We start from the raw sequence: 47,250 nt of genomic DNA on the forward strand, positions 1-47,250 counted from the left end.
ATGCTGACCGCGCATCAATTGATGAAAAAGCAAGAAGCTGAAGTGGCGAACCGTTTTCTCACAGAAAGCTAATTGGTTCGCCATCGTTTGAAACGCAGAATTAAGCGTGATTGGCTAAGGTCATTTTACGCACTAAACGGAAGAATTCGTCGGACTCTTCTTCCGTCAAACAAGAGAAGAAATCTTGCTTAAGGTTGGTCATGATGCGGTGCACTTTGCGTACCGCTTCTACACCCTCTTTGGTGAGTGTCAGAATCTTTAATCTCTGATTGGTTTCGCTCTTGGAAACTTTAACAAAACCTCGTTTCTCTAAGTTATCCACCATGCGTTTTGCGACGCTTCGCTCCGTTAGTACCGCATCCGCCAACTCTTGCTGACTCATCGGTTGAAACTCTTCTAACGCCGCCAAGGCACTCGCCATTTCCAACGTCATTAAGTCCTGACGCGATAGCTCTGCTTGGGCACGATTGCGGAAGGTTCGGTTCATCACGCTGCACACAAACATCGGGCTTTGATCCAACACGGATATCGGAGAAATCTTCTGATCTTTCATACTTGCCTATTCTACTTTCGGCTTTGTTTTCATTTGGATAGCCTGGTGTTTGCTTCAAACCCAAACTATCCAATTGAATCCAAAAATAAAGGACGCCGAAGCGCCCTTTTCTTGTACTTATTAGCAATAGTATAACTTAGTCTTTAGCGCTAAGTCCTACTCTTGGCTTGCCGTTGGCTGTGAAGTAGATTCCACTTGCTCTTTTTGTGCTTCTTTTCTTGCGCGGCGGTCGAACAAGCGCTCAACCACAACGAAGAACACAGGCACGAAGAAAATACCAAGCAAGGTCGCACTTACCATACCACCAAGTACGCCCGTACCTACCGCGTTCTGACCTGCAGAGCCTACGCCCGCACTGATCGCTAGTGGCACTACACCAAGACCAAACGCCAGCGAAGTCATGATGATAGGACGAAGACGAACACGTACCGCGTGCAACGTTGCTTCAATCAAGCCCGCGCCTTTCTCATAGTATTCCTTGGCGAATTCCACGATAAGGATCGCGTTCTTCGTTGCCAGACCAACAGTGGTCAACAAGCTAACTTGGAAGAATACGTCGTTATCCATACCGCGAGTCATGACCGCGAGTACCGCACCTAGTACACCTAGAGGTACAACAAGCACAACCGCGAATGGTACTGACCAGCTCTCATAAAGTGCTGCTAGTACAAGGAAGACAACCAGAATCGACAGCGCGTAAAGCATTGGTGCTTGGTTACCAGACAGACGTTCCTCGTAAGAGATGCCGTTCCAGTTCACCGTAAAGCCAGGAGGCAGTTTTTCTACCATGGCTTCGATTTCTGCCATCGCTTCACCAGTACTTACGCCCGGAGCCGCACCACCTTGGATGTTCATCGCAGGTAGACCGTTAAAGCGTTGCAATAGCGGAGAACCGTAAGTCCACTCACCCGTTGCAAATGCCGAGAATGGCACCATCTCGCCTTGTGAGTTACGCACGTACCATGAGTCGAAGTCTTTCGGTTGCATACGGTGTTCTGCGTCACTCTGCACCATTACCTTCTTCACGCGTCCGCGATCGATGTAATCGTTGATGTATGCACCACCCCATGCCGAAGCTAGGATTTGGTTTACATCATTAATGCTCACATCCAGCGCACGCAATTTCACGTGGTCGATATGAACTTGGTACATCGGCGCATCTGCTTGACCATTTGGACGCACACCCACCAGTTTCGGGTTTTGTGCTGCCATACCTAGGATTTGGTATTGAGCCGCTACTAACGCTTCATGACCGTTACCGGTTGAGTCTTGTAGGTAGAAGTCGAAACCAGTCGCATTACCCAACTCTTGAATCGCCGGTGGTGCAAACGCAAACACCATTGCTTCTTTAATGGTTGAGAAGTAACCCATCGCACGACCTGTTAGCGAAGCCGCATCCGAACCTGGTGCTTCACGTTCTGACCAATCTTTCAGACCGATAAACGCCATACCCATGTTCTGACCTTGACCCGCGAAGCTGAAGCCCGCTACCGAGAAGACAGATTTAACGTTGTCTTTCTCTTCTTCTAGGAAGTAGTTACGGACTTTCTCTAGTGTCTTTTCAGTCTGCTCTTGAGTCGAGTTCGGTGGCAAGATTGCCATAGAGAACACGGTACCTTGGTCTTCATCCGGTAGGAAAGACGTTGGTAGGTTCATGAACAACCAACCTGCGCCCGCACTCATTGCCGCGAACACCAACAGCATGCGACCGGTGCGTTTTAGCATTTTCGCTACGCCCGCTTCGTAACCCGCCGTTGCCGCATCAAACTTACGGTTGAACCAGCCAAAGAAGCCTTTCTTATCCGAAAATTCCGCATCGCCTTTTTTCAGCAAGCTCGCACAAAGTGCCGGAGTAAGAATGATCGCCACCAATACCGAGAGCGTCATCGCCGCCACGATGGTGATAGAGAACTGACGGTAGATAACGCCGGTTGAGCCAGACATGAACGCCATCGGTACGAATACCGCAGACAGCGTCAGGCCAACACCAACTAGCGCGCCAGTGATCTGCCCCATTGACTTCTTCGTAGCTTCTTTTGGATCGAGACCGTCTTCGTGCATTACACGTTCCACGTTCTCAACCACAACGATCGCATCGTCCACCAGCAAGCCGATTGCCAGAACCATCGCAAACATGGTTAAGGTGTTGACACTAAAGCCCGTCGCGTACAAGACGGCAAACGTACCCAGCAATACCACCGGAACCGCAATCGTTGGGATGATCGTTGCACGGAAGTTCTGCAAGAACAGGTACATGATCAAAAATACCAACACGATTGCTTCAAGCAGTGTCTTGATTACTTCCTTGATCGACGCATCTACGAATGGCGTTGTCTCAAACGGGTAAGCGATCTTTAAGCCATCTGGGAAAGTCGCACTCAGCTGACCAAGACGTTCTTTTACTGCTTCTGCCGTTTCTAGCGCGTTAGCACCAGTACCGAGAGAGATACCAAGACCTGCTGCTGGGAAGCCATTGTACTGACCTTTGATGTCATAGCTTTCTGCACCGCGCTCAACACGCGCCACGTCTTTCAGGTAAACATTCGAACCGTTCGCTTCTGATTTCAGAATGATGTTTTTAAATTCAGCCACGCTGGTTAGACGACTTGCTGAAGAAATCGTCGCGTTAAGCAACTGACCAGACTGAGCAGGAGCTGCACCTAACTGACCCGAAGAAACCTGTGCATTCTGCTCACGAATCGCGTTCGCAACGTCAATTGCTGTTAGGTTGAACTGAGTCAGTTTGAATGGGTCTAGCCAAACGCGCATTGCGTATTGAGAACCAAACGCTTGCACTTGACCTACACCCGTAACACGGCTGATCGGATCTTGAATATTGGTAACCACAAAGTCGCCAATGTCGTTTTCTGTGAATTCAGGGTCTTCAGAGTAAACCGCCACAACCATCAAGAATGAGGTGTTGGATTTGTTTACGATGATACCTTGGCTTTGTACTTCCATCGGAAGTGACGTCATCGCCAATTGCAGTTTGTTCTGCACCTGAACTTGCGCGATATCTGGATCCGCTTCGCTATCAAACGTCAGCGTAATGGTCGCGTTACCAAACGCATCACTGCTTGAGTTTAGGTAGCGTAGGTAGTCCAGACCCGTCATGTTTTGCTCGATAACCTGAGTCACTGAGTCTTCTACGGTTTTCGCAGAAGCACCAGGGTAACGGGCATTGATTGAGATCGTGGTCGGTGAAATCGTCGGGTATTGAGAAACCGGCAAGTTGAACAGGGACATTACGCCCGCCAACATAGTCAGAATCGCAAGAACCCAAGCAAATACCGGACGATCGATAAAGAATCGTGCCATGATTATGCCTGCTCACCTGATTGAATGGTCACTGGGTTACCCGGTTGGATCATCTGTAGACCTGTTGTGATGACTTTATCACCCACTTTCAGACCGTCAGTGATGCGCCATTGATTACCAATAGACTCAGCCGTTGTTACCGGAGTGATTGTTACTTTGTTGTCTTCACCTACCGTCATTACTGAGGCTTTACCCGTTGCGTCACGCGTTACTGTGTTTTGTGGGATAAGAATCGCAACAGGGTCCACACCAACCGTTACCGTCGCACGCACGAACATACCCGGTAGCAACAAGCCATCTGGGTTCGCGAATTCTGCACGTAGCGTTACGCTGCCCGTGCTTTCATCTACGTTCACTTCAGTAAACTTCATTGCACCTTTGTGCGCGTATGTCGAACCATCTTCGAGTGTCAGCGTGACTTGAGCAGTCTCATCTTTTTGCAAGTGACCTTGTGACATCGCTGCTTTCAAACGAAGTAGTTGAGCAGAAGATTGCACGATATCAACATTGATTGGGTCTAGCTGTTGGATAGTCGTCAGCGTCGCTGCTTGGTTCGCAGTAACAAGTGCACCCGCCGTCACGTTTGACTTGCTGATCACACCACTGATTGGCGCTTTCACTTGTGCGTAAGACAAATTGATCTTCGCTGTGTTGATCTTCGCTTTCGCGACTAACACTTGCGCTTTCGCTTCTTTATAAGCCGCTTCTGCTTCGTCCAATGCTTGTTGGCTGATCGACTTTTTAGTGATCAATGCACGGTAACGACGCACTGTTGAGTACGTTGATTCTTCCGATGCTTGCGCACGGATCAGTTCCGCCTCTGCACTCAATAAATCAGCTTGGAAAGTAGAATCATCAATCTGGTATAGCGATTGGCCTTTCTCTACCACACCACCTTCAACAAAATTACGCTCAGAAATAATACCCGTTACTTGTGGGCGAACTTCTGCTTCTTTAAATGCGCGGCTACGACCAGGCAATTCCACCGTTAGCGCTTGGCGAACCGGTTCAACTGTCATGACAGTCACTTCCGGTGTTGGCGCGGGACCACCTTGTGCTTGTCCATCTTGACTCTGTTCACATCCAGCCAAAATTAAGCTCGACGCAATCAGAAGTGATAGCGTGGTTCTACGTCTCATGAAACTTCTCTCTTCCTAAATAAAAACAGTGACCCAATAAAAAGTCAGCAAATATTATTCGGGATGATAATTACTCAATGTTGTACATACAACAAAATTTACCGCTCTTTACGATAGACAAAAATATTTGCTCTAAAGCTGTTATTGATCTCTCAATTTGAACGCATTTATATTGGAAAAATAAATTTTCTGTGAGCAATCGAAAACAGATTTTTCACAATAGAAACAAGAAAAAAGAGTGGACAAAGCGAGAGAAATCGTGACAAAGCAAAGTATTTTGGAGGATGCGTTGCTACTATGAAGAAAAAGAAAGTTTATTAAATATCGTGAAAATAAGTGAAAACACAAGAATTTACACTCGCATAACATTTAATCACCAGTTGAACATTTAGAGCGCGCTTTGATTAAATAAATTGCAAATATAGGCGTTGATTTCCGTATTCATTACCCTATAATTCGCTCCCTTAAAACAGCCTGATATACGAAATAAGTTGGTTATGAAAAACAACAATAGAATAGTATTAGGGAAATTCACATGGGACAGGACGACTCACTATTTACAGCCATCCCCTTTGAATGGCACAACAGAAGAACAAGAAACGGTTAAGCTGACGAATAAACAAAAAGCGTTATTGAACTGCCTTGTTGATGCGTATCCAAACACGATCAGCAATAAAGAGATTATTCAGCAGGTTTGGGGCTATGAGCATATCTCACAAGAGAGCTTGCCGCAGCTGATTAATCGCACTCGACGAACGTTAGAAGATTACGAAAAAACCATCCTGGTTAATACCCCTGGGGTTGGCTATTCCCTCAGTTTTGAATTTGCTCCAGCAGAGCCAGTTTCACAGCCAATTACCAAACCAGAAGAGTGCGAGCTCAAACCAGTCAGCAAGCAAAACGCAAAACTATGGAATGCGCTTTTTATAGTCATGCTGTTAGTGACGCTGTTTAATCTTTATGAAACGTCGAAAGCACTGTATTACAAGCACGACTTTGAACAAGTGCTAAAAGCCAAAGCTTACCCAGAAATGAAACGTTCCGATGACGGAAAAACAATAGTGACAATTAACAACCATGAATGCATTTATCACAAAGATCAGCTATTACTTCAATGCCCGTAAATTCAAAGTATTGATAGCATTGGTTGTGTTCAACGGCATTCTCTTGTTCACTGCACATCAGTCAAAAGTACAACTGTTTGGCAAAGTAGAAGCGATGCAATACAGGTGGGCAACCTATACTCAGCTCTATAAGGACGACCTTGAGAGCCGTCTTCATTACTCTGCTATTGATGCCGAAGAAACAAAGTTTCAGGCAATGGACTATAAGTACGAATATTCAAAGTCTAAGGGAAACGAGTACATAGTATTGGGCTATGAAGAGCCGGTGACCATACGCCACAATCGTGTTTTCTATCTGGATGATCAATGCAGTCTGGTTTTCTTTGGTAAAGCAGAACGAACCTTAAAAAATATGACATTCCGTTGCTTATACTGATGCTTACCGCTTCTAAAGAAACTTACAAAAAGGCACCTTTGATTATCAAAGGTGCCTTTTTCATTTCTGATAGAGAGTTATTAGTGTAACGCAGCTTTATACGCGGAACTGGCTGACTTGCTTGTCTAACTGTTGTGTCTGTTCAGACAACATAGACAGTGACTGTTGCGCTTGGCTCACTACATCCACAATCGACGTACTGCTGTCTGCGATACCTTGAACGTTGCTGTTTACTTCATCACTCACTGAGCTTTGTTGGCCTGCCGCGGTAGCAATGTGCGTATTCATCTCGTTCATACGTGCGATCGCGTTTAGGATTTCAGCCAAGGATTCTGTCGCCAAACCTGCCGATTGAATGGTGTCTTCACTGCTGGTTTTGCTGCCCTGCATCACTTCCACTGCTTGAGATGCACCCGCTTGAAGCTTCTCAATCATGGCTTGGATCTCGCCCGTGCTCTTTTGCGTTCGGCTTGCTAGGGAACGAACTTCATCGGCAACCACAGCGAAACCACGACCTTGTTCACCGGCACGCGCGGCTTCAATCGCCGCGTTTAATGCCAGCAAGTTAGTCTGCTCTGCAATACCACGGATAACGTCCAATACCGAAGCAATGTTGCTCACATCGCTATCCAAGGTGTTGATAACTTGGCTTGCGCTTTCAATCTCACCCGCAAGGTCGCGAATAGCACCCACGGTTTGCTCCAAAATGATATTAGTATTCGACAGCTCTTCGTTCGCCGTTTGACTCGCCAATGCTGCTTCTGTCGCACTGTCGCTAACATTACGACTGGTTACTTGCATCTCGTGTACTGCTGCAGCAACGGCTTCACTATCACGCTGTTGGCCAACGGTTGAATCTGCGATGGTCAAAGTCAATGAGTTTAGGTTGTTCATCTCTTGGCGCAGTGTATTAGCGCTTTCCACTACTTGTGACACCGTCGCTTGGATCTTAGTCACGAACTGGTTGAAGCCACCAGCAAGCTGACCAATTTCATCTTGAGAATTGATGCTAATGCGTTGACTTAAATCGCCTTCGCCAGAAGCAATTTGCACCATCGCCTCCTTAATATCATTGATTGGTTTAACTACCGTTTTAAGTAGCAATATGACCATACCAAGTGCAGCGATAATCACGATCGCGATACCCGATTCTAGAATGATCTCAGCTCGAAGCGCTGCCGCTGAAATGTCGGATTTCAACTCGCTTTGTTTTGCTTCGATGCCATCTTTTACGACATTAAGCTGCTCGCGTACCGCACCAAACTGATCTTCAAATAAAACTTTGTTAGATTCGTAAAAGTTCAACCACTGTGCTTGTGGTTTGTTAATCATATCGTCATAACTTTGTAGCCATTGCTCACCCGCCATGACCAACTTTTGTACTTCGCTACCATGGCTGCGAGGCATTACACCTTCATTAGAAAGAGACATGACTTTTTTCATTCGAGGTAATGCTTTGTATGCGTTGTCTTTGTACTCAAACAAGTGGTGATCGATCTCCGCTTGAGTCTTCGCTAGTGCTAAACCCTGAATTGCAGAAGTCGCTTGATACAGGTCGCGATACGCATCTTCAATAGTAAACAAGCTCGGGGTTACTTGTTCATTCAGTGTTTTGGTCAGTTCAGTTTGCTTCCACATTGTTACGACATTTAGTACTGAGCTAATAACCAGTAATGCAATCATCAAAGACAATGGAAGAACGATCTTCTGCTTGATAGACAGGTTGTTGAACATGAATAGATACCTTTGTTTTATTGTTCAAATCACCACCGAGTTTATCAAACAAAAGGCGTATAAAATTGTTTATACGGTTCAACGTCCTCTAATAATTTTTGTCTTTACGACTAATATTTTAGATTCAACAAATAACTGATTTATTGGACGATTTTTCTAGGAAGCAAGGTCACATAACTTCAATCGGTACAGTTCGATATACCTTGGTTAGATTGGAACATTTCCATCATGGGTTCGATTTGAACGTTACCCCATACAACAAAGCCAAAGCACAATAAGGGGAACAACAGATGAATAAGGGATTTAAGCGTGCCAAGTTTGCCGCGTTGAATCGCTGTGGGTCTGAATACCTTGACGCCTTTTGGTGGGAACTGACCTTCGATCAAACCACGTACGCCAAGTGGCAACATCAATACCGCAGCAAGTAAAAACACGGACAGTGGCACCCAAAAGAACAGTATGTGAACCAAAAGTTCTAAGCCTGATATACCGAACATTTGAGAACATTCCGGCGCTTCGACGACTGCTTGCAGCAGAGGCTCTCCCTTAAGCTTAAATAGCACGCCAACTAGAAGGCCAAATACACCAGCGATAGCGACTCTGATGATCTTTTCTTTTTTGCTGTACTGCGGCGCGTATTCCTTCATGCCCTTTCCTATCAAGATAAAAACCGAGAAAGTCAGCTTAAGAATGGCACGCCAGAGCGCAAATGCGAGCTTGGCTTTTGGGACGCACAATGGCGAATAATGAAACAGAAAGAAAACAGCCTCAATATCGCTATTGAGGCTGCTGGAAAGTTCACGAGTCCGGTTTAATCGTCGAACAACAAGTTGATTGCAATTGCCATCAAAACTAAGCCTGAGATCGGCAGTAAGACACCCAATGGTGAGCGCTCTATGTAAGGCAAGTTTTCCGCAATCAATAAACCCCACTCAGGTTCTGGCGGCTTAACGCCAAGTCCGATAAAACTCAGAGACGTCAGGCTGAGCGTAATGTATGGCAAACGTAGAAACGCGTGACGAATCAATGGCGGCAGTACGTAAGGCAACAAGTAGTAACGGAGTACTCGCCACTGACTGGTTCCCCAAATAGGCGCAAGATGCGTGTAAGGCTGCGCTTTGGCTTCCATCAACAAGCTCGCACAGTGCGCTGCTAATGGTGCCCATGACACCATAACAATCGCAATCAAGGCACTATTTGGATTCATCCCCGTTAGACCAGCAATCAGCAGACCCGCCACAATGTATGGCACACCTTTGGTGATCTCAATTAAGCCTTGGCTATAACGAGTCACAAAGCCGAGCAGCAAACCAATCACCAAACTAAGGAAGGTTGCGATGATGCCCATTTTGATTGTCGACATCATACCGCCGCCAACACGAGCAAGCAGATCTCGCCCGACCGCATCGGCACCAAACGGTGCTGCTAAGCTTGGCGATTCAAGGCGGGTAAATTGGATGGTGTAAGGATCGCGCATTAACGCCCATCCCGCACAACCAATCAACAAGGCAAAGATTGTCGCACTGACAATACGTTTGGTGGTGCTTTGGGTAAAACGGAACGTGTTGTGACTGCTGATCAACTTGCCACTCGTGGCACTGTGCCCGAGTAACCAGCGCTGCAATAAGATGCTCGCACTGCTGATCAACATCGAGAACACCAGCAACACCAACAAACCACCTTGCAGCATAGGCAGATCTTGTGACTTCGCCGCGCCTAAGATTAGTCGTCCGATACCCGGAATGGAAAACACTTGTTCCACAGCAACCGCACCGCCGGTCAAACCAATCACCGTCATTGCGATTTGAGGAATCAAGTTACTAACGGCACGCCACAAGGCAAAGCGTAAGATTTGAAACTTACTGACGTTCGCCGATAGCCAAGTGATCACCCAAGGCTCATCTAGTACACGCTTGAGGCTGTCATTGAGCAAGCGCCCGAACAAGCCAGCAGCAGGCAATGCCATTGCCAAACTTGGTAGCCAAAGGTTTTGCACGCCTTGCCAGCCATAAGGCGGGAACCAGCCCAACCAAATGGAAAACACCATGATCAGCAGTGAAGCAATCACGTATTCAGGCAATGAAACCAACACCGAACTGAGCGTGTCATGATGTTTGTCTAAACGATTCTGTTGCCAACGACGCACAGTGTAAAGCACGCTCGCCATACACATTACAAATGCCATGCCTAGCGCTGTAAGCATCAGTAATAGTGACGTTTTTGCAGTTTGTTGAACGCTCTCCATCACGGATGCGCCGCTCACCCAAGAGACACCTAAGTCACCTTGCATGGCAAGCGTCAACCAATCCCACAGTCGCTCAGCAGCGCTGCGGTCAAGTTGAAGATCTTCTCGAATTGCTTGCAGAGCTTCTGCCGTCAGCAATTGTTGAGCACCCGCACGAGCACGGAGGATGGATTGGCTTGGATCGATACCTGCAATATCCGGCATCAACCCCACCAGCACAACCACTACCCCGAGTGACAGGAAGCGCGACAAAAACCGCGTAAACCATTCAGGCATACAAGCGCTCAAACGAGAGCGCATGTTGGCAACAGACGACATCGAGTTAGTTTACCTCAGTAAACTGGTCGATCAGGCGACGCTCGCGTGGGTCACGTTGTGCATTCTTCACGCGGTCACTCTCACCTTGGATTACTCGCTCGTGCAGCAGTGGAATCACAGCGTATTGCTCAAGGATTTTGCTTTCTGCTTCGATGATCGCTTGTTGGCGTTTCTCACCCAAAGGTTGACGATCAGCGTGTTTCAATGCTGCGTCTACTTCTTCAGAGCAGAACTGACCTAGGTTGTAAGAACCTTTACAGCTAAAGTCACTTTGCATGTATGCCACTGGATCACCAGAATCCAGCACTGTTGCACGTGACAACAAGAACGCATCGAACTTACCTGCTAGTGCATCGTTTTCGATTTGTGCGTATTCACGAACGTCTAGCTCAACCACAAAGCCAGCCGCTTCAAGTTGTTGCTTTAGTAGCACCGCCACTTCTGGCAGCTCAGCACGGTCGGTAAATGTACCAATGGTGATCTTCTCACCATTCGCGTGGCGCATTTCCATGGTTTCCATACGAGGGTTCGCATCACGAATTGGTTGAGCCCATGCCAATGCAGGACCTAACAGGCCTTTCGCTGAATCGGCGTGGTTCTCGTAAACCGTTTTGATGATTTGCTCACGGTTAACCGCTTGAGCCGCTGCTTTACGCAAACCAAACTGGCTAAACACATCTGATTTATTGTTTAGGTAAAGCGTGTTGGTACGTGGCATGGCGACTTCGTGCAGCTGTGAAGATTCCATCATCGCGATTTGCGAAACAGGAACGGCTTCCACTACATCCGCCTCACCGGTACGTAGTGCAGCAGCACGAGCAAAACCGTTTGGTACGTATTCAGCAAAGATCCTGTCTACTTTTGCTTTTTCGCCCCAGTAACCGTCAAAACGCTTCAGTTTCGCGCTGGTTGTACCGTTGATTTCTGTCAGAACGAATGGACCGGTACCCGCATTGATTGGCACAACGCGACCGTTGTCTTGATATGCAGCACCAGAAAGGATCGCTAGCTGTGGGCTAGATAGACGGCTTGGCAACAATGGATCGTTAAAGGTCGTTTTGATTTCAACAGTGAAGTCGTCCAATGCGCGAACTTGCCATTCGATACCGTCCAAGATGCGTGGTTTAGGTGCGGCATCTAATGCTTTTTGCAGAGAGTTCACGACCGCGTTGGCATCAAGGTCAGAACCATCGTGGAATTTCACGCCCTTACGTACCGTAAATTGCCACGTCATCGGGTCAACTTGTTCCCACTCTGTTGCCAGCATAGGCTCTGCTACCGACTGATCGTTTAGGTTCACCAATGTTTCCGCCGTGCTCCAACGTGACAGTTTGAACGCGTCATCTGAAAGTGGCGACAAACCTGTGCGTGGTGGTTGCATCATGGCAACGCGAATTTCCGTCGCTTGCGATGCGGCTGCTTTTTCCGCTTCTGGCTTGCTTTCGCCAGAGTCAAAACAACCCGTCAGCAGTGCGCTTAAAGCCAGCGACAAAGCTAACTTGGGAGTACTAAGGTGCATAAGAAACCTCTCCAATGGTTTTTGTGAATTCATTACTTTTGTGTTGAGCGCTCATCAAGGCTCTCGTGATCAAGTGTGATGGGTTATTTGTCACGTTCTGTGCTGTGCCGTGCTCGACAACGCGTCCTTTGTCTAACACTAGGATTTCATCGCATAGGGTTTGTGCCGCATCGAGGTCATGTGTCACCAAAATCAGGCGCATCTGACGACTCTTTTGAATGCCTGCCAACAAGTCGAGAATCTGTTTACGACTGACGGGATCTAGGCTGCTGGTTGGCTCATCCGCAACCAACACGCAAGGCTCGACAATCAAAGCTCTGGCGATAGCCACACGTTGCGCTTGCCCAACTGATAACTGCAACGGGTTACGATCCAACAATGTGAGATCCAAACCGACATCCGCCAATACCTTTTCCACCTTCTCGTTGAGCTCTTGCGTCAAACCAATGTTGCTCAAAGGCTCCAGTAAAATCTGGCGAACGGTGTAATACGGATTCAAGCTCGATTGCGGCTCCTGCGGAATCAGTTGAATGTGCTGACACAACTCTTGTCGCTGCTTAGCCGAGCTGCGCGATAGCGGATAACCACACACATACACTTCACCAGATGTGGGGTTACGAAGACCAAACAGAAGTTCAATCAAGGTCGATTTACCCGCACCAGAAGGACCAACAATTGCAATGTTCTTTGTGTCGATGGCAAGATCCAATTGTTCGAGCGCTTTAAACGGTTTGCCCCCTAACCAACTTGGTTTGGAGTAATAGTGAACACTGGCTTGCTCAAAGCGAACTTCCGCCGATTTAGGCTGCGTGTGCCCGCTCAAGTTGTGCTTAGTCAAAATAGGCTCCAGAGATGAGGTTAAGGCAGCAGTTGCGCAAGTTGTTGGCAGAAAGGATGCGAACTTTGCTGAATGGCTTGCCATGGTGCGCCATAAGCCACCATGGTGTTGTCCGCAATCACCAAGACTTTGTCACACGCCAAAGCCGCAGATAGATCGTGCGTGATCAACAAACCACTGATGTTGCGTTGCTGAACACTGCTGCGAAACAACTCAAGGATCTCCGCTTCGGTGATTGGATCGAGCGCACTGGTGGGCTCATCCGCGATGATCAAGTTGGCACTACCAAGCAACGCAATCGCAATACAAATACGCTGGCGCTGACCACCAGATAGCTGGCTTGGATGCTGCGCCAATGCTGCTTTTGGATCCGTAAATCCGAGTTGAGACAACAAGGTCGTCACTGTTTCTCGGTTTGCTGAAGACAAGCGTGTTTTGTTGCCCGTCAATGCCAAACACAGTTGTTGCTCGACAGAGGCAATGGATTCAGCGCTTTGAGTGCATCTTGGAAAATGACCGCAGGACGCTGCGATTGACTCCGTTGCAGCATGGCAGTTTGTGCAACTTCACTGCTGTTAAGCTGGATACTTCCGTCTACCCAAATATCAGACGGCAAAAAACCTGCGACGGCTTTCGACAACATGGATTTACCAATGCCGGAAGGTCCCATAATGGCAAGAACTTCACCTTGAAACAGCTCAAAAGAAATGTCTTTGAAGAGAGTGCGTTCTGAGTCTGTAAGGCTGAGATTATTAACGGAGAGTATTGGTTGAGAAATCACGACATCAAACTAAATGTAACAATATAACATAACGATAGTATCACGCAGGTCTGAGCAAGAAAACAACTCAGAGGGGTTATTTCATCACCTTTTTCACGCTTTTATCAGCAAGGGCAGATAGCTCCGCCCTTGTGATAACGCATCTAAATAACCTAGTTTGTAAAATCGTGAGTTACTGACACTTTTGTTTGACTTGATCGAGGTACGGGAACAAGAAGACAAAGCGCCCAACGTAGAACAAAGTGAATGCCAGCCATAAACCGTGATTGCCCCAATATTGCACCGCAATAAATTGAGTCACTAAGAACAACACCATGGTTAGAAAGGTAGAGTTACGAACTGGTCGCGTCGTCCCTGTGCCGGTAAAGATGCCGTAAAACGTAAGACCAAAACCAGCAACCAACGGGAATGCCAATAACCAAGGGCTCATGTCTAGATATAGCGCAACAAGGTTTGGCAAAGTGGTAAATAACGACACCACTTGGTGTTTGAACAGCACCAACAGCAAGGTCAATACAACAACGAACGCCGCGGTCCATTGCGTGTTTAACTTAATCACGTTATCAAGCAATGTCGGATTCTTCTGCCCTACCGCTTTACCTGCAAAGACGCTCGACGCATTCGCCACACCATCGAACATGTAGCTGACGATGAAGGTTACTTGCATCAAGATTGCGTTCGCCGCGAGCACATCAGAGCCAAGCTGAGAGCCCACACGCGCCATCATGTTGAAGAACACCAATAGACACACAGTACGAAGCAGCAGATCCATATTGGAAGATGCGATAACTTTGAGATCTTTACGCGTCATGCTCGCTGTTTGAATGTAATCAAACAGCGGGAAGCGACAGGTTTTCAACACCAGCACCGCACCAATAACAAACGTCGAGATTTGCGCGATAAGTGTCGCTACCGCAACGCCAGCAATACCCATATCGAAGTACAACACAAAGACGATATCTAGCACGATGTTCAGCACGTTACCAAACACTTGCGTGAACAAGGTTTCTTTGGCTTTCGCCTGCCCCATTAACCAACCAATCACGGTGTAGTTCAGCAGTACAAACGGCGCACCAAAGATCATGATATCGAAGTAAATCTTAGCGTTTTCTGCCACGACGGCATCAGGGGAGATAATCAGCTCTGCTCCCATCCAAATCACGGACTGCAACGCAATGAAAATCAAGCCAAGGCAGAGCGAAAGCACGAAAGGACGGAATAAGCTGCTCGCTTGATCTTCTGGGCTATTTTTACCTAATGCGATTGCACTTTGCCCGGTAGTGCTGACGCGGAAAAAGCCAAACAGCCAATACAAGGTATTCATGATGACGGTGCCGATCGCCACACCACCAATCATCTCAGCCACACCGAGTTTACCGATCACCGCGGTGTCCACCGCCCCCAATAATGGTTGGGTAACCGTAGAAACGATGAAAGGAAATGCGATTTTAAAATAGTCTTTATGAGTCAGATTCATGATTTGAAAAAGTTGGTTAGAAAAGTGTAGAACGCATGAAGAAGCGGTTTAAGTCATCTTGCCACCGAACTGCATTCTATTTGTTTAATGGGCTCAAGTTAACCACAAAATGGGAAAAAGAATGAGAACGAAAATCAATAAAATAGTTAACTCATCGGCTTTATTGCCACCCTATGCATCTCAAAAGGTAAACGGATAAACTGTCGATAAATAACCACACTAATAGTAATGAACAATGTTCAAATGTCATTATTGTTATGTTATAACAATCGGTAATTTGCATCATTTTAATCATAGGTAATCGGATGTCCATTTTTGGATCGTTTTCTCTTTCTAGATTACGCCTAACTCTTACTGCTTTCTCACTGCTGTTTTCTTGTTTTGTCCACGCCCACCCTCATTCTTGGGTGACAATGGAAACCAAAATCAATATCAAAGAAGATAAGATTCAATCGCTCTCAATGAACTGGGAGTTTGACGCCATGACCACGGCTTACATGCTGGCGGGAGAGAAGCTCACCGACGAAAATCGAGATGAAGTACTTTCGACACTCTCTAGTCAGGTTATTTACAACTTGTTATCAAGCCATTACTTCACCTACTTTTATGCCGACGATGAACCGATTCGCTACAAGATGGTGGAAGAAGGGTCTATCGAGATGAATGGTGCAAAAGCAACATTGAAGTTCAATCTTGAACTCGCTAAACCCACCAGTATCTACACGCCTGATCTGCGCCTGCTTATCTTTGATCCAAGCTACTTCGTAGATATGAGCTGGGAACATAAGCACGCCATCACCATCAATAAGCCTTACTCTGATCGTTGTCATATCGACGTGGTTGAACCAAACCCAACACCTGAGCAAGTGACTTACGCGATGTCACTCTCTGTTGATGCAGACCCAGATAACGAACTTGGCCAGTTATTTACCCAAAAAGCCCTCTTCACCTGTGATCCGGAGGAGAAGTAATGGGAAACTCGTTAGTCTTCAAACGCAGTCTGTTCGGTGTGTTTAGCGTAATGCTATTAGCCATTACTCTGCATATTTGGGATCACTTCCCTGCTTACTGGATGCAGTTGATTCGGCTTCAACGTGATACGGTAAACTCGCTCAGTGAATACCTGATGCTCATAAGCCAAGGGGAACTGTTGTACGGTTGGTACTTGTTAGGGTTTAGCTTTCTGTATGGTTTGCTGCATTCGGTTGCTCCTGGACACGGTAAAACGGCAGTGACGTCAATGAGCCTGATTCATGGCTACCGTCGTCGACAAGCGCTTGTATTGGTCGCGATTATTGCCGCCCTACAAGCAGCGAGTGCGTGCATTCTTTTCGTGATTACCGCCAAGATTGCAGAGCAGTTTGCTTTCAGCCTTTCCGATAATGTTCGTCTGCTGACGCAAGGGTGTGCGGTGTTTATTATCTTATTAGCGCTGAAAGAGTTTGCGTCGGTGGTTAAACGCCGCATCAAGCAAACACCCTCTCAAGAAGATGATGATTCCGCAGATTCTAATGGCAATATTTCATGGAAAGCACTGCTGCTTATCGGCTTTCGCCCTTGTACTGGCGCGGTGTTGGTTCTGTTTCTTTCTAACATGCTAGGCAGCTTAATGTGGGGCATGGTCGCGACATTCGTGATGGCTTTAGGAACGGCAATGACCAACTCGATATTGGTGTTCAACGCTTTAACGATTCAACGCCAAATGAAAAACCACAGCGCCAAACCTAATGCCAACTTGAGCGATACGCTTAACCTCGTTTTGGCAGTCACCATGGTGGCATCGAGTTTTATTCTCTATAACTTTGCCAACGTGGCAGGATTGCAGAACTTCGTCAGATAAGTACCGACAGCAATAAACGCAAAAGCCCCAACACTTGGTTGGGGCCCTCTCATTTTTAAAGGCGTTGAGTAATTACGCCTTTTTCACAAACTGCGCCGTCACCATCATCTCGCCAGCACCATCAACTTTGCAGTCGAGCTGGTGATCTTTGCCGTCTTTAATGCGACGAATCACCGCTTTGGTGCCGATCTTAAGTACCAACGAACTGCCTTTTACTTTTAAGTCTTTCGCTAACGTGACCTTATCACCTTCTTGCAGCAACGTGCCGTTGGCATCCTTCACGTTTACGGCATCTTCGTCTGCCGCCTGAGTCGGGTTCCACTCGTAGGCACATTCTGGGCAAACAAGCTGGTCTTGGTCTGGGTAAACGTATTCTGAGTTACAGTTTGGGCAAGGAGGTAGAGACATAAGTAATTACGAGCTAATGAATTTGCCGTTATGGTAAAGGGTAATGCTCACCTTATCGAGTAGATTTGTCAAAAAACGCCCTCACAGCTTAGCCTTCCCTCTTTGGAAAGGCATTTAAGATAAGGGCGTGCTTCTGTTTGATTAAAGCTCTGTACCGTTAGACGCGATCACTCGCTTATACCAATGGAAAGACTTCTTCGGTGTTCGGTTTAGTGTGCCGTTGCCTAGGTTGTCTCTGTCCACATAGATAAAGCCATAGCGCTTACTCATCTCACCTGTCGACGCCGCGACCAAGTCAATACAACCCCACGGTGTAAAGCCCATCAGCGGAACACCATCGGTAATCGCATCGGCCATGGCTTCTACGTGTTGGCGCAGATAATCAATACGGTAATCGTCTTGTACTTCGCCATTTTCGTCCGGTACATCTTTCGCACCCAGACCATTTTCTACTAAGAACAATGGCTTTTGGTAGCGATCATAAAGTGTGTTCATGGTGATTCGCAGGCCCAGCGGGTCAATCACCCACCCCCAATCGCTGGCAGGCAAATGTGGGTTCCTAATCGACTTCACGACGTTGGCTTCACTAGTATTATTAGCATTCATTTCTGCCGATGCACAACGTGAGGCGTAGTAACTGAATGAGATGAAATCGACCGTGTTTTTCAGCGTCTCGTAATCTTCTTCAAGAATCTCCAGCTTCACGCCTTTTTCATCAAACACTTTCTGTGCGTAAGATGGGTAGTAGCCACGAGATTGAACATCAATAAAGAACAGGTTCTCACGATCTTTTTGCATCGCGGTGAACACATCTTCCGGCTTGCAGCTGTATGGGTAGAAGTTACCCCCCGCGAGCATACAGCCAACTTGGTTCTCTGGATTGATCTCATGAGCAATCTTAGTCACCAGCGCGCTTGCAACAAGCTCATGGTGCGCAGCTTGGTATTTCACTTGATCGCGGTTTTCACCCTCTTGGAACAACAAACCCGCACCTGAGAATGGGCTATGCAGAAGGATGTTGATTTCATTGAACGTCAGCCAGTATTTCACTAGCCCATCAAAGGCTTCAAAACAGGTTCTTGCGTAGCGTTCAAAAAAGCCAATCATCTTTCGGTTTCGCCAAGAGCCATACTCGTTCACTAGATGCATTGGCACATCGAAATGGCACAGCGTGACAAGCGGCTCAATGCCATACTTGTGGCACTCTTCAAATACGCTGCGGTAGAAATCAATGCCTGCTTGGTTTGGCTCTAGTTCATCACCTTTAGGGAAGATTCGGCTCCATGCGATCGACATGCGAAAGGTCTTAAATCCCATCTCGGCTAGAAGTGCGATGTCTTCTTTGTAACGGTGATAAAAGTCGATGGCTTGATGGCTTGGGTAGAACTCTTCTTCACTCAATTCCACCGAATCGACAAGGCCGAGTTTGATTGGCATTCGGTTCTCACCATAAGGGATCATATCCACGGTTGTGAGCCCTTTGCCACCTTCTCGATAACCACCCTCAGATTGGTTTGCTGCGATTGCCCCACCCCATAGGAAGTTTTCTGGAAACACAGATTTAGACATCTTATTTACCTCTTAACATAGAGCCACCAGCAAAGGCGGCTCTATCAATTATTCAAATCTTGGTTATGCGGAAGCTGGTTTTGCAGGCTCTAACACCGTTTCTGGCTCTTCGGCTTTTTCTTTATTTGTGACGTCTTTATTTGCGATAGCTTCGCCCTCTTCGTCTTCATCGTTCGGGATATCTTCAAAACCAAGGATTAAAGTCAGAGCGAAAGAAAGCACAATCGACAGAGCAATCAGACCAAATACCCAAGCGATACTCATCGGGTCGTTCACATCAAAGAACTGCACACTAGTGAACAAGCTCGGCGCAGCCATTGAGTGGCTCGCCAGCCCTGCCATGCCAGCAAGTGCACCCACGATGAAACCAGTAATCATGGTCGCGATAAGTGGTCGTTTCAGACGAACAAGCACGCCGTAAAGCGCAGGCTCAGAGATACCCGCAAAAATTGCAGACGCACCCGCCGCACTCGCGGTTTGTTTCAGTTCGCGGTTTTTAGTTTTCCATGCAACCGCAAGACAAGCGCCACCCATACCGATGTTGGCACCGATTTCCGATGGCATAACCATGCCTTCACGGCCAGTTTCAGCAATAGTTTGGATAATAGTCGGTGTAAATACGCGGTGCATACCAGTCAGAACCAACAATGGCCAAAGTGCCCCCATGATCGCAACCGACAACCAACCTAGTGTGCTGTGAATGGTGTAAACCAATGCTGAAAGCGCAGTACCAATCCAAATACCTAGTGGACCAACCAAAACAATCGCCAGCGGTGCTGCAATCAATACGATCAGCATCGGTTTTAGGAAGTTCTTCGTCACTGCAGGTGTAATGCTATCAACCCAACGTTCGATGTAAGACAGCGCCCAAGTCATCACCAACACAGGAATAACGGTATAAGTGTATTTCACCGAAGTAATTGGAATGCTGAAGAAGTCAACGTGCTTACCATCAGCCGCTTGCGCCATCAACTCCATGAAGTTCGGGTGAATCAACACGCCCGCAATCGCAATGGACAGTGACATGTTGGTTTTGAATTTGATTGAAGCAGACGCGGCAACCATAACGGGTAGGAAAAAGAACGCACCGTCGCCAATCGCATTAAGGATGATCAGTGTTGAAGAATCATCATCAAGCAAGCCTGTCATCTTAAGAACCATAGCCAGCAGCTTCACCATTGAGCCGCCGATGATCGCTGGAATCAGTGGCGACATGGTGCCGACTAATGCATCAAGGATCTTAGCGCCAATCACTTTTGGAGTAAGCTTGACCTTTTTCTCTTGTTCACTCGATTCTGATGAAGAAAGGTTACACAACGCCATCACTTCTTTGTACGCATAAGAGACGTTATTGCCAATGATGACCTGACATTTATCACCATTGTGAACCACGCCCATCACACCTTTGATGCCCTTCAGTGCTTCTGCATCTATCTTACTTTCATCGCTTAATACAAAACGCAATCGCGTCATACAGTGTGTTAGTGCCACTACGTTTTCTGCACCGCCCAGTTTCTCTAGTACTGAACGAGCAATGATGCCGTAATCTTTCGCCATCTTTCTCACTCCAATTATTATTCATCAACCTGTAGGGAGGTTGTTTTCTTGCTGCGAACCTTCAAATGAGAGTCAACGAAATCGAACACAACAACCAAGTTACCGGTAACATGTTACTGGTAACTATCGGTAAATAAACCGCGTATTCGGAGAACAAGTTCAAAGTGGGATAATGGCTGGAATCCACTGCAAGGTGAATGAAACAGCGAAATCTAAACATGATTCACATTCTCAAAGACGTAAATCTGATCCGCTATTTCATTGACGAAGCTAATGATGTTGCATGTGAGCAAGTAACATTTATAAAACGTTAATTTCGAAACAAAAAAAGCCAGAGTCATTCTCTGGCTTTACTTTAGTTGAGGTGAAGTAATTGCTAGCTTTTCGCTTCTTCCAACTTACGTAAGTTAGTCATTTGCTCCATGACTTTGTCGACTGAGAAACTTGGGATCTCTTGTCGTGGAGGGAACTCTTTAAATGACTTCAACATCTCTGCCACTTTCTGTTGGGCAGGAACCAATAAGAACACATGCTCAAACTGCCATTTCTTATAGCCAAAGCCTTGATCGCCTTTCTCAAGTGGATCGACTTGAAGGTCGAAGATCATTGGTAAACGCAAGTTAGTCAGCTCTTTGGTCCAAACGTCCCAGCCTTCATGTTCTTGGATCTTGAAGTGCATCTTGAATCGTTTATCACGCATAGCAAGCAGCTCACCATCGTCAGACCAATAGAAAAACTCATCACGCGCTGATTTGTCTGTTTTACCCGTAATGAAATCAACTTGGTTGTAGCCATCAAGGTGGTTTTTGTAAGCCTGGTCTGCCGAAGAAGACTTATATCCTTTCAGCAAATCTTGCTTGATGGTGTCATTACCTGCAATGGATAGTAGCGTTGGGAACCAGTCTTCACTCGCGAACATGTCGTTCAACTTGGTGTTTGGCTGAATATGACCAGGCCAACGAATCATTGCTGGTACTCTGAAGCCCCCTTCCCAACCGGTGTTCTTCTCGCCACGGAATGGGCTAAATGCCGCATCTGGCCACGTCGCATTCATTGGGCCATTATCCGTGGTGTAAATCACAATGGTGTTATCCGCAATCTTCAAGTCATCGAGCTTATCAAGCAAATCCCCAACCATGTTGTCGTGCTCAACCATGCCGTCTGCGTATTCGCCAAGTCCTGTTGTGCGGTGCTCTGCTTTCACGTGAGTGCTGATGTGCATGCGCGTTGCGTTATACCATAAGAAGAACGGTTTATCGGCTTTGACCTGACGCTCCATGAAGTTCATCGCGGCATCAAGGGTCTCTTCATCGACCGTTTCCATACGTTTTCGCGTCAGCGGCCCTGTATCTTCGATCTTGCCATCCGCATAAGAGTGAATCACACCACGCGGGCCAAAGTTCTTACGAAACTCAGGATCTTTCGGGTAGTCTGGGTTTTCTGGTTCTTCCTCTGCATTTAGGTGGTACAGGTTCCCCATGAACTCATCAAAACCATGATTGGTTGGCAACATGTCGTCTTTGTCGCCTAAGTGGTTTTTACCGAATTGCCCCGTGGCGTAGCCCATGTCTTTTAGCGCTGTTGCCATGGTGATGTCTTGCATTTGCATGCCTTGCGCGGCACCAGGTAGACCAACTTTAGTCAAACCAGTACGAGCTGGCATCTGACCTGTGATAAATGTACTGCGTCCTGCGGTACAAGATTGTTGTGCATAGTAAGTGGTAAATAAAGCGCCCTCTTGAGCAATACGGTCAATATTTGGCGTCTCGTAACCCAACATACCTTGGTTATATGCAGAAATATTGCCGTAACCGACATCATCCCCAAAAATAACCAGCATGTTTGGTTTAGAAGCCGCATGGGCTGCAACCGATGATGTCGCGGCCACCATCGCAAGCGTTAGTGTAGATTTATTTATCTTCATAATATTATTTCTATAATGGTTCTTGGTTGAGTGAATTAATGAGTATTTTAAAATGAGGAAAAGCAATCCACTCTCACGATTCACGAACAACATTATTTATATTTGGAATTAGACGATGGATATATTCAATACATCCACCGCTTTAAGAATAGATATTTAACGTTTAGCTACGGCCTCGCAACACGATAGGCTGAGATTCATCCACTTGGCTCTTAGTTACTAAGCCACCAGCACGATCTTCATTTCGTCCTTTTAATTTGATACTAGCGTCAACCACTCGTTCATACTTCACTTGATTGCCTTGCGGCATAGTCATATCGATCGTACCCGTGTATGTGCCTTCTCCAGCAACTGCTGCGTTACCAAAGGAAACTGCGAGACCTAGGATTATCAGCCTTTTCATAACTAACCTCTCTTACTCTATTATTGAAATAGTGTCTTGCTAATAACTTGAGCGACAATGATTACTCAAGCTTTATCGATATAATGATATAGAGAAGTTAAAACAAACAAGGAAATATCACCTTTCCAAATTGGACAGGAAATTAACAATGATAATGTTAAAACCAAAAGTTATATTAACTATAACTTAATGTATAAGACTAAAAGCGTATAATTAATAAAGTAAAGTAAGAGTTTACTAATCTAATATATCGTATTATTACATTGATAAAATATTTAGCGAACTAAATACCAATACATAAAGAAATGACGGTGATGAATTTCCCTTTACCCATTATTTAAGTACGCGCCTTCAGATTTTCTACCGATTTACCTACCTCTCGATAGTACTTTAGATATAAGTCCTTACCTGACTTACTCAAAAAGAAAATGTAAAACTGACTTATCATAAGCCACAAGAGCAAACCTTTTTGTTCCAAAAATAAAAACTCAAAAGTAGGCGGGAAGAAAATGGCTATTCCAAGATACATGAGGCTATAAATAGTGGCTGTATATCGAGCCCACCCAGTGCTATACAGATGAGAGGCAATGTCTCGATTCCAATAAACCCAAACTGGAAAGTATATAAGAGCTAACCAACCAAGGATGCCTTTTTCTCCTTGGGCAACCCACACAAAGAGCATTGGAGCCGATAAAAGTCCTTGAATACGTCCCCTGTAATGCGTCAATACTCGCTGGCGATAATATTTTTTGGGATCTTTAACTCTTTCAATTTCCTCAGCACTAGCAGTTGCGACACACCCACACTCACTGCAATGAGCCGCCTCTGCCGCATTTCCGAAGCCACATGCATTACATGTCCATCGATACTTTACCATCTACCTATTAAACCAAATTTGACCTTTACTGATTTCAGTTAAACACGGAACCAATAATATCCCGAAAACAGATAAGTATTATTCGAGCTACGTAACTAGAATCCTTGTTAACCGGTAGACGGATTTACAAATCATTAGACGTAAAGTTAGCTTTAAAGGTAAATGCATATGGCGTATCGCCGTTTTCACGAAGGTACTGTAGACGGGCTAAAGCCTCCTCTGCTGTTGGGGTATGATTATCCTCAATCCACCAAAGCACATAAGTATCTTCTACTAAACGATGGAACCATTCACTCTTACGGCACATGAAATCACGATGATGGGTCCGGAACATAAAATTCTTCAGCGCATCCACGTTATCCCACACCGACATATTGACGATCATATTTGGGTCATCGAATAGCTTAATATTGGTGGCATCGCCGGATTCATCTTTTAGGCGCCAAACGAACCCATCACTTTGTTCTGCAATGCCATTCACCAAATCGAGATTATCAACAAAGTCCTTTATCTCAGGTGCATCGAGTGGGTACTTCGCTAAAGCAATATTCAATTGAGCAAGTTTCATTTCGTCCTCCTGAGCGTCTTTATGAAAACAACCTTTGGCTTTCTTTTCGCTCCCTTCTTCCAATTAGAGTTATTTCTATCTTTCTTGTAATTCCGAATTTATAGGATTGTGTGGTCGTTAGTCTCACTTCGGTGTACCACCTCTTCCAATTCAACTAGCTTTTCAATACCTTTTAACACATTGAGATAAGCAATACGTTTCTGAGCAAATTGAATCATTCAAAAGCGTGACATACGGCAAAGATGGAACTGTTTTCGAGCGAATTCGAGAACAAGTTGATATCTGGTTAAGGACTTAATATTTATGGATGAACTGATTGCTCAATATACTGGAGCAGATGAAGACTCTCGACTTACCCGTCAGAACATTACGAAGATAGAGTTTGATACCACAATGCACCTACTCGCCCCCTATTTAAAGTCAGGTGCCAATGTATGTGAGCTTGGAGCTGCAACAGGTCGCTATTCTCTTAGCTTCGCAAAGATGGGTTGTAACGTGACCTCGGTAGAACTGGTTCCAGACCAAGTAGAGATCTTGAAAAAGAATGCGGAAAGAAAGGACTTACCCATTGATATCCATCTAGGCAGTGCTTGTCACGTCCCTTTCATTGAATCCGGTTCACAAGACCTTTGCGTAATACTTGGTCCTCTGTACCACTTGAAAACCAAGAATGAACGCGATCAAGCAATCAGTGAAGCAAAGCGCATCCTAAAACCAAATGGAATCTTAGCGGTAGCGTATATTTCTAGATTCTTCGTCGCAGGACTATTCGCACAAAAGTTTCCTCAACTCGTAACTCCATCGACTTTATCTGAGCTTTATACAAATGGCACAGTCACAACCTCTGAGGCAGATCGTTTTTTCAAAGTTGGCTACTTTGCCTCTCCTGAAGAAATTGAGCATTTGTTGCGCTCACATACTTTCAACATTCTCGACCATGCCGCTACCGATGGGTTTGGTCGCTATATCTCGGAAGGCATTAATAGCTTTACGCCTTCGCAATATCAAACATGGTTGGAATACCACTTAAATACATGCCGACAAAATAGCTTATTAGGCTCAAGCAATCATGGACTCGTCATTGCTAAGAAAACAATATAAACCACTTAGAAAGATTCAAAACGTATGGCACGAAAGATGTCGTATTTTGATTTGTCGTCAAAGAGAGCTGGGAGTACTAGGCTCACTTCTCTTTAGAAAATAAAAAGGAAAAACAAAATGCAATGCCCAAAATGCAATTCTGACTTTGAACAACTGCAAACTCCGCTAGGCGATGTTGAACGCTGCACTGAATGTAAAGGCTTATGGATTGACGCCTACGAAGTGGAAGCGATGAAGCCGTTAGCTGATGTGATTGATTCAGGTGACGAAGAAATCGGAAAAGCCTTCAATGCGATTGATCGTATCGATTGCCCTGTATGCCCAAACAATCAACTGCTTCGATTGGTCGATCCAAAACAGCCTCATATCTGGTTTGAAAGCTGTCCTACGTGTAAAGGTCGCTTCTATGACGCCGGTGAATTTAAAGATCTAGCGACACTCGACCTATCTGATTTTTTCAAGAAATTTGGCTTGGTTGAGCGCGTGTAATTTATTTCTTCTTTCCATAAAAAAGGCGCTGTATTCCCAGCGCCTTGATGATTGATAGCAAACCTATACCGTAGGGATAGAGGCACGCCATGCTTGGTTTTGACTATCAGCGATAGAGCGGAAAAGCTCACGCAGCTCTTTTAGCAAACCTTCTTGGAAGCCAATGTTTTCATCGGCTCTCTGTTTGTCTGCTTGAGCACGAGTTGCTAATACCTCATCCTCTTTGCTTCGAGCTTGAGCTTTCGTTTGCTCTACATTTGCAGCTGAATTCGCCATTTGGCCAAGTCCCTGCAATACCGCGTTCTTCGATTGGTTTGCGCCCATCATCTTGTCGAACTTGCGGCCACCACTAGACAAAGTATTTGTCGTATCAGTAATGCTATCTTTTGCGAACGCATGAGCACGTCTCACTTGATCTTGTTGAGTTTTCGACAAGTTAGTATTACCCATTAACTCTTCAACCTGATCAAAGCCTGCTTTCTGCGTCTTCAATACATTGTTGCCCGCGACTTCTGCCTTGATTTCTTTGCCCGCTTTGAAAGAACCCACGGCACCGATAATAGCAGTCACACCAGCCAATACGCCTGATACTACCGCCATCGCGATCATCGCTTTAGCAGAGTTGTTTAACTCTTCCGCTTGGCTCTTGATGCTTGCAACGTTTGCTTCAACGGCAATTTCACGTTGCAGAACCTGTTGCTCACGGCTTAGCTTAGACACTTGGTAAAGCAGAGTAATCAGAGACAGTGATTGCGAAATGGCATCCGATGGTGACTTAACCACTTGCTCACCATTCAGTGCTTTTTCGGTGGTTTGCATTAATAGATTTACGGTTGGAGCCAACGCGCTCATCAGCTTTTCTACCACACGAGCTTGATCGCCAATCGCAGGGGCTTTTGGCCCATCCAATTGGTAGTTCTTCGCACCCGTTACTGCACGATCATTGTTACCACGGACAGCAGCAGCTTCGGTTTTCGTCTCAGACGTTTTCTCTGCCTGAGTTGTTTTGCCTAGTTCACCCAAACCGTAAAGGTCAGCGCGTCCAGTATTACTAATTTTATCTAACATGGTTGCTCCTTAAACCGTCGCTGGGCGACTCATTACCGCTTGCATCGTTTCGCCTTTCGCATGAATCATCTGCATGATGACACTCATTAGCTCTTGGAAATCTTCCATTAGCTTGGCGATTTCTTCTTTAAGTTTGTCGATCACCGCTTGGCTAAGCGTCATCTTCGCCCTTAAATCTGTAATGTCAGCTTGGATTTCAGTTACATGCGCATTGTTTGCAGCATGAACGCTGTCCGTGGTCCCCTTGCCTACGTTAACAGTAAGGTCGACGGTCTCAGCACCGTAACGGATTGCCTTCGCGGTGGTTGTCGCCGCTTTAGAACCCATATCGGCAATTTTCGCCATGTTTGTCGCCGCTTTGGTTGCGATATCAGTGACTTTTTGCGCAATTGAACTTGCACTTTTCGCCGCTAACTTCGCAATACCACTCGCAGCTGCACCACCAAATGTAACTACAGCGCCAATGACGGCAGTCGCAATCTCTAACGCCATGACGACTTTATTAAGTATATCGACGTTAATTCCAGCCTCTTTCATCGCCTCTTGAACAGCAGGCTCTTGCAGAGTCATATTGATTGCGCCCATCACTCCGCCCGCGATCATTAATGCGCCAGCTGCCGCACCAACACCCGTCGCCACCATGATTGCACCAACGACAATAGAAACCACAGCGCTAACCCAACCGAAGATCTTGGAAGCTAAGCCCGATTTTTGTGCTTCTTTCGCTGCCGCTTCAGACTCTTTGATCTTCTCTAGGTTTTCTGCCATCTCTTGTTCGTGCTTCGCTTTCGCTACCTTCACTTCCTGAATTTTGAGCTCGTTTTGAGCGCTTTTCAGTTTGTCTGTGATAGCAGCCAGTTCAACTTCAAAATCATCTGCATAACCTGAGATGATTTTCACTGCTAGCGAGCCCGTACTGTCGGCAACCGCGTGTAAAACCTTGGCAATTGAGTCTACGATTTTTTGTAGCTGCTCCATGGCTTTAAGCGTAAGGTCACTCACCTTATCGCTGACTGCGGCATTTGGTGCATCAAGCTGAACTTTTACCTTACCGGTGTTCAATGCTTCAGCATCTTTACCTTTTACGTTTTCAACGGTTACTGACGGCGATGCATAAGCAGCGGTCTTGTTAACCTTGTTTAACGTAGTTTGGTCAGAATCAGGCGTGTATACCTGACTCTGAATGCGGTCAAGTGCAATAGAATTCATATTCTAGTTACTCCTTTTGTTTCTCACCGCTTCTAACATGATGCCTGCTCGTTGATGCAAGTCTGCATACTCTGATTTCCCAGCAGACATCTCCTTCGCGCTGTAAAACCCACTCTCTGCTTCCGTCAGTTGCTCAAGCTTGAGGTGACATTCTGCAGAGTGGAAAGGTGGGCGTGGATCATTTACGTCCACAAGCGCAGCGTAGCTGTAGGCGTCAAGCGCCTGCAGGTACTCACCCAGTTCCTGACGAGCCGCACCCAAACCAATGAAAAATCGCGCTTGATAGTGATCAAGCATGCTAAGCAGCTGAAATACCTTAGCGGCCTGCTCTATTTTGCCTGACTGGAAAAAGTTGTATCCAACCGCATAAATGTGCTCGATGGTGTCTGCTGATACATCGTGCAGCATTTTTAGCGTGCCCCCCTCTTCCAAAAATGAAAGGAGTTCCTCTGCTTGCATTTGAGATGGGTCAGTTGGCGCGTTTTGTGTAGTCATGGTTATTTATCCTTAAAGGGCTCGTAGGATTTCTTGTAAAATACTGTGGTACTTCTGAACAAATTTGTTCATCGCTTCAACGGTTGCGTTGTACTGAGAACTGGTGTCGTTTAACTCGGTCGTTTTAATCTGCACTTCATCGTTGAGCACTTTAGATTCTGCGGTGACAGAACTGGAGGAATTAGACAGCTTGTCCCCTTTGAAAGAGTCGCTTCCAACTTCCATTCCCTGTTTTACTAAAAAGTCTTTATGGTTGGTGATGTTGTTGTCTTTTAAGTATTTGTATTCAGGAGAAGCCTTAAACGCCGCGTCATTGTCGTAACCAAAATCGCTGGCTTTAAAGTTGTTCGCTGAATCACCCGGCTTGTAAGTGCCATCAACACTTTGGGTCGAGTGTATTTTTGACTGAACGACACTAAACACTTTCAATTGGATCGTTAGATCTTCGAGTTGTTCTTTTTGCTCGTTACGCTTTTCAAGGCGGTCGACTCGGCGCTCGTTTAGAGCAAACAAGACGCGTTCATCAAAGCGGTCACCGATACTAGATTCAATCACCGACAGTAGGTCACGAGCGGTCAATGCGTGCTCGGCATTCACTTCTTTACTGCTCACTTCCTCTGGTGTGATTTTGCCCAAACGATCATTGAGCTTTTCTAGGTTCTCCATCATTTTTTGATGACGTGCAATGAAATCCGTCCCGATGTCTTGGCCTGCGACTATTTTGTCGAAAAGGAGTCGGATATCTTGTGCGGTGTTTTGTTTAATCCGCTCAAGTTGCTCCGGTGTTGTTTGAGTGACCTGGACATCGAGCAAGCCGTTATAGAACGCATCGATCTGAGTGTTGATAAGCGCAATGGCTATATTGGAGAACAAACTCGATAAGGTGATCGCACTAGGATCCGATTTTATTCTCGCGATTTCGGCATCAAGGATAGTTTGCAGTTGAGCAACACCACCTGCGCCGTAAGCATTTTCAAACTGTCCTTTTACTTGTGTCGCTAAGCCATTTAGCGCATCGGTAAGTTCCTGCTTAGACATGCCTGGAATCCAAGCAATCTTGTTCGCCAAGGCCTGTGCATCATCGGTGCTGATGGTGATCCCAATGCTATTGAAAGAGGCAACAAGTTGAGCGGTAACAGCAGCTCTAAAGCTTTCTTCTGTTAAGAAGTAGTCTGAATTCTTAAGCTCATTAAGGTTGACCGAACCAAGATTACCAAAGGCATTTCGCAAGAACGGAATAGCACTCTCGCGAACCTCACTGGCACTCATCTGCACTGCCAGTGCATTTACAAACGAGCTAATCTCTGCCGTTGCTGCTTTAAGGGCGCTCGTATCTAAAGCTTCAATTTGCAGTGCTTGGTTACTCTGGCTTCCCAAACGGAAATTAGCGACAAAATCGGTCGGAAGCGAGCTGTCGACCTTGTCTTTTAGCTGTGTGCTAAACCAAGATTGGAATTGATGTGCGAGCGTAGTATTAACGCCCATCTCCACTTCTTTAGGTGCGTTCTGACCATTCAACGCTTGGTGTTGCAGTGACTGCATCCAATGCGCAGCGGTCTCAGCGGCAGTAGTCCCGGTAAAGGCATCTTGCTTCTTTAACAAGGTTTCCAATGAGTCTGCATAAAGATCCAAGCTTTCTTGTTCGGTGCGCCCAACGACCATAGGTAATTGGCGAATCAATGACTCCAATTGATTCGGGTCGATACGGGCATCGCTTAGAATGGGAGAAAGGGTCTTAACCAAACTCTGCTGGAATGCGATCTGAGAATCACGATTGGCTGTTGTATTGAGAACTCCGGTGATGGAGTTCATGGCTGTCATATCCGTCATGTAAAAACCTCTAGATCACCATGCCACGCATCATGGTCGGTCGCTTGCGCCTAGTGCCTTTGGTGCTCGCGGCTTGCGGTTGATGCTGTTGTTGTCTGCGGCGTTGTACTTCTTCAAGCAGCTCATGCTCTGCTTGCTTCATCAATTGAGGCGAAGCGTTTAACCCATCGAGCAGAATGTTGCCTGCTACCGGACCAACGCCTAATCCTTCGAGTAGTTCATTGAATACGTCAGTCCTGTCTTCTGCATTGCGAATAGCAAGTTCTGAGTTTTCAATGGTTTCAGTAAAGGGTTGCTTCATCTTGGGTCCTATCTTAAAGCGAAGCATCTCTGGGATGCTGTCAGTAACAGTCGAGAGTTTTTACTTTTTTCTCTTTTTAAGTGGGCGGTAATCACTGAGGCGCAAGAAGTACCAATCTTCTTGTTCATCATGGCTCGCCCCACAGGCGCGTAAGTAGAATTGTGCTAACCGATGGCTGCTCATGTTGCTACCTCGCAATACATCAACGTTGCCACGGATAGCCCAGTCGAGCGGGTACAAACGGATGGCATGTTCTGCGAGCATAAATAGCGCGGAGAAAGGGTTGCTTAGACCTTGGTTTGGGCTGATTCTTCGCAGCAATACGATGATGATTTCGCCCTCTTCGACACGAAAGACCAGCTCCATCCCATCACATTCATAACGATGACCAAGTAAGATGGTACTTTTCTGCCAAAAGTAGGGCGTCACTTCGATGCCTGACGCCACTAGAGACTGAGTGAGAAGGCATTTCATCACATACCTACCCTGCCAAGCGGTTGAATATTGATTTGTTGCGTCAGCTCTTGGAACGACAACACCGGCAACTCGTAGTATTCAGATTCAATCAGTTTGCGTACGTAACGACGCACGTCCATCGACACCACCAGCACAGGCTTATTTGGCATGCGGCTTAAATCACCAATGGTTTGCTTAACGTCGCTGACAAATTGCTGAGTGACAGAAGGGTCAAGCGCCAAATAACTGCCCGCAGAAGTCTGACGAATGCCGTTACGGATCGTATCCTCCAAACTCTGATCCAACAGATAAGCTGGCAGCATGTTTTGACCGCTGGCGTACTTGTAACAGATATAGCGTTTCAAGCTTGAACGGATATATTCTGTCAGCTGTACCACGTCTTTCTCCTTCTGGCCCCACTCCACCATGGCTTCTAAAATCACTCGTAAATTACGAATAGAAATGTCTTCAGAAACCAAACGCTGCAGGATTTCCGTCATCTTTTGCAGAGGCACAATACGTTGCGCTTCTTTCACCAGTTCGGAATAGCTGCCTTCCATTTGCTCAAGCAGATAGCGGGTCTCTTGAATACCGATGAAGTCTTGCGCGTACTCTTTCAAAACGTGAGACAAGTGATAAGTCAGAATGCGATCGGGGGTCAGAAAGCCCACATGACTGTTTTGCAGTTTTTCGTGATGACTTTGATCGACCCAAATGCTCGTAATGCCAGGCAGAAAGTCGTCGTCTTTTTCGTAAGGTACGCCCAGCAAATCAATCTGTTCATTACCTTCGGTCACCAGCAGTTTTTCGCTTTCAATTCGCCCGCGAGCTACTGGTACTTCTTGCAATTGAATCAAGTACTCGCCGTTACTCATTCCTTCGTTGAAGCGTAAGTGAATACCGGGGAACGGCACACCGAGATCGAGGTAAAGCGCGCGCCTGACTCGTGCAAGCTCATCGTTCAGAGCCACGGCTTCTAAACTCTCTTGTAAACGAGAATCCAAGTCGATGAGCAGCGGTACTGTCATCGCAAACTCTTCTTGCTCACCCAGCTTGCCTTTGCTATTACGAGATGGCGTCGGTTTATTAGGCTTAGCCGCTGGCGAACCAGCACCTTGGGCGACGAAGCTAGGTAAATCAGAACTGTCGGATTCGCTTTGTTTTTTCTGTTGGTAGAACAAGAAGAAGCCACCACCGCCAACAATCGCGGCAAGAATCAGGAAGGTAACCTTCGGAAAGCCCGGAATAAGAGCAAACAAGATAAGCAGAACGCCACCAACCAACAAAGCTCTTGGCTGAGCAGTCACCTGACCACCAATATCTGAGCCTAAGTCAGAAGAGTCCTCGTTTGAAACACGAGTAACGATGATGCCGGCCGTGATAGCGATAAATAGTGCTGGGATCTGCGAAACCAGACCATCACCGACGGTTAGGATTGCGAACAGCTCAAGTGCCTCAGAGGCAGACATGCCCTTTTGAGTCACACCGATGGTAACACCACCGAGAATGTTCACCACGATGATAATCAGGCCCGCAATTGAGTCCCCTTTCACGAACTTCATCGCACCATCCATCGAGCCATACATTTGGCTTTCTTTTTCGATCAATGAACGGCGGTGACGCGCCTCATGAACATCAATAACCCCGGCACGCATATCGCCGTCGATACTCATCTGCTTACCCGGCATCGCATCAAGGGAGAATCGAGCGCTAACTTCCGCAACCCTTTCAGAACCTTTGGTGATCACCATAAATTGAACAATGGTGATGATCAGGAAAACAACAATACCCACCACCAAGTTACCGCCGACCACGAAGTTACCAAAGGTATATACGATCTGACCTGCATCGCCTTGCAGCAAGATAAGTCGCGTTGTCGTAATAGAAAGCGACAAGCGAAACAAGGTGGTGATCAAAAGCACGGCTGGGAATGCAGAGAATTCCAGCGGTGTCGTGATGTAGATAGCCAACATCAATAAGACGACCGCAATACTCATGTTGGTACCGATCAAAACGTCCACGAGTGCCGTAGGTAAAGGCAAGATCATCATAAAGACGATCGCAAGTAACATCACGGCAAGCATGATGTCTTTACGCTGTCCGACTTTGTTTAGAATATCGATCAACTTATTCATTTGATTCACTATTTAGAGATTGTAGATAACGTCGATGCGCGCGGCGGGCACCTTCAACATCCTGTTGTTTCCAGCGAGCTTGGCTTAGGCAAAACCACAAGCCCGCTTTATTTGAATGTTCGGTTTTCAATAAGCTTTCGCACAACTCGATTGAACGTGTGTATCGACCCGAATTCAGGCATGCCACTGCTAATGTTTGGCGAGCTTCTTGATGCTGAGGTTCGATTTCCAGCAGTGCATCAAGCAAGGTAATCGCTTGTTCCGGCTTTTGATATTGAACTTGGAGTGCAGCGTGGATAAGCAACAGCTCCACGTCTTTCGTTTGCAACATGGGGCTTAAACCTGAATCAGTAGATTCAACGCCATGGTGAGATAACGTTGGTCTAATTGGGTACTTTGCAGTGTTTCCAGTGCCTGATTGAGCGCGTGCGAACCATTTTTCTGCGCCAATTCCTGAAGCCGCAGCTGAGTGGTATCAAACTGTTGACGGTATTTGTCTGGGCGAAGTAGCTCCGAATGCGTCAACTTTGGCTTGGCAAGCGACATCAAGTACTGCTCAGAGGGGCGAAGCTCGTACAGTTTCTCTAGGTGAGTCGCGATGGCTTGACCATCAGGCAACAGTTGAAAGCGCTGTGGGAAGTCGTTTTCAACTTGTTCAAGTGAAACGTGAGTAAAGCCTTCAATACCAACGTTTAATGTACTGATGCGACTCATGAATCCGCCACATCTTTATGTAAACGAGCCAGTAGAGCGAACGCTTGTTCGATGGTTGGCAAGGTCACTTCATCCCCTTCAATTTGTGCAGAGAAGACCAGTGTCTGTTCATCCAGCAACCCAGTCTTAATGAGGAATGGCCAACCTTGACCTGCATGGCAAAAACTCAACGCCTTTTTAATCGGCTCATTCGACTGGTGCCAAGGCAACGGTTTCGCCAGCATGAGAAACAGGCAGTCTTGATGCTTCTCGATATGCAGAGTGCCGCTTTGCTCGAAGCTCAGTTGAACACGTCCTGCTGACGAGAAGTCCACCGCTTCAAGTCCCATTCCTCGGCAAAAATCATCCACTGACGCATCAATCCAATTCATCGTCCCACATTTCCTCTTCTTCTAAATCAATCGCTTCATCAAGCGCCTTTTGCACAGCTTGTATTAGGTTTTGTCGCTGTTCTTCGTCGTTAAATACATCAATTGGAATATGGCGAATCAGTTTGTGCAGTTCCCTAAAAAAGCTAATTTTTCGCTCCGTGGATGCCAACTCCATGGCGTTCACTAGGTTCCATATCTCGGCACTTCCAACCCAACGCTGTTCAACCAAAGCGATGACATCTGACATCAAATCAGTAACTTGATAAGCCATAGTTTGCCTGCTGAGGTGTGAACATCTGGTAGAGGTTACTGACTTGGTCTTGAAGCGTATTCAACGTCTTAAGTTTTTGCATATCGGACATCAAAAGCTGAAGCTTAACGGAGTCAATATTGCTACCTTGCACGCTCAAGTCTGCGCTCATGCCCTGCAACATAAAATCGACCGCCGTGGAGACCTCTTTTGCACCAAAACGCTCAACCACATCCTTGTATGCTGAGCCTAAACCTTGGTAGCTATGTACCGTGTCGCGATAGAAACCACGCAATTGGTGCAAACTGCTAAAGCCTTGCTCTTGGCTGTATTCATCCGCAAAGCTTGAAACACGAATTTCAGTATCAATCTGAGCCCAAGAGTCCGGGTTCTGCTCAAAGGTCAGAATGGCTTGGTCTATCAGCGCTAATAGGTTCTTACTTTCCGGATTGGCTCCGAGGAACTTTTTCACTGCTTGCAGCGCGAGGTACTGATGGCTCTTCTCTTCAGAGAATCCGTTGAGGTACGCCTGTAACTGAGCAATCGTTGATAAGTTGCCGCTTGCCATTTTGGTAGCAAGGTCTTTGATCTTTTGGTTCTTCTCAAGATCAGGCACTTTTCTTAGGTAATCAGAGACCAGCTCATGCGCTTCATTCACGCGAATGCTGCCGTCTTTCACTTTGCGTTTCGTGAGATCTTTTTCTGCTTTTTCTGAACCTAACGCCGTCAGCTCTTCCATCGCATCAAACAACGACTGAGTTGCATTGTGTACGCGGACAGTTTCACCTCGATAATTACCATTAACTGAGGCTCCCGTGCGGGAAGACTCAAGGTTACTTCGGATTGACGCGTCAAATTTGTTGCTCGTTAAAATTTGGCTATTGATAGTGCTCATTGATTTGCACTCCTTCCTACAATAAGAGCGAATTATAGGAATTGCATTTTTAATCGGCTGTCAAAATCAGACGTGTTTTTTTAGGGCGTTTTAAGTTTTCTAAAAACTCCCGACCAATAGTCACTATAAATACGGCGCCATCCTTTCTATTCTCCCAGCATCAGTTATTGCGCATGTTTTCTTAAATTGAACGACTTCTCATACATCACCGAAACTCAACAATCGGCCATCAAGCAAACGCGTTTGATCCAAATCCGTGGTCGCGTGACTCAGGTTACTGGCACCATCATCAAAGCCGTTGTGCCTGGTGTTCGTGTCGGCGAGCTTTGTGAGCTACGTAACCCCGATCAAACCTTGTCGCTGCTTGCGGAAGTGGTGGGTTTTCAGCAACACCACGCGTTGCTTACCCCACTTGGCAACATGTTTGGTATTTCCTCCAATACCGAAGTGAGCCCGCTTGGAAAAATGCACGAAGTCGGCGTTGGCGATCATCTGTTAGGGAAGATTCTCGATGGTCTGGGCCGCCCATTCGATGGCTCTCAAAGCACTGAACCGAGCGCTTGGTATCCGGTTTATCGTGATGCGCCGCCACCAATGCAGAGAAAACTGATTGAAAAGCCGATTTCGATGGGCGTGCGTTCCATCGACGGATTGCTCACCTGTGGTGAAGGACAAAGGATGGGCATTTTTGCTGCGGCTGGCGGTGGTAAAAGTACCCTGCTCGCCAAGCTTATTCGCTCTGCCGATGTCGATGTAACCGTGCTTGCCCTCATCGGTGAAAGGGGCCGTGAAGTAAGAGAATTTATCGAGCACGACCTTGGCGAAGAAGGCATGGCAAGGTCAGTATTGGTTGTCGCAACTTCAGACAGACCAGCAATGGAACGAGCCAAAGCGGCGTTCGTTGCAACCTCTATCGCGGAGTACTTCCGCGACCAAGGTAAGCGTGTCCTGCTGCTGATGGATTCGGTGACGCGTTTTGCCCGAGCTCAACGTGAAATCGGCTTGGCAGCTGGCGAGCCACCAACACGACGAGGCTATCCGCCTTCTGTTTTTGCTGCACTACCAAAACTGATGGAACGTGCAGGTCAATCAGACAAAGGCTCCATCACCGCGCTGTATACCGTACTTGTGGAAGGCGACGATATGACTGAGCCAGTGGCCGATGAGACGCGTTCGATACTCGATGGTCACATCATTCTCTCTCGCAAACTGGCGGCGATGAACCACTATCCAGCCATTGATGTGCTTCGTTCAGCTAGCCGTGTGATGAACCAAATCGTCGATAAAACTCATCAAGCGTCCGCGGCTCACATGCGTGAAATGCTGGCCAAATATGAAGAAGTCGAACTGCTGATCAAAATTGGTGAGTACCAACACGGCGCTGACAGTCGCGCGGATATGGCCATTGCACAGGGAGATGATATCCGAGCGTTCTTACGCCAGGGCACGCACGAGCCAAGTGAACTCGAAGAGACCGTCACACAGCTGCGTGGACTTGCAGGCTTATGATCGAGCAATTGCTAGAGATAAAAAAAATTCGTGCCGACCGTGCCGATCGCGCGGTTCAGCAACAAGAGTATCGAGTCAATAACGCACGAGCCTCACTCCGAAAGGCGGAACAGTCTGTCGTTGATTATCGTCAATGGCGCGAAGAGGAAGAAGAACGGCGCTTTGCGAAAGCCAAACAGAAAACCGTCGTTCTAAAAGAACTTGAAATATTGCGGCAAGAAATCGCGCTGTTAAGGGAAAGAGAAGCCGATTTAAAACAACGAGCTGCAGAAGAAAAAAAGGCATTGGAACAAGAGAACCAGCAACTCAAGGAAAGCAAGCAAGAAGCTCTGGCCGCCCATAAAACCAAAGAAAAATTCATTCAATTAAACGAACAAGAAATCGCTGAGCAAGCACGCCAAGTGCAGTATCAAGAAGAGCTCGAACAAGAAGAGTTCCGCAGCGTTGTTGTTTCATAGAAGGTAAAGATGCGAGTCAAAAACGATCATCCAAACACAACTGAACGTCCGCAACAGGTTCAACAGAGGCCAGTCAACCAAATCTCAGAAGAGCTCGAATCTCGCTTTAATAATGCACTTAAGCCAACGCAAGCAGAGAGCGAACATGAGTCAGAGACCTCTCGCTTATTCGCTGCTGTATTGAACGCAGATAAGCTCGATGGCATGAAGCACAAAGGCAAGGTCAGCAGTGCTATACCTGAGGCGGAGAAAGAGCAGATCGAGGGTGGCCAAGAGCACCCTGAAAACTTGAAAGATCAGCCTGCTAATGAGAAGTCAGACGCTGGTTTGCACCCAGAAAAGCCAAGTCACGATCTCTCAGAAAGAGAAACCGTGCAGGTAATGGACAACAAAGATAAAAACGAAGAGAGCCATAGCGAGGCTTCAGAGCGCCCTGCGAAAGAGCCACATTCAGATACTGGCAAACCCGTAAAACCACACTCTCTAATCGAGCAGTCGGTAGGAAGTAAGGAAGCGGATAAATCACAGCTGTTGACTTCTAACTCTGCGGCAGAAAAAGACTCGAACAATAAGCAAGTCAGCTCGGTAAGCACGGCACCATTAGATAATGGTTCGTCTCGTGATCCTAAAATACCGATGACCAGCTTGCCTAACGCTTTAAAGGGTCAGGTATTACCGATTCAGACTGACCAAGCCAATCTACGGAACAAAACTGAGCCATCAACCGTGCAGAGTGTGCTGCAAGGTCAACTGCATAAATTGGATGCAGCGGCTCACAAACTCGACCCTGCGGCAAAAGACGCTACTGCTATTGTGGACTCGAAAATTGTGGACTCGAAAGCCGCATTGGCCGCGCTTGAAGAGAAGGTTAAGCCGGTAAAGCACATCGAACGGCGTCATCCAAGTTCAGAGTCGGACGCTAAGTTTCACCCGACGGTCAACCTAAGCCAATCGACAGCGCAAGGCGACATCATCCTTAAAAACGTAGAGACACACGCGCCCCAGAGCAGAACTCAAAACGTAAATGAATTGATTAATAAGTTAGTCGACAAGATCTACGTGTCTCTTCCTTCAGCAAACGAAAAAGAAGTTCGTCTGCTTCTTAATGAAGGTCAATTAAAAGGCGGCGAGATCTCCATCAAGCAGGACAGTTCTGGCTACAGCGTGCTGATTAAGCAAGAGCACGCTCTTTCGCTGATCAACCAAACGGCTAAGCAAGAGTTGACCGAGCGTCTGCAACGTTTAGGCATCGACCAACCGATTCGGATCGCCGTCAGCGAACAGATGAACCAACAACAAGACCAACAACGCTCACGACAACAACGCAGCATTTACGATGAATGGAAGCCTGAGGACGAATGATGATATTAGATTTCCCAAAGGTCGAACCTTCAAGCATCGCGCTGAGCAATCAACTGTGCGCAAAACAGTGCCACTTTCAAGATAGTCAGAGCAATAGCTTATCGGCCACGCTTGGCCAAAAACCGGAGTTTTCTGGCTATCGTTTAACGCTACTCATTGGTGGGCAAACCATTCAAATCGATTTCAGCGGTGCGCAATTACAGCAATGGCTACATGGCATTCTTGACTCGACGGCATTTGAATCACTGCCAAACTCATTGCAATTGGCGCTGCTCAGTAGCCAAATTGAGCCCTACACCGACGTGATTAAGCGCTTATTTGGACAACTTCCGGTATTGAGCAAGTTGCAAGTTCATGAGCAGCCTACACCAGAAGAAAACGTGTTGATGCTCACCATCAATCGCGATGATGTCTCTCTTAGCCTGTGGGTCCATGAAGGTCGAGATGTGTTGATTGACACTCTGCCACAAGCGACCTCTTACCTGAGCCAAAACATCGCACTGCCCTTCTGGTTGAGCTTTGGAAAAACGCGTTTGGCGCTCAGTCAATTTGAGCAACTGACACTGGGCGATGTGGTGTTTTTCGATGATTGCTACATCGCGCAACACCAAGTGCTGCTTCAGGTCTCGAATCAGAACCTTTGGCGATGCCAACTCGACAATACGACACTCCATATCCAAAAAAAAGAAACCAATATGAACGATATCAACAGCTCTGAAGCACTTACCGACCACCAGCAATTGCCAATTGAACTGACTTTCGATGTTGGTCAGCAAACCATTACTTTAGAACAACTTAACGCACTGCAACCAGGGTTTACCTTTGAGCTTAACCAACCAATTTCTAACCCAGTCACCATGCGAGCAAACGGAAAAATCATTGGGGAATGCGAGCTTGTGAACATCAATGAACGCTTGGGTGTGCGCGTGCTCGAACTGTTTGGCGGCAGTCAGGAGCCAGCATGATCCAGTTACCTGATGAACTGAACCTCATCGTCACACTTGCCCTTCTTGCTCTGGTTCCTTTCATTGCAATGATGGCGACCTCCTTCGTTAAACTGGCCGTGGTTTTCTCTCTGCTAAGAAATGCACTAGGTGTACAACAGATTCCACCCAATATGGCCTTGTACGGATTGGCGATCATTCTGTCGATCTTCATCATGGCGCCAGTAGGGTTTGAAACCTATGACTACGTGACCCAGCACGAAATCTCACTTGAAGATTCAGAGAGCATCGAAGGTTTAATCGAAAGTGGATTGCAGCCGTATCGTGAGTTTTTAAAAAAGCACATCCGTGAAACTGAATCGGTCTTTTTTACCGATGCGGCAAGAACCTTGTGGCCACAAAAGTATGTCGACCGTTTAGAGTCAGACAGCTTATTATTGTTGCTCCCAGCTTTTACCGTGAGTGAGCTCACTAGAGCGTTTGAGATTGGCTTCTTGTTGTACCTGCCATTCATCGCTATCGATCTGATCGTATCCAACATCTTGCTGGCAATGGGCATGATGATGGTCTCGCCAATGACCATCTCACTGCCATTCAAGTTGTTGCTCTTTGTGTTGCTAGACGGTTGGACCAAGTTGACCCATGGCCTAGTGCTCAGTTACGGATAATGAGGAGAGAAGTATGAATCCGGCTGAAATCATCCACTTCACCACTCAGGCTCTAACGCTTGTTCTGTTCTTGTCACTGCCGCCGATTTTGGTTGCGGCACTTGTCGGTACCTTGGTCTCTCTTGTCCAAGCGCTAACACAAGTACAAGAACAGACGTTAGGCTTTGTCGTCAAACTGATCGCCGTCATCATTACCCTATTTGTTACCACACAATGGCTGGGCGCCGAGCTGCATTCATTTGCCACGTTGACCTTGGATAAAATCCCGCAAATACGATGAGTTACGATGATTTGCACCAAGCCCTGTTCCTATACAGCTTGACGCTCCCTAGGTTAATGGCTTGCTTTATATTTTTGCCGATCTTAAACAAGCAAATACTGGGTGGCACCTTGGTAAGAAATGGTGTTTTGTGCTCGCTTGCACTGTTTATCTTCCCAATGATCAACCAACAAGACCTGCCCGCAGAAACGGATGGGATTTGGTTGATGGTCATCTTAGGTAAAGAGGTGTTATTGGGTATGCTGATTGGCTTTGTTGCAGCAATCCCTTTTTGGGCTATTGAGGCAGCAGGCTTTTTGGTGGATAACCAACGTGGTGCTGCGATGGCAAGTATGTTTAACCCCACTCTCGGCTCTCAGTCAACGCCAACGGCTGTGCTATTGACCCAAACTCTGATCACCTTGTTCTTCTCCGGTGGTGGCTTTGTCGCTTTTATTTATGCGCTGTTTAACAGCTATGCGTCGTGGCCTGTGATTAGCTTTTTCCCAACCGTCACTGAGGAATGGGTGCACTTTTTCTACGCTCAGTTCGAGCAACTTATGTGGCTTGGCGTTTTGATGTCTGCGCCTTTGGTTTTAGCCATGTTCCTTGCCGAGTTTGGGCTCGCGCTGATTAGCCGATTCGCCCCACAGCTGAACGTTTTCTCTTTAGCCATGCCGATCAAAAGTGCCATTGCCAGCGTGCTATTGATTGTTTATTTGGCATTGATGATGGACCACTTTCAAGCCCTTTTCTCTGAAATCGTACTGTTCAGAGAACAGCTCAATACCATTTGGTAATAACAGACAGGAAGAGCAATGAGCGGAGAAAAAACGGAACTCCCCACCCCAAAAAAACTTCGGGATGCCCGGCAAAAAGGGCAAGTCGCCAAAAGTCAGGAAGTCGTCTCATCGGCGTTAATCCTAGCCCTAATTGCCGTCTTATTTGCCTTTGCTGACTACTATATGTCGCACATCTCTGCCCTACTTTTGTTACCGAGTGAGTTGGCTTATCAAGGGTTTCAGGATGCGTTGCTTGACGTAGCCATCGCTATTGCCAAAGAAATGGTCTACCTACTAGCACCGATCCTGATCGTGGCGGCATTGATTGCCATCATGTCGAACATGGGGCAATTCGGCTTGCTATTTAGTGGTGAATCCGTCAAACCAGATATCAAAAAGATCAACCCCGTCGAAGGGGCGAAACGAATTTTCTCGCTAAAGAGCATCATTGAGTTTATTAAGTCAATTCTTAAAGTCTCGCTCCTTTCCTGCATCATTTGGGTAACACTGAAAGGCAACTTAAACACGCTACTGCAAATCCCGACATGCGGATTAGAGTGTGTACCGACCATCACCGGCGTATTGGTGAAACAACTCATGATCATCTCTTCCGTCGGCTTTATTGTGATTGCAGCTGCCGATTACGCTTACCAAAAGTTCGACCACACCAAGCAACTAAAGATGACTAAAGACGAAGTTAAACGCGAATATAAAGAGATGGAGGGCAGCCCGGAAATCAAGAGTAAGCGTCGTCAGTTACACCAAGAGCTGCAAGCTTCGAACCAAAGAGATAACGTTAAACGTTCGAATGTGTTGGTCACGAACCCAACCCACATCGCTATTGGTTTGTACTACAAAAAGGGCGAAACACCGCTGCCTGTGATAACCCTTAAAGAAACCGATGCGATGGCGAAACGTATGATCGCGATAGCCCACGAAGAAGGCATCCCTGTGATGCAAAAAGTGCCGCTCGCACGTGCCCTTTATGCCGATGGTCAATTAAACCAATACATTCCTGGCGATCTTATTGAAGCCACCGCCGAGATCCTGCGTTGGGTTGCGTCTCTTGAGCAGTCAGAGGAATAACGGGAAACGGATTTATTTTATCTTTATAGGAACAGGCATTGGCACTGTTTTTTAAGGAATTTAACTGAACACAAAGGGAGCTTACGCTCCCTTTTGCTTTTCTTCTTAACTACGATTTAGCCGCGAGCTTTTAAACTCAACGGATTAAACCCAGCCTTCTGCTAAGTACATCAATCTTAACTGGCTTGGTGAGCCTAGCTTCTCTAACGCTGATAATTGCCCTTCACTCAGGTTCGGGCTTTTATCCAAGTACACTCGTCCGTTTTCTGCATCGAGAGGCAGTTTGTAGGTCAAGGTCTTATTGATGTCCTGTGCCTTACCTTGATCAATGGCTCGGACGGCTGGCATCAACCAGTCCCAATCTTCACTAAGCAGTTTCTTAAACGCACCATTCGCCACGGATTCAGTTTGACTTGGAGCATCTTCCACACTCAGTTTAAGCATAGGATCGACATCTGGCACCAAGTGTTCACTGGCTTCAGAGCCCAGCATCTTCTTGAGCGTTAAGCGCGCTGTTTCCATTTCCTGTGCTTCTTTCGGCGCTTGAGGAGACGTCATCGACTTGTCCTCTTTTGGGCCTAAATACGCCATCAAAGCACGTACTGACGCGGCATCTTGCATACTAAAGGTAAAGTCTCCTTTGCTGTTAGACACTTCGATACGTGGTAGCACACCAGACATGGGATCTTGACGAAACACCTCTTGAGCTTCGTTATTCAAACCATACGAGCCCGCTTGACCTGCCACAAAACCAGAACCACTGATTAAGCCTGATGCCGCAGCACTGCCCAATGCTTCTTTTGCAACAGGAAGCACACCCGCCGTCCCAACAGAGTTGACTCCAAAAGCACCAAGGCTGCCTGTAGCCATCCCTAATGTTGCTGTAACAGCACCTTCAGTCGACAAGGTGGCGTGTCCGTGTGCTAAGGCTTGTTGCATCGGCAAAGCAAGTCTCTGATCACGACCGGGCAGTTGCGCAATTTGATCCAATTGATGATGGTAAGCCTCTGCATCGCCATTTACCGCTGCTTTGTGCAACTCACGACCTGTCGCCACCAGCAATCCAACGCCCGGCAAGGCAAGGTTAATCGCCGCATTCACACCAGTGCCTTTGAGCTTATCTTTTGCCATCTCAAGCAACTCTGCCCCAAAGCCGTCCATTTTTCCTGGATATTGATTTTCGATGCTCACCTGTAAGCGAGGATCGTGACTGATCGAATCAAACGTACCTTTGAGGTTTTCATAAGCGCTACCGTCAATCTTAACCTCTTCCAACAAGTTCACTACTTCAAGGATCTTTCGTTCCGTTAGTGGTTCACCACGGTACCCTGATGGGCTGACAAGAGAGAAGGCTAACAATGCCGTCTCTGGCTTTTCTTGTTTTAATAACGCCTGCTTTAAATCAAGATGAGTCTTAATATTTTCTTGAAAGTACTTTGGGTATTTTGAGCGCAGCAAATGTTCACTCACTGCTGCAAATTTTTGCCCTTTATGGAAAGTCGACGGCTCTTTTACCTTGCCACGCTTGCTGATCACTCGGTCATCTTTTTGCGCCGCAACAGAACGAAATTGGTCTAAGTTAGGAACCGGGCTTTGGCTGATTTTATTCGTTGGATTTACCATGGATGAACTCCTTAGACTCGAAGGGTCTGTACGTGAGATAGCTGTGTGTTGGGTAATGGAGTGATATCTTGGTCTAGCATCGCAAATCGGGCTTGCCAGAGCTGAGCTTGCTCATTGAGCGCATGGAACCAAGTTGACAAACTCGCGGCATCTAAGTGCTCTATTGGCTTCCTGCCCGCGAGAACAAGCTGCCTGCCATTTGGTGTCAGTGACAGGGTTAGGCCCCCTTCTGCAATGGCGAAGTAATTGGCATGAGCTATGAGCTCAAGACCTTTCACCCTTAGTTCACCATTTTTTTTGAGTCCACCAAAAGCCACGGAAAGAATAAGATCATGATTATCTGTTGCGCTAAAGTAAATAACGTAACGGTCATCAACTAATAACTGACAGCGCCCCCCTTCAGAAAAGTTAAGTGGCGGTAGCTCATTTATCTCACAAAACTCATTTAATAGAACTTGTATTGTATTCATTGCAACTCCTCTATTTACTCTCTCTAGTAAAACGTAAATAGAAAGTTTGCGATGTCGAAATTAGCTTTTATTTTGTTGTTTTCCATTACCTCTCGTGAACTACTGCACAAAATAATAGAAATAAACACTTAAATAAAACCTAGCGGAATGAATATAAAAATTCGTTTTAAACAAGCTATTTAAAGATAAGAATCCGCCAATAAGTTTAATTGATTAATCCAAGGATAAAACATCAAAACTATTAATGAAAAAACTTATTACTTCGGTTTCACACTTCAACGTTAATATATAACTCACAACGAAAAAGAGCGACTTTCGTCGCTCTAAATATGGTCTGGATATTTACTTAATCCCGTGGAGGCTAAGCTCTGCGCTTAAAGCGAGAGGCGTAAATGCATCATTTCTCAGCTCAGCAATCGCATACAGAATACGTCCCATACGACCGTTACCATCCGTGAAGCCATGGTAGCCAATCACACCAGCAAACAACTGTTTTCCAAGGTCTTTATCTGCCACTGAGTTTTCTTTCAAAAAGCCCTCTATGTGCTGTTTTAGCATGCCTTCACCACCAATGCTTGATGGAAGTGCGCCACCAGCCGTCGCTGGGCCTCGGTAATCTCTTTCAATATTTGGCACCGCTCGCGCATGAAGCTCTTTTAAGTTATCCATGTTCAGCAAGTCTTTATCATTGGCCGCGTATTCTTTAAGAAGCGCGGTAATATTATCAGCATCGTTTCCTTTCGAAGTCGATGCGTTGATGATCCAAGCCGCCGCGCGTTCAAGGTTGTTCGTCGTGCCCGTTTTATTGAATTTCTCTTCCGCTAGCGAATCGGCATAAACACCCGAACTCAAATCTGTGTTTGCCAAACCTTCAATATGTGCTTGTGCCGCTTTTAAGTTCTTAACCTCGGTTTCAAATACAACTTCCAAGCCCATCGCGGTATTTGGGTTGTTCTTCACGCCCATCGCACCGCCACCAAAAGCTTTAACAACTTTGCCAGCTAATGCTTTTGTTGAACCCTCACCAATTTGTGACTTCAAATCCTGTCCTGATTTCGTATCCAATAGCGCTTCTGACATCGCGCGCTCAGCCAATTGGTTAAGTTCACCACTGTCTGACTTAATCGCCTGAGCATCAAGTCGGCTAAAGGCATTTAACACATCGGCCGGAGTTTTAAGGCTGGCATCTTTAAACAGCATTTGACCGTGCTCAACAGAAGAACTGGTTTGCAAGCGCTGAGCTTGTCCAAGTTCATTATCGAATACCGATTTCGTAATCGCTTTCGCTACTGAGTCTGTGTTGCCTTCTCTAAATAGCTTACCCGTTGCTTCAAAGAATCGAGCGACTGCACTATTACTTGGGTTTGAACGAACAAACTGCTGAGTATCTGCATCGACCTTATATTCCTTGCCACCAACATTGAGTTTGCCTTCATTGAGAATATCATTTCGCGTTTGCGGCATTGCGGCTTGTAGCGCACTTACGTTTCCAAAACTAATCATCATTTATACCCTTAGTGTGGCAAATTGAGCCGCATCTATTGTCTGTGTTTGTTCTTGCATCGCTTGCTCCTGCGGGCTTGCTGACAGCTTTAACCAATCAACAAATTGAGCAATCGACGTTTCAAAATATGTCTCGGTTAACATCGTTTGATGAATGTGAATAAAGCCGATGTAACCAGCATCTTCATCCCAACATACGTAGGGCTCATCTTTGGTTAATGCCGCCTTCATGTGTTGAAAATAAACATCGGGATGTGGTTTCTCACCGGAAATTAAGCCAATAAGCGTCAGCTTCTCTTCATTTGTTCGAAGTGTAATCGCCACTTCGTTATCAATAATTAAGCGACAACAGCCTTCTTCATCAAATTCCAGCGTTTCTATTTGGCAACGCTTTGCAAAGTCGTTTAGAAGGGTCGATATAAATCCGTTGACCATCTGGTTTACATTCCTATTTTTGTATTTACATCTCTGCGGTTTAGATAAGAACAGAGTATTGGCTGATGGAGTGATTATGCTGAATTCGGATGGGGGAATATGCTAGAAATGGTCGGCTTTTTTTCATTTTAAGCCGTTTAGAACAAGGCATATGATGACGTAAAAAAAGCCCAGCATAGCTGCAATGTAGTTCACTTAAGCGGAGCTGCTTTGCGATTAACTGGGTAGCGAGTCTTTGACATTTTTACCGCCCTAGGCCGATTAGGCTT

General features: G+C 46.4%; 47 protein-coding genes and 1 pseudogene (1 of these 48 cut by a window edge). 15 read left to right on the plus strand and 33 right to left on the minus strand.

Annotated elements, in window-relative coordinates; all coding sequences use genetic code 11:
• Positions 1–72, plus strand: partial view of a FadR/GntR family transcriptional regulator gene (locus VJL_RS03315; RefSeq protein WP_038875691.1) — the final stretch only. The gene continues 675 nt to the left of window position 1, outside the view; 72 of the gene's 747 nt are visible here — the last part of the coding sequence; its start codon lies beyond the left edge, outside the window; the stop codon is at positions 70–72.
• 28 nt (positions 73–100) lie between these two features.
• Here VJL_RS03315 and VJL_RS03320 read toward each other — a convergent pair whose 3' ends face one another.
• The 3 genes from VJL_RS03320 to VJL_RS03330 all read right to left on the minus strand — a co-directional run bounded on the left by VJL_RS03320 (position 101) and on the right by VJL_RS03330 (position 5,010).
• A complete protein-coding gene (locus VJL_RS03320; protein WP_005437051.1) occupies positions 101–553 on the minus strand; it encodes a MarR family winged helix-turn-helix transcriptional regulator in 453 nt (150 codons plus the stop codon).
• A gap of 156 nt (positions 554–709) precedes the next feature.
• On the minus strand, positions 710–3,871 hold the full coding sequence (locus tag VJL_RS03325) for an efflux RND transporter permease subunit (protein WP_038875694.1): 3,162 nt from the start codon (positions 3,869–3,871) through the stop codon (positions 710–712).
• A gap of 2 nt (positions 3,872–3,873) precedes the next feature.
• A complete protein-coding gene (locus VJL_RS03330; protein ID WP_038866953.1) occupies positions 3,874–5,010 on the minus strand; it encodes an efflux RND transporter periplasmic adaptor subunit in 1,137 nt (378 codons plus the stop codon).
• A 497-nt stretch (positions 5,011–5,507) separates the two neighbouring features.
• On the opposite strand from VJL_RS03330, the gene VJL_RS03335 reads away from it, so the two are divergent.
• Positions 5,508–6,134, plus strand: a complete 627-nt coding sequence (locus tag VJL_RS03335; protein ID WP_038875698.1) for a winged helix-turn-helix domain-containing protein — start codon at positions 5,508–5,510, stop codon at positions 6,132–6,134.
• The gene (locus tag VJL_RS03340; RefSeq protein WP_038875701.1) at positions 6,088–6,510 is read left to right on the plus strand and encodes a hypothetical protein; all 423 of its coding nucleotides are present in this window, start codon (positions 6,088–6,090) and stop codon (positions 6,508–6,510) included. Before VJL_RS03335 ends, VJL_RS03340 begins: the two co-directional genes overlap by 47 nt.
• 96 nt (positions 6,511–6,606) lie before the next feature.
• Here the strand turns inward: VJL_RS03340 and VJL_RS03345 are convergent, their stop codons facing one another.
• The 7 genes and pseudogenes from VJL_RS03345 to VJL_RS03375 form a co-directional block, all read right to left on the minus strand.
• Positions 6,607–8,244: a methyl-accepting chemotaxis protein gene (locus VJL_RS03345; protein WP_038875704.1), complete on the minus strand. Its 1,638-nt coding sequence runs from the start codon at positions 8,242–8,244 to the stop codon at positions 6,607–6,609.
• Positions 8,245–8,423: 179 nt separating this feature from the next.
• A complete protein-coding gene (locus VJL_RS03350; protein WP_038875707.1) occupies positions 8,424–8,891 on the minus strand; it encodes a hypothetical protein in 468 nt (155 codons plus the stop codon).
• A 164-nt stretch (positions 8,892–9,055) separates the two neighbouring features.
• Entirely contained in the window at positions 9,056–10,807 is a 1,752-nt protein-coding gene (locus VJL_RS03355; RefSeq protein ID WP_038875710.1) for an ABC transporter permease subunit, read from the minus strand.
• Between the two features lie 4 nt (positions 10,808–10,811).
• A complete protein-coding gene (locus VJL_RS03360; RefSeq protein WP_038875713.1) occupies positions 10,812–12,326 on the minus strand; it encodes an ABC transporter substrate-binding protein in 1,515 nt (504 codons plus the stop codon).
• A complete protein-coding gene (locus tag VJL_RS03365) occupies positions 12,316–13,164 on the minus strand; it encodes an ABC transporter ATP-binding protein (RefSeq protein WP_038875715.1) in 849 nt (282 codons plus the stop codon). The genes VJL_RS03360 and VJL_RS03365 overlap by 11 nt, the downstream gene beginning before the upstream one ends.
• Before the next feature lie 20 nt (positions 13,165–13,184).
• A pseudogene (locus VJL_RS03370) lies at positions 13,185–13,945 on the minus strand (ATP-binding cassette domain-containing protein).
• 172 nt (positions 13,946–14,117) lie between these two features.
• Entirely contained in the window at positions 14,118–15,422 is a 1,305-nt protein-coding gene (locus VJL_RS03375; protein ID WP_038875718.1) for an MATE family efflux transporter, read from the minus strand.
• Between the two features lie 305 nt (positions 15,423–15,727).
• Between VJL_RS03375 and VJL_RS03380 the strand changes: the two genes are divergently transcribed.
• Complete coding sequence (locus VJL_RS03380) at positions 15,728–16,393, plus strand: DUF1007 family protein (protein ID WP_080628694.1); 666 nt, start codon at positions 15,728–15,730, stop codon at positions 16,391–16,393.
• A complete protein-coding gene (locus VJL_RS03385) occupies positions 16,393–17,262 on the plus strand; it encodes a nickel/cobalt transporter (RefSeq protein WP_038875723.1) in 870 nt (289 codons plus the stop codon). The genes VJL_RS03380 and VJL_RS03385 overlap by 1 nt, the downstream gene beginning before the upstream one ends.
• 72 nt (positions 17,263–17,334) lie before the next feature.
• On the opposite strand, the gene VJL_RS03390 is transcribed toward VJL_RS03385, so the two are convergent.
• The 7 genes from VJL_RS03390 to VJL_RS03420 all read right to left on the minus strand — a co-directional run bounded on the left by VJL_RS03390 (position 17,335) and on the right by VJL_RS03420 (position 24,568).
• Complete coding sequence (locus VJL_RS03390) at positions 17,335–17,670, minus strand: zinc ribbon domain-containing protein YjdM (protein WP_020195649.1); 336 nt, start codon at positions 17,668–17,670, stop codon at positions 17,335–17,337.
• A gap of 141 nt (positions 17,671–17,811) precedes the next feature.
• Positions 17,812–19,239, minus strand: coding sequence for a 6-phospho-beta-glucosidase (locus tag VJL_RS03395; protein WP_038875727.1), 1,428 nt, complete (start codon positions 19,237–19,239; stop codon positions 17,812–17,814).
• A 63-nt stretch (positions 19,240–19,302) separates the two neighbouring features.
• A complete protein-coding gene (gene ascF, locus VJL_RS03400) occupies positions 19,303–20,796 on the minus strand; it encodes a PTS cellobiose/arbutin/salicin transporter subunit IIBC (protein ID WP_038875730.1) in 1,494 nt (497 codons plus the stop codon).
• 376 nt (positions 20,797–21,172) lie between these two features.
• Positions 21,173–22,720 carry an arylsulfatase gene (locus VJL_RS03405; protein WP_038875732.1) on the minus strand — a complete coding sequence of 516 codons (1,548 nt, stop codon included), beginning with the start codon at positions 22,718–22,720 and terminating at the stop codon, positions 21,173–21,175.
• A gap of 163 nt (positions 22,721–22,883) precedes the next feature.
• Entirely contained in the window at positions 22,884–23,123 is a 240-nt protein-coding gene (locus VJL_RS03410) for a VPA0252 family protein (RefSeq protein ID WP_038875735.1), read from the minus strand.
• A 337-nt stretch (positions 23,124–23,460) separates the two neighbouring features.
• Positions 23,461–24,000, minus strand: coding sequence for a zinc finger Ran-binding domain-containing protein (locus VJL_RS03415; protein WP_038875739.1), 540 nt, complete (start codon positions 23,998–24,000; stop codon positions 23,461–23,463).
• A gap of 124 nt (positions 24,001–24,124) precedes the next feature.
• A complete protein-coding gene (locus VJL_RS03420; RefSeq protein WP_038875796.1) occupies positions 24,125–24,568 on the minus strand; it encodes a DUF3291 domain-containing protein in 444 nt (147 codons plus the stop codon).
• Between the two features lie 303 nt (positions 24,569–24,871).
• On the opposite strand from VJL_RS03420, the gene VJL_RS03425 reads away from it, so the two are divergent.
• Complete coding sequence (locus VJL_RS03425; protein ID WP_038875742.1) at positions 24,872–25,669, plus strand: class I SAM-dependent methyltransferase; 798 nt, start codon at positions 24,872–24,874, stop codon at positions 25,667–25,669.
• Positions 25,670–25,786: 117 nt separating this feature from the next.
• Entirely contained in the window at positions 25,787–26,158 is a 372-nt protein-coding gene (locus VJL_RS03430; RefSeq protein ID WP_005528920.1) for a zf-TFIIB domain-containing protein, read from the plus strand.
• Between the two features lie 63 nt (positions 26,159–26,221).
• On the opposite strand, the gene vopD is transcribed toward VJL_RS03430, so the two are convergent.
• Genes vopD through sctW form a run of 12 tightly spaced genes read right to left on the minus strand, consistent with a single transcriptional unit; the run spans position 26,222 to position 35,882 of the window.
• Positions 26,222–27,226 carry a type III secretion system translocon subunit VopD gene (vopD, locus tag VJL_RS03435; RefSeq protein WP_038875745.1) on the minus strand — a complete coding sequence of 335 codons (1,005 nt, stop codon included), beginning with the start codon at positions 27,224–27,226 and terminating at the stop codon, positions 26,222–26,224.
• 9 nt (positions 27,227–27,235) lie between these two features.
• Complete coding sequence (vopB, locus tag VJL_RS03440; protein WP_038875749.1) at positions 27,236–28,435, minus strand: type III secretion system translocon subunit VopB; 1,200 nt, start codon at positions 28,433–28,435, stop codon at positions 27,236–27,238.
• 3 nt (positions 28,436–28,438) lie between these two features.
• Positions 28,439–28,930 carry a SycD/LcrH family type III secretion system chaperone VcrH gene (gene vcrH / locus VJL_RS03445; protein WP_005426175.1) on the minus strand — a complete coding sequence of 164 codons (492 nt, stop codon included), beginning with the start codon at positions 28,928–28,930 and terminating at the stop codon, positions 28,439–28,441.
• 12 nt (positions 28,931–28,942) lie between these two features.
• Complete coding sequence (locus tag VJL_RS03450; protein WP_038875752.1) at positions 28,943–30,760, minus strand: virulence-associated V antigen; 1,818 nt, start codon at positions 30,758–30,760, stop codon at positions 28,943–28,945.
• Between the two features lie 10 nt (positions 30,761–30,770).
• Positions 30,771–31,061, minus strand: coding sequence for an LcrG family type III secretion system chaperone (locus VJL_RS03455; RefSeq protein ID WP_005426293.1), 291 nt, complete (start codon positions 31,059–31,061; stop codon positions 30,771–30,773).
• A 60-nt stretch (positions 31,062–31,121) separates the two neighbouring features.
• Positions 31,122–31,535: an LcrR family type III secretion system chaperone gene (locus VJL_RS03460; RefSeq protein WP_038866895.1), complete on the minus strand. Its 414-nt coding sequence runs from the start codon at positions 31,533–31,535 to the stop codon at positions 31,122–31,124.
• Positions 31,535–33,661, minus strand: coding sequence for a SctV family type III secretion system export apparatus subunit VcrD (gene vcrD / locus VJL_RS03465; protein WP_104048126.1), 2,127 nt, complete (start codon positions 33,659–33,661; stop codon positions 31,535–31,537). The genes VJL_RS03460 and vcrD overlap by 1 nt, the downstream gene beginning before the upstream one ends.
• The gene (vscY, locus tag VJL_RS03470; RefSeq protein WP_038875758.1) at positions 33,645–33,983 is read right to left on the minus strand and encodes a type III secretion system chaperone VscY; all 339 of its coding nucleotides are present in this window, start codon (positions 33,981–33,983) and stop codon (positions 33,645–33,647) included. Before vscY ends, vcrD begins: the two co-directional genes overlap by 17 nt.
• A 5-nt stretch (positions 33,984–33,988) precedes the next feature.
• The gene (gene vscX / locus VJL_RS03475; protein WP_038875761.1) at positions 33,989–34,366 is read right to left on the minus strand and encodes a type III secretion system protein VscX; all 378 of its coding nucleotides are present in this window, start codon (positions 34,364–34,366) and stop codon (positions 33,989–33,991) included.
• Positions 34,363–34,737, minus strand: coding sequence for a type III secretion chaperone SycN (sycN, locus tag VJL_RS03480; protein WP_038875764.1), 375 nt, complete (start codon positions 34,735–34,737; stop codon positions 34,363–34,365). The genes vscX and sycN overlap by 4 nt, the downstream gene beginning before the upstream one ends.
• Complete coding sequence (locus tag VJL_RS03485) at positions 34,724–35,008, minus strand: TyeA family type III secretion system gatekeeper subunit (RefSeq protein ID WP_005426113.1); 285 nt, start codon at positions 35,006–35,008, stop codon at positions 34,724–34,726. Before VJL_RS03485 ends, sycN begins: the two co-directional genes overlap by 14 nt.
• A complete protein-coding gene (sctW, locus tag VJL_RS03490; protein ID WP_038875767.1) occupies positions 34,989–35,882 on the minus strand; it encodes a type III secretion system gatekeeper subunit SctW in 894 nt (297 codons plus the stop codon). Before sctW ends, VJL_RS03485 begins: the two co-directional genes overlap by 20 nt.
• A gap of 186 nt (positions 35,883–36,068) precedes the next feature.
• On the opposite strand from sctW, the gene vscN reads away from it, so the two are divergent.
• From vscN to sctU, 8 genes are read left to right on the plus strand one after another with little or no spacing between them, the layout of a single operon-like run.
• Positions 36,069–37,391, plus strand: a complete 1,323-nt coding sequence (vscN, locus tag VJL_RS03495) for a SctN family type III secretion system ATPase VscN (protein WP_038875771.1) — start codon at positions 36,069–36,071, stop codon at positions 37,389–37,391.
• On the plus strand, positions 37,388–37,849 hold the full coding sequence (sctO, locus tag VJL_RS03500; RefSeq protein WP_038875774.1) for a type III secretion system stalk subunit SctO: 462 nt from the start codon (positions 37,388–37,390) through the stop codon (positions 37,847–37,849). Before vscN ends, sctO begins: the two co-directional genes overlap by 4 nt.
• 9 nt (positions 37,850–37,858) lie before the next feature.
• Positions 37,859–39,211, plus strand: coding sequence for a type III secretion system needle length determinant (locus tag VJL_RS03505; protein WP_038875777.1), 1,353 nt, complete (start codon positions 37,859–37,861; stop codon positions 39,209–39,211).
• Positions 39,211–40,176 (plus strand): type III secretion system cytoplasmic ring protein SctQ, encoded by a 966-nt coding sequence (gene sctQ, locus VJL_RS03510; protein WP_038875799.1) that lies wholly within the window; start codon positions 39,211–39,213, stop codon positions 40,174–40,176. The genes VJL_RS03505 and sctQ overlap by 1 nt, the downstream gene beginning before the upstream one ends.
• A complete protein-coding gene (vscR, locus tag VJL_RS03515) occupies positions 40,173–40,823 on the plus strand; it encodes a SctR family type III secretion system export apparatus subunit VscR (protein WP_038866882.1) in 651 nt (216 codons plus the stop codon). The genes sctQ and vscR overlap by 4 nt, the downstream gene beginning before the upstream one ends.
• A gap of 13 nt (positions 40,824–40,836) precedes the next feature.
• Complete coding sequence (gene vscS / locus VJL_RS03520) at positions 40,837–41,103, plus strand: SctS family type III secretion system export apparatus subunit VscS (RefSeq protein ID WP_005426136.1); 267 nt, start codon at positions 40,837–40,839, stop codon at positions 41,101–41,103.
• Positions 41,100–41,882, plus strand: coding sequence for a type III secretion system export apparatus subunit SctT (sctT, locus tag VJL_RS03525; protein WP_038875780.1), 783 nt, complete (start codon positions 41,100–41,102; stop codon positions 41,880–41,882). The genes vscS and sctT overlap by 4 nt, the downstream gene beginning before the upstream one ends.
• Before the next feature lie 18 nt (positions 41,883–41,900).
• Positions 41,901–42,950 carry a type III secretion system export apparatus subunit SctU gene (sctU, locus tag VJL_RS03530; protein WP_038866876.1) on the plus strand — a complete coding sequence of 350 codons (1,050 nt, stop codon included), beginning with the start codon at positions 41,901–41,903 and terminating at the stop codon, positions 42,948–42,950.
• 144 nt (positions 42,951–43,094) lie between these two features.
• Here the strand turns inward: sctU and VJL_RS03535 are convergent, their stop codons facing one another.
• The 4 genes from VJL_RS03535 to VJL_RS03550 all read right to left on the minus strand — a co-directional run bounded on the left by VJL_RS03535 (position 43,095) and on the right by VJL_RS03550 (position 46,981).
• Positions 43,095–44,573: a hypothetical protein gene (locus VJL_RS03535; protein WP_038875782.1), complete on the minus strand. Its 1,479-nt coding sequence runs from the start codon at positions 44,571–44,573 to the stop codon at positions 43,095–43,097.
• Positions 44,574–44,584: 11 nt separating this feature from the next.
• Positions 44,585–45,043, minus strand: a complete 459-nt coding sequence (locus tag VJL_RS03540; protein WP_038875785.1) for a CesT family type III secretion system chaperone — start codon at positions 45,041–45,043, stop codon at positions 44,585–44,587.
• Positions 45,044–45,385: 342 nt separating this feature from the next.
• The gene (locus tag VJL_RS03545; protein WP_038875801.1) at positions 45,386–46,546 is read right to left on the minus strand and encodes a VopS family T3SS effector adenosine monophosphate-protein transferase; all 1,161 of its coding nucleotides are present in this window, start codon (positions 46,544–46,546) and stop codon (positions 45,386–45,388) included.
• 3 nt (positions 46,547–46,549) lie between these two features.
• A complete protein-coding gene (locus VJL_RS03550; protein WP_038875787.1) occupies positions 46,550–46,981 on the minus strand; it encodes a CesT family type III secretion system chaperone in 432 nt (143 codons plus the stop codon).
• Positions 46,982–47,250 lie beyond the last annotated feature (269 nt).

The sequence above is a fragment of the Vibrio jasicida CAIM 1864 = LMG 25398 genome (assembly GCF_000400365.1).
GTDB lineage: Bacteria > Pseudomonadota > Gammaproteobacteria > Enterobacterales > Vibrionaceae > Vibrio > Vibrio jasicida.

Bases quoted from the DNA above. Each gene is read 5' to 3' on its own strand.
- VJL_RS03320 (WP_005437051.1), bottom strand. From the start codon at position 553: ATGAAAGATCAGAAGATTTCTCCGATATCCGTGTTGGATCAAAGCCCG.
- VJL_RS03325 (WP_038875694.1), bottom strand. From the start codon at position 3,871: ATGGCACGATTCTTTATCGATCGTCCGGTATTTGCTTGGGTTCTTGCG.
- VJL_RS03330 (WP_038866953.1), bottom strand. From the start codon at position 5,010: ATGAGACGTAGAACCACGCTATCACTTCTGATTGCGTCGAGCTTAATT.
- VJL_RS03335 (WP_038875698.1), top strand. From the start codon at position 5,508: ATGAAAAACAACAATAGAATAGTATTAGGGAAATTCACATGGGACAGG.
- VJL_RS03340 (WP_038875701.1), top strand. From the start codon at position 6,088: ATGAATGCATTTATCACAAAGATCAGCTATTACTTCAATGCCCGTAAA.
- VJL_RS03345 (WP_038875704.1), bottom strand. From the start codon at position 8,244: ATGTTCAACAACCTGTCTATCAAGCAGAAGATCGTTCTTCCATTGTCT.
- VJL_RS03350 (WP_038875707.1), bottom strand. From the start codon at position 8,891: ATGAAGGAATACGCGCCGCAGTACAGCAAAAAAGAAAAGATCATCAGA.
- VJL_RS03355 (WP_038875710.1), bottom strand. From the start codon at position 10,807: ATGTCGTCTGTTGCCAACATGCGCTCTCGTTTGAGCGCTTGTATGCCT.
- VJL_RS03360 (WP_038875713.1), bottom strand. From the start codon at position 12,326: ATGCACCTTAGTACTCCCAAGTTAGCTTTGTCGCTGGCTTTAAGCGCA.
- VJL_RS03375 (WP_038875718.1), bottom strand. From the start codon at position 15,422: ATGAATCTGACTCATAAAGACTATTTTAAAATCGCATTTCCTTTCATC.
- VJL_RS03380 (WP_080628694.1), top strand. From the start codon at position 15,728: ATGTCCATTTTTGGATCGTTTTCTCTTTCTAGATTACGCCTAACTCTT.
- VJL_RS03385 (WP_038875723.1), top strand. From the start codon at position 16,393: ATGGGAAACTCGTTAGTCTTCAAACGCAGTCTGTTCGGTGTGTTTAGC.
- VJL_RS03390 (WP_020195649.1), bottom strand. From the start codon at position 17,670: ATGTCTCTACCTCCTTGCCCAAACTGTAACTCAGAATACGTTTACCCA.
- VJL_RS03395 (WP_038875727.1), bottom strand. From the start codon at position 19,239: ATGTCTAAATCTGTGTTTCCAGAAAACTTCCTATGGGGTGGGGCAATC.
- ascF (WP_038875730.1), bottom strand. From the start codon at position 20,796: ATGGCGAAAGATTACGGCATCATTGCTCGTTCAGTACTAGAGAAACTG.
- VJL_RS03405 (WP_038875732.1), bottom strand. From the start codon at position 22,720: ATGAAGATAAATAAATCTACACTAACGCTTGCGATGGTGGCCGCGACA.
- VJL_RS03410 (WP_038875735.1), bottom strand. From the start codon at position 23,123: ATGAAAAGGCTGATAATCCTAGGTCTCGCAGTTTCCTTTGGTAACGCA.
- VJL_RS03415 (WP_038875739.1), bottom strand. From the start codon at position 24,000: ATGGTAAAGTATCGATGGACATGTAATGCATGTGGCTTCGGAAATGCG.
- VJL_RS03420 (WP_038875796.1), bottom strand. From the start codon at position 24,568: ATGAAACTTGCTCAATTGAATATTGCTTTAGCGAAGTACCCACTCGAT.
- VJL_RS03425 (WP_038875742.1), top strand. From the start codon at position 24,872: ATGGATGAACTGATTGCTCAATATACTGGAGCAGATGAAGACTCTCGA.
- VJL_RS03430 (WP_005528920.1), top strand. From the start codon at position 25,787: ATGCAATGCCCAAAATGCAATTCTGACTTTGAACAACTGCAAACTCCG.
- vopD (WP_038875745.1), bottom strand. From the start codon at position 27,226: ATGTTAGATAAAATTAGTAATACTGGACGCGCTGACCTTTACGGTTTG.
- vopB (WP_038875749.1), bottom strand. From the start codon at position 28,435: ATGAATTCTATTGCACTTGACCGCATTCAGAGTCAGGTATACACGCCT.
- vcrH (WP_005426175.1), bottom strand. From the start codon at position 28,930: ATGACTACACAAAACGCGCCAACTGACCCATCTCAAATGCAAGCAGAG.
- VJL_RS03450 (WP_038875752.1), bottom strand. From the start codon at position 30,760: ATGACGGATATGACAGCCATGAACTCCATCACCGGAGTTCTCAATACA.
- VJL_RS03455 (WP_005426293.1), bottom strand. From the start codon at position 31,061: ATGAAGCAACCCTTTACTGAAACCATTGAAAACTCAGAACTTGCTATT.
- VJL_RS03460 (WP_038866895.1), bottom strand. From the start codon at position 31,535: ATGAAATGCCTTCTCACTCAGTCTCTAGTGGCGTCAGGCATCGAAGTG.
- vscY (WP_038875758.1), bottom strand. From the start codon at position 33,983: ATGTTGCAAACGAAAGACGTGGAGCTGTTGCTTATCCACGCTGCACTC.
- vscX (WP_038875761.1), bottom strand. From the start codon at position 34,366: ATGAGTCGCATCAGTACATTAAACGTTGGTATTGAAGGCTTTACTCAC.
- sycN (WP_038875764.1), bottom strand. From the start codon at position 34,737: ATGAATTGGATTGATGCGTCAGTGGATGATTTTTGCCGAGGAATGGGA.
- VJL_RS03485 (WP_005426113.1), bottom strand. From the start codon at position 35,008: ATGGCTTATCAAGTTACTGATTTGATGTCAGATGTCATCGCTTTGGTT.
- sctW (WP_038875767.1), bottom strand. From the start codon at position 35,882: ATGAGCACTATCAATAGCCAAATTTTAACGAGCAACAAATTTGACGCG.
- sctO (WP_038875774.1), top strand. From the start codon at position 37,388: ATGATCGAGCAATTGCTAGAGATAAAAAAAATTCGTGCCGACCGTGCC.
- VJL_RS03505 (WP_038875777.1), top strand. From the start codon at position 37,859: ATGCGAGTCAAAAACGATCATCCAAACACAACTGAACGTCCGCAACAG.
- sctQ (WP_038875799.1), top strand. From the start codon at position 39,211: ATGATATTAGATTTCCCAAAGGTCGAACCTTCAAGCATCGCGCTGAGC.
- vscR (WP_038866882.1), top strand. From the start codon at position 40,173: ATGATCCAGTTACCTGATGAACTGAACCTCATCGTCACACTTGCCCTT.
- vscS (WP_005426136.1), top strand. From the start codon at position 40,837: ATGAATCCGGCTGAAATCATCCACTTCACCACTCAGGCTCTAACGCTT.
- sctT (WP_038875780.1), top strand. From the start codon at position 41,100: ATGAGTTACGATGATTTGCACCAAGCCCTGTTCCTATACAGCTTGACG.
- sctU (WP_038866876.1), top strand. From the start codon at position 41,901: ATGAGCGGAGAAAAAACGGAACTCCCCACCCCAAAAAAACTTCGGGAT.
- VJL_RS03535 (WP_038875782.1), bottom strand. From the start codon at position 44,573: ATGGTAAATCCAACGAATAAAATCAGCCAAAGCCCGGTTCCTAACTTA.
- VJL_RS03540 (WP_038875785.1), bottom strand. From the start codon at position 45,043: ATGAATACAATACAAGTTCTATTAAATGAGTTTTGTGAGATAAATGAG.
- VJL_RS03545 (WP_038875801.1), bottom strand. From the start codon at position 46,546: ATGATTAGTTTTGGAAACGTAAGTGCGCTACAAGCCGCAATGCCGCAA.
- VJL_RS03550 (WP_038875787.1), bottom strand. From the start codon at position 46,981: ATGGTCAACGGATTTATATCGACCCTTCTAAACGACTTTGCAAAGCGT.